The sequence below is a fragment of the Glutamicibacter sp. AGC46 genome, assembly GCF_053543715.1.
In genome coordinates this window covers 65,874-109,690 of record NZ_JBLVOJ010000012.1, presented here as the reverse complement: position 1 = coordinate 109,690, position 43,817 = coordinate 65,874, and the positions used below count along the sequence as shown (strand labels likewise).

The following is a 43,817-nucleotide window of genomic DNA, read 5'->3' as shown; positions in this document are numbered from 1 at the left end:
GCAAGGGAGGCCCCCCCCAGCACTTGTTTCATGCGGGAGCTGCCCGTCAGAACAGCGTCGCGGCGCCGCTGGCGAAGTCCGGGTTCTCCAGCTTCAGCAGCTCGGACTTGGCTTCCAAGCCTCCCAGGTAGCCGCCCAATGAACCATCGGTGCGCAGCACCCGATGGCAGGGCAGCACGATGGGAATCGGGTTGGTGGCGCAGGCTGAACCGACGGCCCGCACCGCCTTCGGCTTGCCGATCTGCTGCGCCAGCTGGGCGTAGCTCAGGGTATGCCCGTAATCGATATGACCCAGTTCCAGCTGCACCTGGCGGCGGAACTCGGTGGAGAGTTGCAAGTCCACCGGAAGATCGAAGCCATGCCGCTGGCCCGCGAAATACTCCTCCAGTTGCCGGGCGGCACCATCCAGGCTCGACTTGTCGCGCAGGATCCGCGGGCTGAGCTTTTCCGAGAGCACCTCCAGAATCCGGTCATGGCCTTCGGATTCAAAAGCGACCCGGACCAGCCCGGCATCGGTGCTGGCCAGCAGCAAGGCCCCCACGGGGCTATCGACCACGCGATAGGCAACATCAACAAGTTCCCGTGCACGGGCCCGTTCAACGAGCCGGTCCTGCAGCGAGTCGAGGACTTGCGCTTCAGCGGCCGTAGCCTGCTGCCAATAATTTTTTCCGTTCATGGCTGCTCCCGCCATAGTTCTTGGTCATCCATCCGGGCCCGCAGATTCTTGATCCCATCGGCGCCCGAACGCCGGGCGGCAGCTTCGGTGCCGGAAAGGATTCCGGCAATTTGCGCGTAGCTCATTCCGCCCAGGTAGCGGTAGGCCACCACCTGCCGCTGCTTGCCAGGAAGCTGGTTCACCTCATGCCACAGCTGCAGGTTTTCCAACTGCAGATCCGGCCGTTGGGCCGATGGGGCCAGGCTGTCCACGTCTTGGCCGATGAGGATTTCCGGCTTGTTCCTGCGCAACTCGTCAATGGCTTTGTTCCGGGCAATACGCACTAGCCATGCCAGGACATTGGCGTCCTCCGGCAGTTGCGGGTACGCCTTGAGCGCGGCAAGGAACGTTTCGGACCAGGCGTCTTGCGCGCGATGCTCATCAAGCAGGGCACGGCAAACGCGCAGGACGTTCAGTCCATAGTCCTGGACTATCCGCTCGAACGGTGCTTGCATGGCTCTCCTGGAATTCTTGCGCCTTCATGGCTTCTCACCATGTAAACGTACGAGGAGACCATTTTGTGAGGCGTGAACGAAAAAAATTTACTTCTCGCAGAGACCCCATGGATTCCTAGAATGCCACCAGATCCAATTCGCTGGCGATCTGCTCAAGGCGGATCAAGTCCAAGTGGAGCATTTCGCCATTTTCCACGCCTTGGGGATCCGTGGTTCCGGCCAATGCGTCGCGGATGGTGCGCATGGTGGCCCCATGGCTGACAATCATGACCTTGCGCCCGGCATGCCTGCTGGCCAAGTCCAGCAGCGCTGGCACCGCACGGCTCAAGATCTGGGCACGCGGCTCACGCAGGTCCTTGGCAGCAGCCGATTCCGCTTCGCTGACCTCGGCCATGATCCGGCCTTCCAGCGGGCCGAAGCCGCGTTCAATGAGTTCCGGAACAGCGTTCCCCGTCTCGGCCCCGATCTGCTGGGCAATCAGCGCGGCAGTTTCCCGGGCACGTTCCAAGGGTGAAGCAAGTACCAGCGACCAGTTCTGGCCGATCAGCTGGCGCCCGACCTCGCGAGCTTGTTCGCGCCCGGTATCGTTCAACGGGATATCGGTACGCCCCTGCAGGCGCCCTGCAAGGTTCCAATCGGTCTGCCCGTGTCGCACCAGTGCCAGCGAAGTATCCATGACTCCAGCCTAACCGGGGTAATAGGTATCGAAGAATCTCCGATAACAGCTCCAATACGCAACGTTACGACTCATAGTTGGGTCACGAACGGTCATGTTGCGAAGATTATTACACCATCCCGAGCGGCTGAGAGATCTGGTTCGATGACGCCGCAGCAACCTGCCACATCCGGTGGTTACGGTGCTACCGCCAGAAACGATGCAGCCGCCTACCCGTTGGACGACAGCAGGAAGCGACATTGATTCCGGGATTCCTGCCTCGATCGCGGTCCGCCCTGCGGAGCCCGCGAAACCCCAATCGACGAGGAGTCGTAAGCCACCATGGCAGATCACAAGTTTGGATTCCGCACCCGCGCATTGCATGCCGGAGGCACCCCCGATGCCGAGCATGGCTCACGCGCAGTGCCGATCTACCAGACCACTTCGTTCGTCTTCAAGGACGCTGACGATGCGGCCAACCTCTTTGCCCTGCAGAAGTACGGCAACATCTACTCGCGTATCGGCAACCCGACCGTAGCGGCTTTCGAAGAGCGCATGGCTTCGCTGGAAGGCGGCATCGGAGCGGTAGCCACCGGCTCGGGCATGGCCGCGGAATTCGTCACCTTCGCGGCCTTGGCCCAGGCAGGCGACCACATTGTGGCTTCCTCGAAGCTCTATGGCGGCACCATCACCCAGCTCGATGTCTCGCTGCGCCGCTTCGGCATCAACACCACTTTCATCGACTCCAATGATCCCGCCGACTTCGAAGCGGCGATCCAGGAAAATACCAAGGCCGTCTACACCGAGGTGGTGGCCAACCCGTCCGGCGACATCGCTGACCTGAAGGGCCTGGCCGAAGTGGCGCACCGCCACAATCTCCCGCTGGTAGTCGATTCGACGCTCACTCCCCCGTACATCCTGCGCCCTATCGAGCACGGCGCGGACATCGTGATCCACTCGGCCACCAAGTTCATCGGCGGGCACGGCACCACCCTGGGCGGCGTGGTCATCGAGTCGGGCAAGTTCAACTGGGGCAATGGCAAGTTCCCCACCATGACCGAACCGGTTGCCAGCTACGGCAACGTCTCCTGGTGGGACAACTTCGGCGAGTACGGCTTCCTGACCAAGCTGCGCAGCGAACAGCTGCGCGACTTCGGACCGGCTCTGCCGGCCCAGTCCGCATTCCAGCTGTTGCAGGGCCTGGAGACCTTGCCGCAGCGCATGGACAACCACCTGTCCAACGCGAAGCAGGTCGCTGCCTGGTTGCAGGCCGATGAGCGCGTGACCTACGTGAACTACGCCGGCCTGGAATCCCACCCGCAGCACGCGCAGGCCAAGGAGCTGCTGCCCATGGGCGTCGGCTCGGTCTTCAGCTTCGGAGTGAAGGGCGGGCGCGAAGCCGGCTCGAAGTTCATCGAAGCCCTGCAGCTGGCCAGCCACCTGGCCAACATCGGCGATGCCCGCACCCTGGTGCTGCACCCGGCCTCCACCACCCACCAGCAGCTGAGCGCCGAGCAGCTGGTCTCCGCTGGCGTGCCAGAAGATCTGATCCGCCTGTCGGTGGGACTGGAAGATGTCGAGGACATCCTCTGGGATCTGGACCAGGCGCTGGCCGCTTCGCAGGAAGCGATTGCCGGTTCCGCCGATGGGTTCGAGGCACCGGCCTATGACGGTTCCGCCTGCGCATTGCCAACCGCTTCGAAGGGAGCAATCTAATGACTGCCGTTGATACCGCTTGGGAAGGCCCGGGAGCCGCACAGCGCCTGGAGATCCTGCGCGACACCAAGTCCATCGCCATTGTCGGCGCCTCGAACAAGCCATCGCGCGCCAGCTATTTCGTGGCTACCTACCTGCTCTCCTCCTCCAAGTACAAGGTGTATTTCATCAACCCGGTACTCGATGAGATCCTGGGCCAGCCGGTGTACAAGTCGCTGGCCGATCTGCCGGAGACCCCGGATCTGGTGGAGGTTTTCCGCAAGCACGATGACCTGCCGACCGTGCTGGACGAGGCCCTGGCCGTAGGCGCGAAGACCATGTGGCTGCAGCTGGGATCCTGGCACGAGGAAGTGGCCCACCGGGCTGAAGCTGCCGGCATGAATGTGGTCATGGACCGCTGCGTGAAGATCGAGCACGCGCGCTTCCACGGCGGCCTGCGCCTGGCTGGATTCAACACCGGCGTGATTTCCTCCAAGCGCCAGGTACTCGCGTAGGAAGTCCAGGACTCCAAGAAATGGGTGCATGCAACGTTGCGTTGCATGCACCCATTTTTCTGCGGCAATTCCCCGGAAATGGCCGGTTTGGTCAACGACGCTGAACTTTTGGACGGAGCATTCCGAAGGAAGAACAAGACCTCTGCCGACCCATGGTCGACGCAATTGGCCCACGGCATGCCGTGGGTATGGCCCCGAAGTGCTCGACGCGTTCAATCACAGATCGAAAAATCTGCAAACCACAGCACTGCAACGCAAAGCCAAACGACCCAAACCCTAAAACAGGCAGGGAGAATCGAGTTCGATTCGCTACGAGCACGAACGAAAGAAAAAAATCCCGCCCGCACTGCCATATGAAAACTCAATTCCCTTGGCCCGAGAACATTCCAGCATCTCGCAATAGCATGGTGCCGCACCCTCGATGCTGCACGGAGTTGAAATTTCTCTGGGCGAGGATTCCCCCTGCGGCACCCAGCTAAAAGGCATCGGAGACAGTACTCTGGGTTGACGCACTATTCAGAATTCTCCGGAAGCAGAAGCCTCCCTGGAAGTGCGCCAATCGACTGGAGATACGAAGGAGCAGACAGTGGATGCAAATCGAAGAACCCTATGGTCCGTGGCCCTCGGGATGAGCTTGACTGCCTTGGTATGCAGCGGGATTGCCCTGTATTCGACGGGGGTCATCATGGATGAGAACAACCTGGACTCATGGCCTGCCCCGGCTCTTTGGGTGGTGGCGATTGTTGGCGTCGTGGGACTGCTGATTAGCTTGCCCGGCTGGTTTGCTACCAAGCAAACCAAAAAGGCTTCCTAGCTGTTGCTTCCCTTGTCCATAATAGGAGCGCTCTGCCGGACGGCCTAGTTCTTTTGACCAGTCATGTCTCCTGGCGGGGTTAGTTCCCGAAGTTCGGGATGTATGGTTCGCATAGCCCGTCGATCTGTTTGAACTCTTGCGGGTTCATTCCTTCCAACGCTTCCGGTCCGTCCGATTGACCGCTGGCCCAGTACCAGAAGGCTTCCTTGCTGATGGCCAGGTTGCGGGCTTCGCAGCTGCTGTACCAGCGCGCGGTCACGTCGCCTTCCACGTAGGTGGTGTATCCGAACAGCTTCCCGGTTTCATCGGTCGTCTTCGCCGCGGCGAAGATGATGTAAGGCCAGGATCCCAGGTCCCATCCGTCGCGTCCCCACCCTGGAACTTCGTACCACCCGGTGCCGGCCAGCGATTCCATCCAGTCATACCCTTCGCCGTACATATCGCGCTCGACAGTTGCCGGGACGGTAACGGTTTCGCGGCTGTCTTTGGTCGTGGTCTGCGTAGGTTTTTGCATCCTTTCGCTTCACGGAAAGAGGGGCAGGTTGCCAGCCTCCCGCCGAAGCCCTCCCCCGGTTGTTTTTTGCCTGCTGGCGAAATGAAATGAAGCGGGGCCAGCCGGAAACCCATCAACCCGTCAGGGGTGCGCAATCCACGAAAATCTCGGGCCGAAAGAAGCGACGAAGGAGCGCGGACCCGAGAATTTCTGGTGGAGCACGCCCGAAGCGCAGCGAGCGGCTTGTGGGTTTGTAGGTGGCCCGTACACTCCGAAGGACAGCAGCAAAAAACAGGAAAGACCGGACGAAGTCCGGGCTAACAGCCGGCCGTGCCAGCGGACGCCCGATACACTCTGGAGGCGAGCTTGCGAGTAGCCAGAGTGCTCATACCTTTGCGCCGGAAAGCGGCGGCTCTTATGCCTAGAGCTCCCAGGGCCCCTAATGCCAGATGGCTACGCCAAGTTCATCCCAGATCTGAAAGTTCGAGTTACTACTTCGCAAGTGCAGGCCAAGCGTGTTCGCAAAACGGCCTAGTTGATCTGTCCTGGAACATAGGTAACCGCGTCCTGGAGGAACAAGAACGCCAAGGATAGGGCAGTGCCGTGATCACACGCGTAGCTGAAGACCTCCGCCAAGAATTCCCGATATGGCCGGCCTGTCACGAAGTAATCAGCAGTACATGCGAGTGTTTGCAGCAGCTTGGCACCAGTGGGATCCAAATCTCCCACAGCCTGTGGGACATTTGCCTTGGGGTAATATCCGAGTCCTGCTCGACAAGAAGCTAGCTACCGAAGCACGAGAATGGTACGCCCCCGAAGCAATAAGACACGGGTGATCCCGAAACGTGCTGATGAACATGACCATGAGTAAGACCTGGAACGAACTGGAGCCGCGCAATCCAACTTCGAGCAGCATTTCCTCAGCAGATTTCGAACTTGTCATGCAAATAGCTAAGGAACACGTGGTGAACGCTTCCAGATTCTTTTGAGCAGAGCGCAGAACTGGTGATGGCCAGCAAAGAAATGCTAGCCACCACCAGTTCTGTTTTTAATAAGTTATTCCTGTTTGTCTTGAAGAGAAGTCGGCTTATTTTTAGGTAGCCTCTTGAGAATCAGCACACCGAAGATAACAATCGCTATCGTAGGCAATAGGGCGGGGATCAGGCCAGCTTGAACAAAATGCCAAAACAGCACTTGTAGGAACTCAGTTCCTTCATAGTTCATACTATGTCACCTCCTTAAATTTTCTAGTCAGCGACAGTATAAGCAGTCTTAGGTGTCACTTTCAGATAGAGATAAGTGGTTCCGCCTGATACCTCACCAGTCATTTTGAAGTTCCACTTGACGTATGCAGAGGCCGGAATGCGGCCGTCTGAACGGCTCTTCTCAATCTTGGTACTGATTGAAGAAGCTACACCGCCAAAGCCTTTAACGTTGCCGTTAGAGGCCTTTGAAATGGAACCATAGACTCCACCGCTAAACGTGTAGGTAGCGACGAATGAAGCGCTGTAGGTTGCCGTGGACTCGGAGACTCGGCAATTCTGATTTTGCTGATAGCCGGTACCAGTAGTAACGATGCATCCAGTGATCACTGCTGGTAGTGCGACTCCAGCTGGAGCCTCGAGCCCTTTTTCCAAGGCAATCAACCGATAGGAGTTATCAGCGTAAGTTCTGCGTTCATACGTGTTGGTTGAATCCTTCCAGGTGCTGATCTCTACGGGTTCGTTCACTGGATTAGCGCTGTCCAAAGGAACACCAGATAAAGCCTTCTTGGCTAGAGCATCTTGCTGTGCGGTAGGGACACCATCATTTTTGAGGTGTTCAACGATTTCTTTGTAGTCAGATGAACTTTCAGTAGACGCCGAAAATGCAGGAGAAGCTGCAAAAATGCTTCCCAGGGCAAGCGCACATCCAGCAATAGCCGCTGAGAGCTTCTGAGTACGTGTCGTCAAAGAGCTTCCTTACTCTCAAAGTAATTTTCCTTACAAGTACTAAAAGTAGAGTAAAAATCCTCTGGTCGCCATCCTCCAAAAGTATGGTTGACAAATTTTTTAGCAGCCGATTTTAGAAGGATCTCTGTCCTTTGAATCTTTTCCGGCCTAGTGCAACGCCACCGGAAACGGGGAGTGGATCAAGCCGACACTTAGCTATGCTAAGTCGATAGCTTGCTCCGTCGCGCAGCGTCTGGTTACCGGGATTGGCTGGAAGTCCATAGTGCAAACGTCCTTGTGCGCAGGCGGGTCTGACGTCTACGCGCAACTGGATATCCAGTTGCTATGCTTGCTGATCCTCAAACGCCCTGTGTGGTGCTCTAAAGCTTTAGAGTGTATCCACATGCAGGAAAGTTCCCTGGAAGCTGTTCTAACGTCACTGAGTCAATGAGATAGTCGGCTTCAGAAGTTAGCCGGCTACTGATCCAAATGGATCGTTTTCTGTTCCTGGTGGCACACGTGCAGCTGAACATCTGCACGGCCTGATCGCACGCGCTCAAGCGACCAAACTAATTCCCATCAAAGCTCTCGAGCAGAACGCACTTATTTCGGTCACACCTCTTACATCTTTGATAAACGAGGTCACAACGTCACGGTTTTCGCTACGGTTATACACCTTGGTGCCAGAGGGGCGGTGGTTGTCTTTGGGGGCTGAGAGGAGCCCTGGGCAGGAGTTTTTACTGCGACTATCTTGTGACGCAGTGAGGTACTGCTGTGGTGGGGCTTGTACTCGGTAGGACGTTAGAGGCTTGCTGTTCTTGTGGTTGCCTGGTGATGCTTACGTAGGAGCTATGAGCAGTGTGTGTAAGCGTCTACGAGATGAGTTCCAGCGTGTTTAGGTAGTGGGCGCTTCACGCTGAAGGAACTCACTAACGCTCGTACTGAATCTCTTTCGATCCGAGCACTCATAAGTGCTGCAAGCGTCTTGTATAGACGTTGCGGATATGGCAACTGGTTGGTGAGTGCAGGAAACGAAGCACCCCCTAGTGAAGAAAATGACGCAGCTAGGGATGGGATTCTTCACTAGGGGCGGTGCTTGGAAGTTTGCAGCTGGCCGGAGCCATGCGAGGTTTCCTTGACCATAGCCGGGGTCTTCCCTCGGTTCCCTCGGTACACCTCAATGGGGTCTTCGTTCTATTTCAGACAGGCCTCGGCGAATCTCACACACGGTTAATCTAATGGCGCTAGGTGCCCGTATCCCGGGCTTCGACGCGTCTGTCAACGGTATGGTGGAAATAGCCGACTAGGACGGCGATGTAGCACGAAACGATCCGGCTCGGTCGCATGTTGCAAGAATTTCCATAAGTATGCAACACAATGTGCGGCCAGATTCTTTCAAACTACCGGTGCTAGGCATGAGAACTGTTCCAGGACCCGGCTTGCTGAAAAATTTGAAGTCTTCAGGGCGTGGTGAACGATTACGCATCACGCTGGTGATTTAACCTAGATTCATGTGTGGTTCAGTCTCATGGCGACACCACGCACTGTTCGGATTGAGCGTTTCACCTCTCTCATCCGTGCGGGAACCCTGCATAATGGCTAGGTGCCCTATTGGGCACCTAGCCATTTGCATCTGCAAGCGGTGAACAGGCTGAGATTGACGTTCTGTGGACCAGAGTGGCCACACTTCAACGGTCTAAAACCAGCGATGAACAACCACGAGCAAGCGACGTTTACTTCTTGTTCAGCGACATCGCCACTGCGGCATATCCAGGCTTCGAGGCAGTTACCCAAACAGTCGATTTCTTACCAGCGTCCTTCTTGGTCACGGTCTAATTCGGCTGGGGGCCTCGCCGATAATTTTTCCCGAGCGCAGCCACTGATACGAAACTTTCACGTCCTTCGAGTTTCAGGTACCAGCGCTTACTTTGGGCTCCCTGCCAGTGGCTTTCTTGCCAGTAGTCGCAGGCTTCTTTACTACTTTCAGCTTCGCTGGAACGACCTTGCCAGTAGATGCGCTCGTGACAGTATTCGAGTTGCAACTCTCCTTCTAATACGTCACCGGTACAGTGATACGACCGTTCAGTTCATTTTTTGTCAGGGAAGTAGGTCTCGTCGGTAGCGCCTTTCATTTTCTGGCCGTTGTGCATCCACTGGTAGATCGCGCACTGCGAAGCAGAGGAAGATGTGGCTGCTTTAGCAATCAATTTATGACACCCCTGGATGGGTCCGACGATCGTTGGTTTCCCAACATAGAAGCTGCTGTAATTGTTGGTGACTGGCCGGGGCTAGCTGGGAGAGTGGTACTGGTTCTTCCGATCAGGTGTGACTCTTGAATCGTCTGACCCCTAGAGGCTGTCATTTCCGGGATCTGTCCGTCTGGCCGGACGCACCGGTATCGACCCGGCCCACCGCAATGGCTTGACGGGAAGCCTGCCTAACCCGCAGAGCCTAAGGAATCGCTCAGACCAGTGCCGGTATTTTGCAGGAGGAATCAGCCACTTGGCTGCGATGCTGTTGGCAGCTCCGCGAGCGGGCCCTACTTTGCGATTCGTTTTACCGAATCCCGGCAGATGAGCTCAGTGGAAAGCGTGATGCGCTCAGGGTCTGTCGCCGTGTTCTCGATCCGGGTCAGGAGCCTTCGGGCCGCCTGCACGCCAAGCTCATGCATTGGCTGGGCGATCATGCTCAGCGGCGGATTCATGACTTCTGCCCAGGGGTTGTCGTCGAACCCAATGAGCGAAATATCTTCGGGGATCCGCAGCCCTCGTTCGCGGATAGCTCTCAAAGCGCCGATCACGGCGTCCGATTCCGTGCAGAATACCGCCGTTGGAGCGGCGGGCAAATCGAACATGCGCAGCATTTCTTCCCGTGTATGCTCCGAAGTCTTCTCGCTGGTCATGACCAGCGCAGGATCGAAAAGGATGCCTTCGTCGTCCAGCGCATCCAGGTATCCTTCAAGACGCTCGGATTCGGTGAAGAGGTTATCCGAGGCGGCGTCAACGAGCTCGCGTCGCAGCGTCGGCCTGGAAAGGGTCGGAGGTCCCCAGACGAAGGCAATGCGCCGGTGGCCTGCTTGGATGAGGCTGCGGATGGCGTCCCTTGTGGCGGCGCGATTGTCGATGACCACTTCATCGAGCCCCAACCCCGGAAGGGCCCTGTCGACCAGGATCACCGGAATCCCCTGGTTCCGCGCCTGAGCGATATGCTCAGCGGCACCCAGGGTACGGGCCGCAGTGGAAATGATGATGCCGTCCACCCGTTTGTTGATCAATGCGTTGATGGCCGAAATTTCTTTCTCCCGCGATTCGTCGGTGCTGATCACCAGCGTGTCGATGGAATGGCTCCTAGCCGTATCGGCGATCCCCCGCAGCACCCCGGAGAAGAAGGAATTGCCGACATCGGCCACAATGACACCGAGGGTATGCGTCACCCCGGTGGACATGCTGCGCGCCAGCGCGTTGGTGCGGTACCCCAGATCTTCGGCGGCCTCCAGGACCTTAGCCTGCATTTGCGGACTCACATATCCGTAGCCGCCCAGGGTCCTTGCCGCCGTAGCCCGTCCGACGCCTGCCGCCTTGGCAACGTCGGAGATGGTCGGAGCCCCTGTCCTCATCTGCGGCATTTTCAGAAGTCTCCTGTTTATTCCGGTGGTTTCACTTATCTTACTGCTTGGGATTCTGCCGACCAGCATCTGGGGTGGGCAAACGCCGCTTCGACGGTGCATTGGAACTTTGCCGCTTCCGCGCCACAGGCCAGGGCCGCTTCGATGGCGCTTGGCTCCGGTGCCTGGCCGCGTTTCCATCCTTGGCTGGACAGCGAGACTCCGGTGGCGGCCAGAAACGCATCGCCGCAGCCCATGGTGTCGACCATGAGGCTGTGGTCGGTGTGCAGGTGGGCCGGATGAGAAAAGAACCGGTTCTGGCTTAGGAACAGGGAACCCGACTCACCGCGCGTGCCTAGCACCAGCGGGGCTCCGGCATGGGCGATCCGCAGCAGCAGCTCCTTGGATTCCTCCAGGCTCAGCGATCCGCAGGAAACCAGTGCCAGGTCGATATGGGGTGCGGTATCGCCCAGATATTCATCGCTGCGGAATTCCTCTTCGCTGGAGTAGTCGAAGCTGATCAGCGCCCCGGTCCTGGACAAGGCGGACAACTGCGTTTCAATCCGCGAATAGACGCTGGAATGGACCAAGTCGAAGCCTGCAATGTAGTCGAGCAGCTCATTATCGAGAATCAGTGGATCCGTTACGGTGATGCCGCCGCCGTTCCAGCTCAGGAAGGTGCGGTCGCCTTCCACCACATGGAGCCGGGAAATACCGGTGCTCCCCTGCTTGACCTGGCAGCCCCACGTCGAAATGCCTTCAGCTTCGAGCGTGCGGCGCATGTAGCCTCCGAGCAGGTCATCGCCAAAGACTCCGAGATAGGCGGCTTCGGGGGCATGGCGCCGGGAGAATACCGCTACGTTAACAGCATTGCCGCCTGGGTAATCCACCTGGCGATCAACGAAACGGTCGATGATATTGTCACCCAGACCGAGCACTCGCATTTGCTTGACTCCTTGATAGCAGAATGCAGGCCGGGACGCATATCAGCGTCCCGGCCCGGACGAACAGCGGCTTAGTATTCCATGACCCGGTAGTAGCGGCGCAGGTCCAGCGAGTGGTCGCGGACGCGCTCCAGGTGCTTGCTGACCCGCCCCATAACCGTATCCAGGACGATCGGCGCGATCAGTGCCCGGCTGACGGGGCTGAAGCCGGCAAGCTCGTAGTTCTTCGTATCGAAGACCGCGACGTTGGAACTGATGCGCTTGGCGAATTCCTCGGCGCGGTCGGTCAATGGCCGGGTCGAGTCCTCGCCCTGGAAGATGATCACCGAAGTGTCTTCTTCCAGGAGTTCCAGGGCCCCATGGAAGAATTCCGCGCTGTGCACGCGGGAGGTTTTGATCCACTGCATTTCCTCGAGAATGCACATCGAGTACAAGTAGGTGAATCCCCATAGCGGCCCACCACCGATGAGGAAGTGGTATTCGGTGTCCTTGTTGACCTCGGCAAAAGAAATGGCCTGCTCTTCGGCCTTTTCAGCCACTGCAACCAGCGCGTCGGGCAGATTCTCCATTTCGTCGGCAACCAGGTTGTACTCGCCGAACTCTCCTCGCTGGTTCAGGATGCAGCCGATCAGCAGTAGCATCTGCATGTCGAATGGCCAGGTCTTGGGTTGCGAGATGAATGCCTTCTCGACCTTTTGCGCAATGGGGGATTCCGGATAGCCGGTAAAGGCAATGGTGCTAGCTCCCTGCGAAGCGATGTAGTCGATGGCCCGCACTACGTCATCCGTGGTGCCGGAGACGGAGGTGAAGACCGCAAGGGTGCGCTCATTGAGCTGGGCATCTCCTGATTCGATGATTTCCGCGGCGATAGCCGCACGAATCGGCATGGTGGATTTCTGCCGGGCAAGAAGCTCGTAGGGCCACATCTGCGCATAGGTTCCCCCGGAGCCCACCAGCAGGATGTTGTCGATGCCGCCAGCGAGCAACTGGTCAACGTAGCTTTCAATCTGCGGACGGAGAGATACTGCGCTTCCAATTTGGGCGCGGAATTCCGACTCGTTGAAACCGAGCATGTGAGTGATCCTTTCGAAGATCTCAGAGTTCTGGATACGGCGGCTTGTGATACCGGTATCAGGTAAATTCATGCTTGCATGGAATTCAGCAGACGGTCAATAGATAATCCTGAAATCGTGAAAAAGAGATGATTTCATTGACAACGAGCGTTACCATCGCCCCGCAGACGGTCCCGGAGTAATAATTTTTTCAAGAACAGCCTGGTACCGGTATCAGAATGTGTGTATATTCACATCCAAGTCATCAGAAAGCCGCGACAACCCAGCACGCACTGGGCCGGGGCCAAACCGGGAGGTTAATCTTGAAAAACCCACGCCTTGCCCTGATGGGCACGCTGGCCATTGGCGCGCTGTCCCTGTCTGCCTGCGGCGGAGCAGCACCTGAAAGTTCTCCAAGCACCGATTTTGCCTCGGCGCCGAACTACAGCGGCACCATCAGCATTCTCACGAAATTCGCCGGCGAACCGCTGGAATCATATTTCGAGGACATCGCCAAACGCTACGAAAAGGAGCATCCCGAGGTGTCGGTTGAGCTCATCCAGGAGACCGACCAATCCATCAAGGACAAGATCCGCACGCTCACCGCTTCCAACGCCCTGCCAGATGCCTACTTCACCTGGACCGGCAATTGGCAGGAGAACTTCGTGCGGGGCGGACTTGCCGCTGATCTGAGCGAGGTGATTGGCCCGGAGACGCAATGGGGTTCGGCTTTCGGCGAGGCTTCCCTTGAGGCCTTCGCGATTGACGGCAACTACTACGGAATTCCGATGTACAACAATGGCAAGTTCATGGGCTACAACAAGGAGGCCTTTGAAAAGGCAGGCGTTGAGGTTCCCACAACCTTCGACGGGCTCATCGGCAGCTGCAAGACCCTGCGCAATGCCGGATATCAGCCAATTGCCTTCGGCAACAAGGACGGCTGGCCCGCCTTGCACTACCTGCAGCAGCTTTTCGCCTACAACGTCCCAGCCGACGTGCTGCATGCCGACTTCAAGCCCGAAACGGCTGCCTGGACCGACCCGGGCTACGAGCTCGCGTTGACCCAGTACCAGCAGCTGGTCGACGAATGCACCGATACCCAAGCCGGCTCGAACGGAGTGCTCTACACCACGGCCCAGGAGTCGTTCGCCGGTTCGCGTTCCGCGATGTACTACCAGGAAATTCTTGAATTCGACAGCGTCACGGGCAAGGGCAAGCTCGATCCGGACCAGTTCGGGATCTTCCCGCTGCCCGCGCCAGAAGGAGCTGCCGGAGATCCCGGGGCCATCGAAGGTGCTCCAGAAGGCTACATGATCAATGCCAAGTCACCGCAGGCAGCCTTGGCGGCCGACTTCATGAAGTTTGCCACCAGCATGGACAACGCCAAGACGCTTTCCGCTGTTCCATATGGCCAGCCCAGTGCGGTCAAGGGCGCCGTGACCGAACAGACCTCCTCCGCAGCGGTCGCCACCGGCATCGAGAAGGTCAATAGCGCATCCTCCCTGGTGATGTGGCTGGATACAGTGACCGTTCCCGAAGTCGCCGATGCCTGGCTCGCCGGCGGAGAAGCACTCACCAGCGGCAGCAGCACCCCCGGCGAGGTCATCGAATCGGTGCGTTCCGCTAGCGAATCGGCGAAGTAGGTCATGAAATGGCTGGAACAGTTCTAGATACGGCGCCCACCGCGCACCTCAGCGCAGCAGGCACCTCGAAGCAGCACCCCAAAGCCCAGCCGATGTTCGGCCGCAAGCGCATGGCCCGAGGCCTGTGGTGGTTAGCGCCAGCCATTACCGTGCTGATCGCTTTCGTCTACTGGCCATTGCTGCAGAATTTCGTATTCTCGATGATGCAATGGGATATCTATTCAGGCCGAAGCGAATTTGTCGGCCTGGAGAACTTCAGCAAACTGGCAAAAGACCCGGTCTTCTACACTGCGCTGGGAAACAATTTCCTGTATGCCCTCGTCTCGCTGGTATTCCAAGTAGCTGGCGCCTTGGCGCTGGCAGTGCTCATCGAGTCCCGCCGAAACGAGAGGCTGCGGCGTTGCCTGCGTGCGCTCTACTTCATTCCGTCTGCGATTTCCCTGACAGTTTCCGGACTGCTGTTCTACTTCATCTACGAGCCCCAATTAGGCATGCTGAACCACCTGCTCACCGCCTTAAACCTGGGCCAGCTGGCGCAGCCATGGCTCGGCCAGGAATCCACGGCCATGATGGGCATCATCATGATGAGCCAGTGGCAGGGCTTCGGCTACAGCACACTGTTGTTCGCCGTGGCCATCCAGCGCATTCCGCGCGAGTTGTTCGAGGCTGCCGAGTTGGACGGGATCGGGCCGCTGCGGCAGTTCTTCCACATCACTGTCCCACTGGTCCGCGAAATGACTGGCCTGATGGTCATCGTCACGATTTCCGGTGCTTTCCAGGTATTCAACGAGGTCATGGTCATGACCAGCGGAGGCCCGAACAACTCCACTCAAGTGCTCGGCACGTGGCTCTACGAGAACGGCTTCTCCCGTAATGACTTCGGTTATGCCGCTGCAATAGCCACCGTCATCTTCGTGCTGACCCTGGCGATCGGCCTGCTCCAAATGTGGCACACCAAAAAGAGGAGAGTCCAGTGGTAACCCGGACCCAGATCATCTCGACAATTTCCCGGACCTTTGCGTTCGCTTTCCTCCTGGGCCTTGCCGTCGTCGTGGTGTACCCCCTGCTGTGGATGCTCCTGAACGGCTTCAAGACCAATGCCGAGCTCTTCGCTGATCCATTTGCCTTGCCGCAGCAGTTCACCTGGCAGAACTATGCCAACGCCTGGAACCGCGGGGTGAGCAACTACATCACGACCAGTGTTCTGGTCACCGTGACGTCCACGATCTCCACGGTCCTGATCAGTGCCTGGGCAGCCTATGGCCTGAGCCGCGTCAAGATTCCGTTCTCCAAATTCTGGATGGGATTCATCCTCGGCGGCCTGATGTTGGCCCCCACAGTCGCTTTGGTCCCGCTGGTCAAGCTCATGCAGTCGCTGGGCCTCTACAATACGTTCTGGGCATTGCTGATCCTCTACACTGCATTCCGGATTCCTTTCACGACCTTCCTGATCCGCGCCTACATGATCGACTTGCCTTTTGAAATCGACGAGGCCGCGGAGATGGATGGTGCCAGCCGGTGGAGGACTTTCTGGCATATTATCTTGCCGATGTGCACCCCGATCTTGGTATCAACCGTGCTCCTGCACGTCCTCTTCGCATGGAATGAATACCTGTTCGCCATGGTCTTCACCAGTGGCAGCGGCATTGAACCGCTACCAGTCGGGCTGACAAGCCTATTAAGCAAGCATGGCACCGACTACCCTGTAGTGTTCGCCGGAATGGCCATTGCTGCAATACCGGTGCTCATCTTGTTCTTTGCCAGCCAACGCTACTTCATCAAGGGGCTTTCCGAAGGGGTCGGAAAATGACCCAAGCCCAGCTTGGAATGCACCAACTCACGGGGACGAATTTTGCCTACCAGCATCACAGTCTTGAACGCTGCCTGCGCGACATGGCGCAGTTCGGGCGCCGTCACTTCGAGCTATGGGGCATCGCCCCGCACGCAGACATCGGCACCATGGATCTGCAGGAGGCGAAATCCCTGGCGAAGTTGCTGGATTCCTATGGAATGAGCGCCTTGTGCCTCACCCCGGAGCAGGTGGCCTATCCGGTGAATATCGCTTCCCCCGAGCCCGGCCTCAGGCAGCGGAGCATCGATCACTTCAAGCATGCCATTCATCTTTGCTCGGTGCTCGGCGCCGAGTTCCTCTTCTTGACTTCGGGACGAGGCGCCGAGGATGAGCCAAAAGAAGTTGCCTGGGAACGCTCACGTGATGCCCTGGCCGAGATCACCGCGTATTCGGGCCGCTACGGCCTGCGCTGCCTGCTGGAACCGCTTCAGCGGGTCGAATCCAATCTTGTCATACACAGCGAGCACGCGGCACGCATGCTCGAGGAAGTCGACTCGCCGAATCTCGGGGTTTGCCTCGACACCGTAGCCATGGCTGCCGCTGGTGAGACAGTGGAAACCTATCTGTCCGCACTCCCCGATCGCATCTGGCACGTGCACCTCGTCGATGGGACGCCCACCGGACATCTGGCGTGGACCGAGGGGAATCTCGACCTCGGGGCCATCCTGGCTTCGCTGGCGCGGGCAGGCTACACGGGAATGATGACCATCGAGCTTTTCGGCTCTGGCCAATACGCACTGGCTCCCCAGATGGCCTTTCGCCGGAGTTTCGAGGCTATCGAAAGGGAAATGGCCGCACTCTCCCCAGGCGCAAATAGTACGCCAGCCAAACGAGTGCCGGGATATCGCCAGTTCACTTAGCCCTCTATGGCATGGCCTGCTCGCCCGCACAAGCGCTGGATGCTGGCGCAGCAATCGAGGATCGCTTTACCAGTCTCGGATTGAGCCAGATTCCGCGGCCGCCTGCCGTGCCTGCAATGCGTTCGAAGAGCGCCCTCGCGGCTTGTTCCCCCAAGCTATAGGCAGGTTGGGAGATCGAGGTCACCGGTGGATCCACCAGCTCCGCCCAGGGCTGGTCGTCCAGCATCACTAGAGACAAATCTGCAGGGACCCGGATACCCCTGCGTTTGAGGCAGAGCAGCAGATCAAGCGCCACCAAGGAATCCGAGGCAACTAGCGCCGTTGGCGGTTCAGGCATTCGCAGCAGCCTGGCTATTGCTTCATCAGCCGCCTCGCGGTTGCTCACTCCGAAGCAGAAGAGCCGCGAGTCGACCTCAAGTCCCGCGGACTCATGGGCTTGCCGGATGCCATCTACGCGTTGCGTCACAGTGGATAGGTCGAGATCCTGTCCCATTTCGAATTCTGGGGTAGCGAGTTTCAGTGTGGAAATATAGGCAATACGTTGATGTCCTGCATCAATCATGGATGCGACGGCTTGCCGTGTCACTTCGGCAATGCGCATCTGCACCACATCCAGGCCCGGGACTGAAATATCGCGGTCAAAGAGAACCACGGGCCGCCCGGCGCGTTCGGCATCGAGAATGTGTGCGTGCGCTGAGCGGGATGTCGGGCAAATCAGCAGCCCGTCCACTCTTTTATCAAGCAGCATCTTCACTGCTTTTTCTTCGTCAGCCAGAGACTCACCAGTGTTGGCCAGCACCACATCAAAACCGTGGCTGCGCGCCACGTCGCTGATGCCGCGGATCGCTTGGCCGAAGTACGGGTTCTCCACGTCCCCCACTACCACGCCCAGCGACTGGGACTTGCCAGTATTGATGCTGCGTGCCAAGGCATTAGGCCGGTAGCCCAGTTGCTGGGCTGCCTGCTGAACACGTTGCTTGGCTTCGTTGCTGACCGATCCATAGCCGCCCATCGCGCGCGCGGCTTGGGCCTTGGAAACCCCTGCATGCCGTGCGACATCGGAAATCGTCACTTCACCGGTTCCCTGTCGTCGAGCCATTTAACTTTCCCTCAATCTCTTGACGCGTCTTCAATTTGAAGTGTAACTTACTTCATAACGAGCTTGAGACCGGTCTCACTTTCATCTTGAGACCGGTCTCAAACATCAATAGTACTCTTTGGGCGGGACCCGCTCGCCCAGCATCGAACGGAGAGATCCACATGAAATTTCGGCTTGGATTCCGCGCCCTGGCGGCCACCACGGCACTCGCCCTAGGTGCGCTGTCACTGACCGCTTGCGGTTCCGACAGCACCGAAGCGGCGCAGGATAATCCCTACAACCTCATTGATCCCGGCACCATCCGTGTCGCGAGCATCGGTGACAGCAAGCCCTATACCTACACCAATTCCGAAGGCCAGTTCACCGGTTTCGACGTCGAGCTGTTCACCGACGTAGCGCATCGCATCGGCATCGATGAAGTGCTATTCACAGGCCAAGATTTTTCCGCTTTGCTCTCTGCAGTAGCCAATGGCCAATTCGACGTGGGTGTAGCCGCCATCGGCATCACCGAAGAACGACAGCAGACCGTCGCCTTCTCCGACGGCTATCTGGCCGGCTATCTAACTGTTCTGGCGTCCCCGAAGAAGAACATCACCTCAGCGCAAGATCTTGCCGGCAAGCGCCTGGGCGTCGTCCAGGGCAGCCTCCAGGAAGCGTACGCCGTCAAGAACTTCACTGATACGGACATCGTGCGATTCCCGGACAACAACACCGCGGTCTCCGGACTAAACGCCGGATCAATCGATGCGCATTTCTTGGATTACGAAGCAGCCAAGGACTACACAGATCAGTATGAGCTCGAAAACGCTCTCGACGTCCCTTCCTTCGACGCTCCGGCCGGCTTCGCGATCGCACCGGAAAACGAAGCACTGCGTAAGGCCTTGAACAAGGCACTGGCAGAAGCCATGGAAGACGGCACCTGGAAAAAGCTCTACCAGAAGTGGTTCCCGGGATCTCCAATGCCCGAGCAGTACCTGCCAAAGGCCGAGCAGAACGGCGCCGAGTCCACCAGCAAGGACTCCTAATCACAACCTTCGACGGTGCCCAGCGGCACGCCGCGCACCACAGAAGGGCAAGGAACATTTATGGAATTCTTCGATAGCATCTCCAAGACCTTTTTGGACTTCGGCTCCATGCTGGAGGTACTCCCCCAGCTGCTGAAGACCGGGCTGGTCAACACCTTGATCATCTCGATCTCTGCAACCATCATTGGCATGGTTCTCGGCATGCTAGTCGCTGTCATGGGCATCGCCCAAACGCGCTGGCTTCGAGTCCCGGCACGCATTTACACCGATCTCTTCCGCGGCTTGCCGGCCATTCTGACCATTCTGCTCATTGGGCGTGGATTCACCGGTATCTCGCAGGACATTTTCGGCCCTTCCCCCTATCCACTGGGAATAATCGCGCTCAGCCTCATCGCCAGCGCCTACATCGGAGAAATCTTCCGATCCGGCATCCAGTCAGTGGAAAAGGGCCAGCTTGAAGCTTGCCGGGCACTAGGCATGTCCTATGGACGGGCCATGCTGCTCGTCGTCATTCCGCAGGGCATCCGACGCGTGCTGCCAGCAATGGTGAACCAGTTCATTGCCATCGTGAAAGATTCTTCGCTTGTCTACTTCCTCGGGCTGCTCCCCCTGGAACGCGAACTCTTCCGAGTGGGCCAGGACGCCGCGGTGCTCACCGGCAATCTCTCGCCGCTGGTCGCCGCCGGCATCTTCTACCTGGTGATCACCGTCCCGCTGACCCACCTGGTGAACTACATCGATCAGAAATTCCGCACGGGACGGCGCAAAGCTACCCCGCCCACCAGCGGATTGAAAGAAGTTACTGAACTGGAAACCTCGGCACAAGGAGGGCGGGCATGACCGCAATCAAGGAGTTTCACGGTTCCTCGCTGGAACTGACAAATCTGGCGATGGCCTACGGCGACATCGAGATCCTGCACAATATCAATCTCAAGGTCGCTCCTGGGACCACCACATGCATTATCGGTCCTTCCGGTTCTGGCAAATCCACCCTTTTGCGCGGCATCAACCGGCTGCACGAGCCCAAGCGTGGCGATGTCACCGTCAACGGCTCCTCGATCCTCGGGGACCGGCCAGATGATGTCCGCAAGCGCATCGGCATGGTCTTCCAGCATTTCAACCTCTTCCCCGATCACACCGCCCTGCAGAATGTTGCGCTGGCACCGTGGAAGATCAAGGGAATGAATCGCAAGAAGGCCGAAGAGCTGGCCTTCGCGCGATTGGCCGAAGTCGGCCTTGCCGAACGCGCAGACCATCGTCCACGGGACCTCTCCGGCGGCCAGCAGCAACGCGTGGCTATCGCCCGCGCCCTGGCCATGGAACCGGAAATTATGCTCTTCGACGAGGCCACCAGCGCGCTGGATCCTGAACTCGTCAAGGGCGTGCTGAACCTCATGGCCAGCCTCTGCCAGCGCGGCATGACCATGGTGGTAGTCACCCATGAAATGGGCTTCGCCCGCAAAGTCGCCGATCAAGTCGTCTTCATGGACGAAGGAGAAGTCATTGAATCCGGGACTCCGGATGACTTGTTCAACCATCCGAAATCCGAACGGCTGCGCCGTTTCCTGAACGAGGTGCTCTAGATGCCAGCAAACATCCGTACTGCCATCATCGGCTTCGGCGTCTCCGGCAGGGTTTTCCATGCTCCGTTGCTGGCCGCAAACCCGGACTTCGAGATCTCAATGATTGCCACGTCCAATCCCGAGCGCCAGCAGCAAGCCGCCAGGGCATACCCGCGGGCCGCCATCGTTCCCAGCTATCAGGAAGTGCTCGAGTCAGCAGAGAACTTGGATCTGCTGGTGATCGGAACCCCGCCGCCAACCCATTACGAGATTGCCCGTGCCGCCCTGGAACACGGACTGCATGTGGTGGTCGACAAGCCCTTCGTGGTGCGCAGCGCCCAGGGTGAAGAATTGATTGCCCTGGCCGGCCAGCGCGGGCTTACGCTTACCGTCTACCAGAACCGCCGATGGGACGGCGACTTCCTCACCGTCAAGCAACTGCTGGCTGAGAAGATCCTGGGCCAGGTCCACAGCTTCGAGTCGCGTTTCGAATGGTTTAAGCCCGAAGGAATGCGCAGCTGGAAGGCCAAGTTGACAGCTCAGGACGGCGGAGGCATCCTCTACGATTTGGGCACCCACCTCATCGACCAGGCTGTTGAGCTCTTCGGCCCCGTCGAGTCGATGCAAAGTTCGCTACGCGCATTGACCGAAAAGGCCACTGCCGAAGAAGACGCGCATCTGGTGCTCAACCACCACTCGGGCACGCAATCCCGGCTGACCATGAGCAGCCTGAATGCCTCGCCGGGCCCCCGATTCCAAGTCGCCGGAAGCCTCGGCGCCTACTGCACCGAGGGGCTCGACCCGCAAGAACCCCAACTGGCATCCGGGATGGGCGTGGAGCATGCCGAGTACGGAAGAACCCCGGAATCAGCTTGGGGCCAGATGGTTTTGGGCCACGACGCACACACGGTGCCGACCGAGCCCGGGGATTATCCCCAATTCTATCGGCTCCTGCATAACTGCCTGCGTTCAAACGGCCCGATTCCGGTCGACCCGGCGGACAGCCTGAGCGTTCTGCGCCTAATTGAAGACATTCACCACAGCACGACGTCCGGATAAATCCTCCCCAAACTGCGCACCACCATCTAGTACTGAAGAAAGCACACCAATGTCCTCATCTCACCCTGTAAAGCACGTAGCCATTATCGGTGGCGGAATTCTAGGTGTCTCCACCGCCATGCATCTGGCACGCAACGGCGCCAAGGTCACGCTGGTCACGTCCGGCAGCCTGGCCGACGGTGCAAGCAGCCGTTCCATTGCCTGGCTCAATTCATCCGGAGCCCGCTCCGCCGACTACCACTATCTGCGCATGCTAGCCATGGACCGCTACCGCACCTGGAGCAACTGCCATCCCGAAAGCAAGGAATACCTCCGGTTCAACGGCGCCCTGAAATGGGCAGCTGACGGCGAGAGCTTCCGCACCACCTACGAGTTCGAGCGCTCGGGCGGCTACGATTCACGGTGGATCGACCGGGAGCAGATCCCCGAGATCGCCCCTGATGTGGATGCCTCCGCCGTCGCCGAGGAAGGTGCCATTTACAACCCTGGCGAAGGTTGGGTCGACCTGCCCCATTTCGTGCCGGCACTCGCCGCCGAAGCCGTGTCCCACGGTGCGAAGATCATCGAGCACGCCGGGCCCGCAACTCTCGCCATGCGTGATTCGCGGGCGGTAGGCATCACCCTGGCCGATGGCAGCATCATCGATGCCGACGAAGTGGTGCTGGCCACCGGAGGCGAGGTGCCTGCGCAGCTTGAGGCTCTGGGGGTTACCGTTCCAGATGCCACTCCCGCAGCTTTCGTGCTCTTCACCGACCCAGTGGACCACCCAGTGCGCACGGTGCTCAACACCCCTCGTGTTGCCGTGCGCCCCCCCCCCGATGGGCGCCTGGTGCTGGACGCTGACTGGTCAGAGCACACCGTCGTGGCCGAACCTGACGGAAGCTTCACGGTTCCTTCGAACGCAGTGCAGGGGCTTCTCGATGAAGCCTCGAAGGTACTGACAGGAAACCCCGTGCTGACCGCCAATCGCGTGGGAGCCGGCCTCAAGCCGATCCCGCATGACGGCGAACCAGTGGTTGGACCGGTTCCGTCCATCCAGGGGCTGCATGTCCTCTTCACGCACTCCGGCGCTACCCTTGGACTAATTCTTGGCGAGCTGCTGGCCGAAGAAATCACCACGGGTCAAAGCAGCCCCGTCCTGCGCTCCTTCCGCCTTGCGCGGTTCAAGGAGCAAGCGCGCGGAAACGCCGCCGGAACCGGCGCCTGGGTGCCAGCCGGGCAGTGATCCTGTGGCCGGGGTGGGTCTTGTACACCGGTCAAGATCCACCACGGCGAAAGAATCTGAGAATCATGCCGTAGAAAACCGGACAAGCCCCCGTTCAGTGCAATCACTGAGTAACTCATTTTTTCATCTAGCCGATAACGGCCACCGGAATCCACTACTCATGATTCTCGGTGGCCGTTTCTGATTCCACCCACGCCAAAGATCTTCCGCCGCACCGATGCTGAATGCCAATCCCCACCCACCTGAATCTGAAGAGCCTCTTAAAACCAAAGAAAGGATCTGCTATAGGTTAGGTTGATACTTCGACCGCAAAACCACCTATGGTTGAGCTAAACCGACGGAAACATGCACCATGCCAAGAATCCCTACTGACGAGGTCGGGCAAGACGGTATCCCTTCCTCGCGGCGTCGGGGATGTACCAGAGACACGTCGTTACAAATCTAGGATCTCAAGGCAGCACTGCAAACTAGGGTCAGTGAAGCTCGCTTCCAGCCCTACAGGATGAACTCATCAGCCGAAACAGATGAACGCAAGGAAATATCCCAAGCGCTCAAGCACATCCGCGAAGTGGAGACGGAAGAAGAGGTGCTGCGCAAAGCTACTACCTACTTCTAACAGACGCATCTCTGTTCCCCAAAAAATAGTGGGCCCGCTCGTCCATTAAGCATCCGTTGGAACAGGACGCAATCGTATTCCTGTCGCGTTGGCGTGCCGGATCTTGCGGTTCAGCTCCAGCCGTATTGCAAATGGCTGAAGCCCCCTGTCCATGTCCTGGGAATATAAGATCAGGAACAGCCCCGTAGAGCGAACAGAATGCTGCGATCGCAGAAGCTGCGTAGTAAAAAAACAAGATAACAAGCCTCTACCAAGCACGCGGATGGCATCCTGCTCTGCTGCTTTTCCTACGCACACCTGGACAGCAGGAACCAAGCGACCGACCGCACCCAGCTCCAAAATTGCAGCATCCGAGATACCTCACGTGATGCAACCTTAGGTTGTACACGAACCCATGAACCAGCTCTCCCCACCTGTGAGCGCTCTTGCTATCCCTTCAGTCTATTGAGAGCGCAGTAAAGTTGATATCCATAAGTGCAGCTGGATCTTCCTACCAGAAACATCGGATAAAAACCGTTCCTGCTGAAAAGATAAAGAAGGAAATTTATTTGAAGCCTCAAACGTCCCCCATCAGTTTAGTTACGACGGAAAGAGCACACTGGAGCCTCTGGCTCGAACGTATGGAAGCGGCGTTCATGGCGGGGCTGCGCGATGCTGGACTCCAGCCGGGCGAAGAACCGATTCCTAAGCAAGACGAAATGCGCGAGGTCTTGAATGACCCTCCCTCGGATGTACTGCAGGTGATGCAAGACGGAGCAACCATTGGAGGCGTCGTTATTGCACCAAGAGTCATTTCACCTCATGAAGAAGGGCGTCGCAGTCTAGAGCTGTTTTTTATCGACGCAGGCCATCAAGGTCGCGGCACCGGCGCACAAGTTTGGAAGGCTATAGAAGCCCGGTATCCGGACACCACTGTCTGGGAAACTGAAACCCCATACTTCGAACAGCGGAACATCCATTTCTACATCAATACATGCGGATTCCAGGCTGTCGAGTTCTTCCACCCCGGTCACCCCCGAGAGGAAGAGGACTCCAGCGACTTTCGGGAAGAAGATGGCGCAGGCATTCACCCCGGCCCGGATCGATCATTCAGATTCGAAAAGAAGATGACGACACGACTATTAAATGGATCATGAACGGTTGATTTGCGAATCATGACCACAATCATTCGCCACTTACCGTAAGCCGGTCGCCATACGGGACACTCGATCCGTTGACTTGGTAAATTTTCGAAACTCCGAGTTTTCAAAGATTTTAGATTCCCGTATACCCCAAAGCGCGTGCTTTCAAAGGTCTTAGTCAGCGTGGGGTGTTCTCTTAAGCGGACCGGCTTACGAGACGTTCCAAAATTTCATTCCGAACATAGCCCTACGGGACCGTGAAACTACTCAGATCTTCAATGAACGATTGGCCCCCCGCACTAGGCCGGTAGCCTGCGAGGGAACTATTTGCCCTGTAGGTCTTGAATAAAAGAATCAGCCCGGCTGAGATTCAAGGCGAGCTTGGCGCGCTTCGCGTTGGCCCGGTCAATGAATTCCGCCAGCTTGGCCCGGGCCTTCAAGTCGGTTGAATCGGCGACCAGTGCGTCAACCGTGTCCAGCAGATCGCCCATTTCTTCCAGAGTGAACCCCAGTGACTTCATGGAACGAATCACCAACATGCGCTGAAGGTCAGAGTCTGTGTAGATCCGAAAGCCTCCCTCACTGCGAGTTGTGGCCGGGAGTAGGCCCACCTCGTCGTAGTGGCGGATGGTTCGCTGGGACAGGCCCGTGGCCTCGGCCAGGTCCCCGATGTGCATGGTCCTCTCATCGGTGGCTGGGGTGGGGGTGTCAGTCATGGGTTCTCCTGTTTCCTCGACTTCCAACTCTACCCTCACGTTAGGGTAGAGTTGGTTTCGTTCGGTGAGTCGCCACGGCCATTCCTCGCCGTAGCCAACCAGCGCAACACAAGGACGCGCCGACCCCTCATCATTTCATGTACCCGAGCGCACAAGAGCGCCAATTTCCCTTGAACGGAGCCATCAATGGCCACGAAAACCACGGCAGGACACCCGATCCTGGCCCCGGAAGAACGGCAAGCCGTCCTTCACACCCTCAAATCCCCACGTCTGCTCAAGACCGAGGTCCTGGCCGGACTTGTCGTGGCCCTGGCCCTGATCCCCGAGGCCATTGCCTTCTCCATCATCGCCGGGGTAGACCCGCGCATTGGGTTGTTCGCCTCCTTCACCATGGCCGTCTCCATCGCCTTCCTGGGCGGACGTCCGGCCATGATCTCCGCGGCAACGGGAGCCATTGCCCTGGTCATCGCCCCGCTGGTGAAAAGCCACGGCGTGGACTACTTCATTGCCGCCGTCATCCTCGCCGGAATCTTCCAAGTCATCCTGGCCCTGCTGGGCGTGGCAAAGTTGATGCGTTTCATTCCACGCCAGGTCATGGTCGGATTCGTCAACGCGCTGGCAATCTTGATCTTCATGTCCCAGGTTCCCGAACTGCTCGGAGCCCCCTGGCTGGTCTACCCGCTCACGATCCTGGGTCTGCTGATCGTCTTCGGCCTGCCCAAATTCACCACCGCCATCCCCGCCCCGCTGGTGGCCATCGTGGTGCTGACGCTGATCACCGTATTCGCCTCGGTTGCCGTACCCACCGTGGGCGACAAGGGCCAGCTGCCCGAGTCCCTGCCAACACTGTTCTTCCCGGATATCCCGCTGAACCTCGAAACCCTGCAGGTCCTCTTTCCCTACGCACTGGCCATGGCCTTCGTCGGCCTGCTCGAGTCCTTGATGACCGCCAAGCTGGTCGATGACGTCACCGACACCCACTCGAACAAGACCCGCGAATCCTGGGGCCAGGGCGCGGCGAATATCATCACCGGATTCTTCGGCGGCATGGGCGGCTGCGCGATGATCGGGCAGACCATGATCAACGTCAAGGCCTCCGGGGCACGCACCCGCATCTCCACCTTCCTGGCCGGAACCTTCCTGCTGATCCTGGTCGTGGCACTGGGCGACATCGTGGCGCTGATCCCGATGGCCGCACTGGTCGCGGTAATGATCTTCGTTTCCATAGCCACCTTCGACTGGCACAGCATCCACCCTTCCACGCTGCGCATGATGCCCAAGAGCGAAACCACCGTCATGCTGTCCACCGTCGTGGTCACCGTCGCCACGCACAACCTCGCCATCGGGGTCGGGGTCGGCGTGCTCACCGCGATGGTGCTCTTCGCCAACCGGGTAGCCCACCTGGTCACCGTGGAACGCCGCCTGGAGGAGCACTTCGAGGAGCAGATCGCCAAGTACGAGGTCAACGGCGAACTGTTCTTCGCTTCTTCCAACGATCTCTACACCCAGTTCAACTACGTCGAGGACCCCAATCGCGTCGTTATCGACATGTACAACTCGCACCTGTGGGACGCCTCCACCATCGCCGCACTGGACGCCATCACTGCCAAATACGCGAAATACGGTAAGACCGTCGAAATCGAGGGCCTAAACGCGGCCAGCCTCAAAATGCGCGAACGCATGGGCGGAAAGCTAGGAGCCGGACACTAGCCGTTATACCCGAGAGGCCCGTGGTTTTTCTGCTAATCAGCACGGAGAGCCATGGGCCTCATCCGCTCTCTACCGGACTCTTGAGAATATGTATCGTAGGAGGTTCCTCTTACGGGACTGTAGAAACCTTATCCGAACATATTCTTTACCGGACGCTGCGTCCGTCCTATCCGGCACTGTGGTGGTTCATGAAGAATCACGGCACAGCATTCCCTGCCGCCACATAGGCTGTACGTCATGGATATAAATGAAGTGACCTTGTTGGTCCAAGCCGGTGCCGTGGTGGTTGCCGTGGCCGCATCGGTGGTCGCTCTCGTCGTATCGGCACTAGACCGGCGGAACTCGCGTCTGATCGCGGCCGAGGACCGACGGGCGGCGCTGGAACATGGGCAATTGATGTTTGAGCAGGAGTCGTTGCTGAAGCTACTTCAGAATTTGCGGCGCGGCGGGCATTCTGATTCGACGGTCAGTAAGGATATGGGGGCCGAAGCAGGAGCGTTGATTAGTGTTATGGGCCCAGAAAGGTTGCCGCGCAACTGGGCGAAAAGGGTAGCCCAGACCGACGCTGAACTCCTCGCATATGTCGATGACAATGAGCAACCAGAATTGCAGCGTCGGGCCGCGGAAGCACATATCGCGCTCAATGACGTTACGCGGGAGATCCGGGAGCGTATCACCGCCAGAGATGGCGTGTAATTTCATAATGCTGTGACACGTAGAATGATTGACACCCTACTTTGGCAATCCCAGGGAAGGCCATGGAGCGTCTAGAGAGGCTGGTCCTCGTCACTGACCTCGATGCCGCAGAAGCGGCAACGATTTTGACTGTTCGGGCCACGACTGTGCCCTGGACAACCTTCCGGATCGTGAGGAAAGAAGTCCTTCATGCGCTCGTTGGCGTCGAGGACCATTTCGAGCATTTTTGAATCGGTCACAAGATAGCCCTCCATGGAGCGTTCCCAGAGTCCAGCGCTGACAAGTTCCATTGCCGTAAGCGTAGTTTCGGCGGCAATGTTGTTTAGGTATTCGTCGGAAATGAAAACCGGGTTGCCATCGCTTATGCTGTTCACCATTCCGAAGCTGTGAAGCTGGAAGGCTGCGCGCGAGAGGACATGATCGTCCTTGTCTTTGTTGCCTGTACCTTCGAGACGGATAAATTCCGTGTGATCGTCATCTTCAAAGCCTTTTGTCATGCGGCCAGCCTACTTTGCCGGACCGACATGACGCGGCAATAGTGCAGCCGTGGCAGTCCCGTAGATGATGCAAAAAGACTTCAGATCGGAGTAACTGGCAAATCTATGACAATTGCAGTATCCCGCGGATCGGACGGCCAACGGGCCACCAGAACTCCAATTCTGAACCGACGGCTCCACGCCATAGTGCGACGGCTCTGGGGTCGTCAATTCCTTAAAAGAGCGCTCTTTGAACAAGCCTTAGCTACCAGAACCAATTCCGAGCAATTTCGGTATGGCTACGCCTTATTCTTCTGTTCCGCTTTGAGCAGCGCGCGTTCTTCCCTGCGTTGCTTCTGAATAGCTTTACGTTCCAAAAGATGCTGGAGTTTTTCGTCCGTCAAACGCTGCCAAGCTTGACTGCCGCTGTCCCATTGAATGTTTAGATCAGTTTCCTTTAGCTTCCCGAATTCTTTGAGGATTTCCTTGCTGATGGACCAGTTTCCATTTTGGTTTTTGTAGGACCACTCCTCGCCAAAAGAAGTTCTTATGTGCATCACCGCATGAGACTGGTAATAGTGCCTGGGGGATGCTTCTTGAATCTGTTCAAAGAGCCACTTTCCTATAACTGCTGCCGTTACCGTGGGTGCTTCTTCTTTGATTTTTGTCATAGGGCTAACTCTATCCGCGGCATGTCGAGGGTCACAGCGCATTGGCTTCGACCTTGTTTGGACGTCCCACAGAGGGCTCCGCTGCTGGGCACTTATGTAAAGCCAATTAGATCTTTAATCTAAACGCCGATTTCTAGTAACGGTCGCCTGCCTACCTAGCGTTAGGATTGCTTCCAAACAGGCGAATCAGCGCTGTTTTTCGAGGTGTGTCGAACGGGTTCTCTGGTTCGGAGTCCACTTCTGCGAACAGCTCGAAGATCCGCCCATTCGCTTGCTTTTCTGCCCAACGGAGTGCCTCTGAGACGTCCTGCACTTCAACTAGGGCAAAAGCGTCCAAGTTCCATCCGGATGCAGGATGAGGTTGTTCCCAAAAGTTGACTCGATAGGAGGGTGAATCGTCTAAGTCAAGTGGTTCAGCGTGAACTGTTTCTATGGCGCGCATGGCACCAATATACAAGCTTGGAACGGTTCGCTCCGGGTAGGTTTGCTGGCTTCCCAGCGTCCGGTCTCTGGAGCTAGTAAGTGTCGACGCACTTTAGGTTCCCCTTACGAAACATCAAAAACGGTCGTTTTTGACGCACCTAAGAAGTCTCTTCGGCAATTTACGTAGCAGGCGAAAAAATCAATAGATTTCCAAGGCTACTTCGTCGCAAAACCCATTGCCACAAACTATGTAACGAATCCATCTTAATCTAACGGGAACCAGCACTCACTCTTCTGCGGCCCGGAGGAATAGACCCAAGCAGGCCGTTAGGCCATGCCCACACGGCAATCTTGCACATCACAAGGACTGGGATGCCACCCCCCCAGACGCGCGACTCGCATCTCTCCGGCTGAACATGGGGATTAAAACGACCCGGTGCGTTCGGCAATATGAAATAGCGGAGGGTGCTTTTCAGAGCGGCCCTAGTTATCTGCTGAGCGGGGAACACCGCTGGAAGCACGGGGCATCAAGCTCGGCATGGACTTGCGGATTTGCGGCTCTTTACCTGGATTGACAATCAGATCAATCGCATTGCTGGCGATCTGGTCTAGCGGAACTCTGACTGACGTCAGTGGGGTGGGCAGCAGAGCTGACATCGGGATGTCGTTATAGCCGACCAGAGCCAGTTCTTCGCCCACGCTGATTCCAGAGTGCTGAGCCGCGGCTATCACTCCCATTGCAAGATTATCGTTGGCCGCAAACACTGCGCTGGGCTTCCGGGTACCACTCTCCAGCAGCGCCCTGCCGGCTGAGTAACCGCTTTCTATGCCATATCCGGCCGCAATCAGCCACTCTTCAGGAGAATGGATGCCAGCTTCCTCCAGCGCCCTGCGTGCACCGGCTAGGCGCGCAATTCCTGTGGAGGTGAAGGAAGGACCCGTCACTACCGCTACATCGCGGTGCCCAAGATCCACTAGGTGACGGACGGCAAGATATCCGCCCACTTCATCATCGCCGATCGAGGAAGGACTGACCCCATCAGTGCGCAGTACCAGCGCATGGGCGATCTTGCTTTCGCGAAGATACTTCGGCAAGCCATCCTCTGTGCGGGCAGTCGCCAAAATAAGTCCGTCCACATTGCGATCCAGCAGAGTTTCAGCCGCCTGCCTCTCGTCTTCAGGATCATCTCCACTGGTGGCGACCATCGCGAAGTACCCTCGTGCGGACGCAGCACGCTCCAGCTCCTCGAACATCAATGCCATCACCGTATCGCTGAGCCGCGGAACTAGGACCCCAAGGGTTCGCGTCTGCCCCCTGCGCAGGTTCGAGGCGAAGGAATTGCGCCTATACCCGAGTTCCTCAGCCACCTTGCGCACGTGTAGAGCAGCTGCTGAACGCGTTGGTGTGCCCCGATCATCCAAAGCGCGACTGGCCGTGGAGAGGCTGACTCCGCTAGCGGCGGCAACATCTTTCAATGTCACTGCAGCGCCCGTGACCACCTGTTCCATGAGAATCCTCCTCGTCGAGTCCGTCTAAGTAGACACTCTATTTCCATCTTTTCATAAATACCCCTTGACAGTGATCTCAAACACACTGCAGAATGAAAACGTTCCCGCAATCGTTTTCATCATAACGGGAAATACCGACAAGCAGAGGAAGTTCTCATGACCATCGATCTTCGCGGACTCGTTCCCGCACCAGTAACCCCGTTCAACCGCGATGGCAGCGTCGACGTCGAGGCAATCCACCGGCTGGGCGGATGGCTCGCTAGCGTAGACGGTGTCAAAGGCCTAGTTGTGCTCGGCCACGCTGGCGAAGGAACCTTTCTGACCCAGGATGAGCAAGCCCAGGTCATTCGAGAGTTCAAGAACGCAGTGAATGGCGAAATCCCCATCATTGCCGGAATCACCGGCGAAGGTAACACCGTTGCCGCACTGGAAGCCAAGCGAGCTGTCGAGGCGGGCGCTTCTGCAGGCCTGGTCTACCCTTCCCACGGCTGGTTGCGCTTCGGGTACCAAAAGGGCGCACCTCAGACACGCTACAAGGAAATCTACGAGACCAGCGGCCTTCCGCTGATCCTTTTCCAATACCCAGATGCCACCAAAGCCACCTACGACTTGGAAACCCAGCTTGAAATCGCCGGCCAGGAAGGCGTCTTCGCAACCAAGAACGGCGTGCGGAACATGAAGCGCTGGGACACCGAAATCCCGGTCCTTCGCGAAACCTACCCGGACCTGCAGATCCTCACCTGCCACGACGAATACCTGCTGCACACCATGTTCGACGTCGACGGAGCACTCGTCGGCTACGGTGGACTGGCGCCGGAGCCGCTGGTCGAGCTGATTGCTGCCGGGAAGGCCAAGGACTACGCTGCAGCCCGCGCCATTCATGACCGTATCCTCCCAGTCACGAAGAACGTGTACCACCGCGGATCTCACATGGAAGGCACCGTAGCACTCAAGGAAGGCCTGGTCGCACGTGGAATCCTGGAGCACGCCACGGTACGTCCGCCGCTGCTCCCCCTTGCCGAAGGCGCAGATAAGGAAATAGCCCTTGCCCTGCAAGCAGCGAATCTTGGCAACGTAACGGTCTCAGCCTAATCACGGGCTCTTCGGGGGTGGCGGCTACGGCCACCACCCCCTTGCATTTCCCACCTTGTCGCAATGGTCAACGAAGACCACCCTAAGCTTGTGTTAAATAAGGAGGACTCGCAATGAGCGAGCAGAACAACGTCGTCGCCGCCACCCCGCCCGCTCCCCGAGACCTGCAGGGTACAGCTCCCATGAACAACCCCACGCCCACTAAACGCCGAACCTTTCTTGGCTACCTCGCTCTCATGGGGCCCGCCTTCGTCGTCGGTGCCTGGCAATTCGGCCCCGGCAACCTCACCACCGCCGTGCAGGCAGGCAGCCGCTACGGCTACACCTTGCTATGGGTGATTGCGATCTCCACAATCCTCATGATCTTCTTCACCGACATGAGCGTGCGTCTAGGCATAGCCACACCCAAATCCTTGATCACAACCATCAAAGAACGGCTGGGCACCTGGGTCGGCATTGCAGCAGGCTTCGGTGTATTCGGCATTACCCTCATGTTCTCTGTCGGCAATGCTGTCGGTTCAGGCCTCGGCCTGTCCATGGTCTTCGGAGGATCACCTGTTCTATGGACCATCGTTTGCACTGCAGCTGTAGCTCTCGTCCTGGCATTCCGCAATGTCTATGGCATCGTAGAAAAAGTACTTTTGGTGATCGTCGTCCTCATGGGCATAGCCTTTATTGCCAGCGCAGTCGTTGCCCAGCCCGACTGGTACCGAGCCATGGAGGGCATGGTTCCCCAACTCCCGCCAGGAAGTGAAATTCTCGTCGTAGCTCTAGTCGGAACCAACTTCTCCATCAACGCAGCGTTCTACACCTCATACGGCATCAAGGAAAACCGCCGCACACGGGCCGACTACCGCGACATCACCCTCGTCGACACCATCCCCGGCATTATCGCTCCAGGCATCATGACAATGCTCGTCATCATGGTTGCCGCCGCCGTGCTGGGCAAGACCGGAGCCGAAGTAGGTACCATCAACGCACTCGCTTCCGTCTTCGAGCCCCTCGCTGGGCCTATCGGCTCCATCGTTTTTGCACTAGGACTTTCCGGAGCCGCGTTCTCCTCCATGATCGCAAACGCCACCGCAGGCGGAACCATGCTTTCAGACGCACTTGGACGAGGCGCAAAAGCAGGATCGCCCACGGCAAAAACCATCACTGGACTCATCCTGGGCTTCGGTTTAGTGGTGACCCTCGCGTTCCAAGCCTCACCAGTCGGCCTCATCGTCATCGCGCAGTCCCTAACCGTCCTTATCGCCCCCCTACTGGGAGTACTGATCGTGATCATGGCTAACAAGTCATCCATCATGGGCGATCTGCGCAATAAATGGTGGCAGAACCTCTTCGGGGCAATTGGCCTGGTCGCCATCGTCGCCTCCTCGATCAGACTCATCACTACACTGCTCGGATAGTAGAGCCACCGCAAAATATATACACAGCATCGTTCCAGACCTACGCAGGTTTGGAGCGATGCTGCATTCGTTTTGCCGTTCAAGGCGAACCGGGAAAACCGGAAATTCGATTCCTCCCAAAATATCTTTTCGAACAATAGAGACGTCTTGCAACCTATGGGTTGTGAGACGTCTCATCGCACACCACTCGCCACCTGAGAATCCTTGAGAACTCACCAGTCCTGGAATCTCCCAACTATGTCTCGCAACTAATGTCGTTGAATCGTGCGGGCCCCACTAGTTGCGAGACGCTTTTCAAGGATTCCACAACCAGTCTCATCGGATCCGTTCGCTGATCAGCCAAGACTAAGGCACCGACCGCCAAGCCCAGGACTTCCTCGTCGCTGAAGTCCGCGGCGATGACCTCTAGATTCATCACGAGCTGCGCGGTGCGCTGGTAGGACGGCCCGAATTCGATACAGCACTCGACGCGCTACTCCGCCGATGCAACTCCGGTGATTACTTTCTTGGTTCGGTCGGGACGCTCTAACTAGAAAACAATCAAGCTCTCCGACGAAGTTCTCGAATACAACCTCGAACTGCGGGTCGCTGGCCTCGACGGCAGTGACCCCACCACGAGATTGCCGATCGGAACCATTACTTTTCTCCGGCATGGTGGCTTTGGCCCGAATGGAACTCGAAATCAAGGGCGAACGCATCAACGATCCCATCGCCAATCGCCGAACCAACGAAGGAGACCATGGCGAACGCCGACCTTATTTGCTCACTCCAACTAATCCCCGGATCGCTTCCACGCTGCTCTGGCAGAATCCATCCTTTTGGCAGAGTGATATCCGAGGAGAAAAGGAATGCGCAAAGGACTGTTGAATGTCAGCCAACTCGCCCGAACGCATTCAGGCACGGAGAGCGGCATGAATGGATCCGGGAATTTTGTCCTGACGCAAATCACTCGCGAAGCTGCCTGGGATTCCTGTCGAATTCAAGACAGTCTCGCCCCGGGCCCTTTGCCGTACCGACGCCTTGCTCCTTAGTACGGTTTCCCGTCAGCTGAGGCCGCACAGATGGCGAATCACGGAGGACAGACTCGGGTCGTACGCTGCTTCGGTTGCGCGTATCTCCCACCATCAATCCGGCATAACCCCTGCCGATTGCCTTGGAAGAACCGGCCTGGTGGTGGACTACGCTCTCGTACGTCACTGGCGAAATTCGCGCGGCCAAGCTGGCCGAGCACTTCGCTTCTGGCTCTCATGACCCCGGTGCTGAGACCGGCTGCTATTTCGACCCGGCAGGCCACGACCTCTCGGCCGGCCTGCTGCTGGCTGCGGCTTTGGATCGCCGGGCCATCGCCCTCGTGTACACGTGGCCGGCTCGTCCCACTGATGACACGGCGATGGAGGCTCTTGGCAAGCATGGTTTCACGTTGACCTCCGATCCGGCGGCTGATGTGATCGAGGCTCCCGCAAAGCATCGTGGCGGCGTGCATGGCGCGGCGCGGCTGATACTCGGCTGCATTCCAACGGTCAATAGCCTGCAATCAAAATCGGCAGTCCTGGCCTTGCCAAGCTCCGATACTTGCCAGAGGCTGTTCGAAGGCATGCGCCTTCACGGTTGAAGCTCCGCTTGCGGACGATTAGGCATTCCCGCACTGGAGCCGCTTAGGCCGCATTCCATGCGGTCGTCACTGCGTGTACGGCAAGACGGAGCGTTTCCGCTTCAGCTTCAACCCGTACTGCCTCGGAGGGCAGAGCACGCTCCGTCATGAGGCCGCTGATTACGGTCGCGAGGAATCGTGCCCGCTGCTCAATCTGGCCGGCGGGAATTGCACCTTCCTCAATAAGCGCACCCAACCACCGCTCCACACGATGACGCCCCATCCGCTCTAGCGCGAGGTAGGTTCTCGTCTCATCTTCGGACGGTGCGGAGGCCACGTACGCCTCATACAAGAATCCCCATTGCTCCCGGGCGCGATCGCCGGCACCGAATTGCGCGAGGAGCAGCCGCAAACATGCGGTCAGGCGCTCGGCCGGCATGAGAGCCCGATTGCTGATCGGATCGTCGGGAATGTCGACGTCGTAGATTCCGGCGACGACAGTGTCGACGAGGGCACGCTGCGTGGGGAAGAAATGCCGCAGCGAACCCGTGCTCACTTCAGCGCGAGCGGCGACCGCCCGAACGCTCAAGCGCGCGGTTGGATTCTCGCCGAGCATCGTCGCCGCAGCGATCAGGATCTTCTCACGCGTGCCCACTTCTCTCGATGCATCAGGCTGGCTGCCCATGGCGTCCCCTCGTTACAAAACTATTACAGTGTGCTAGTCTATCCCATTATTGACTATTACGGTGTACTAGTCTGGAAGCGAGGACGGAAAATGAAGTTCAAAAGGTGGCTGAACCATCGCGTGCGTTCCGGATCCGGCGAGCCGGTGCAGCGCTTGCGCTGGTGGCAGATATTCAGCAGGTCCTTGCGCACCATCGCCCTGCCCTCTCCCGATGGGACAGCATCCACCTACACGGTTGATGTTCGCCACGGCGGCGACATGGCTGATGGCGTGATCAGGGCCCGCCTCTACGTGAATGGATCGTTGCACTCGTACTCGAAGATGCCCGCGCGCTTCCCAGTCCCAGGCGGCCACATCGAAGTCGCTGCCAATGGCTTCGGACTCAAGCGCTGCCACTATATGCCCGCAGGCGGCAGCGAACTGCAACTGGCCCCAGATCCCGCATCCGCGGAAGGGCGCCGTGCCAGACTGCATCACAGGCATCCGGGCCTGAGCCGATTCATCGGCATCGTCTCGACCGCACTGGTCCTCGCCGGCCTGTGCATCACGGCGCCTCAGATCATTGAATCGATATCCCAGATTCCTCCCATCGCCGATTCGATAGGCACCTTCACTTCTCCTGTGCAACTCCCGCTCCAGGGCAACCTTTTCATCGGATTCGCAGCCGTCCTTGGCAGCACAGAACGAGCCTTGCGGATGCGATCGAGCTGGATCGACGAACTCGCCAGCTAAGCCCGCGAAAGGAAATCAACTATGCCGAACGCCGCCTCAAACTGGCTCCTCCAAATCGACGAACCGATATCCGCTTCCCGCGTTCCGCCCGCCGCCGAATACCACCGCGTCTACGCGGGCGAAAAGCGCAGGATCCCGCGCGGGATCCTCGCGATCGCCCTGCTTCTCGTGGGCTTTGCAGGTTTCGCGCAGCTATCCCTCCTCGGTGCCCGTCATATCGACACCGAAATCCTCGGGCGTGCCGGCTTCACGCCGCTCCAACAGGCCGCCGGCGCGCTCTCCCTGGCCTTGCTCATCCCGTACTGCATGCTGCTGCAACGCCTGCTCTACGGAATCCCCTTCTCCTCGCTGCATTCGGTGGCCGGAATCTTCCGATACGGCATCTTTGCCCGCTCCCTGCTCGCCTTCGGCCCTGCACTGCTGCTCGTCATTGCCGCCGGCTTTCTCGCGGCACCGGCTGATCAGGTTCCGTGGACGACAGCCGACCTGGTGGCCTACTTCGTGATTGGCATGCTGCTGACGCCTTTGGCAGCGGCCGGGGAAGAGTACGGCTTCCGCGGCTTCATGTTCCGCGTCGTCGGAGGATGGGCCCGCGGCGCACGCTCTGGCGCCCTCATCGGCATCATCGTCCCCACTGTCCTCTTCTCACTCATGCACGGCTCACTGGACCCGTATATCCTCACCTCCTACCTCGTGCTCTTTGGGTCATTGGCGATCGCCACCTGGCGCACCGGCGGGCTTGAAACCGCCATCGCCCTTCACATCGTCTACAACGTCACAGCGCTCGTGCTGGGCACCACGCTTCACGTCGATCTCGGTGGAGCACTCAATAGCCGCGAAGAAATTTCAGGTTCCCTCGCCAACCTGGTCCCCAGCGCAGTACTGATTCTCATCACCGCCACCATCTGGTGGATCACAAGAAAATCCGGCCCCGCCCGCACACCTGCACACGTGCACTCAAGCCCGCACTCCGACTCGCCCAAGGAACCCGCAACACCTGCCGAAAACGCCGCGGACTGAGCCGTCGGGTCCTGATGCGGGGCGGATCTAGAGCTTCCAACGCGGCCATGCGTCGAGCGAAGGAGTCGGGAACAACCGGGAACGCCCGCAGGCAGCTGATGTACCGGAGTCTTGCTCCTGGGTGCGGTTTCCCGTCAGCTGAGGCCGCACAGATGGCAATTTCCGGAGGACAGGATCGAGTCGGGCGCTGCTTTGGTTACGCATATCTCCCAGCGTTGATTCTGCATAACCCCTAGCAAACCCACTCAAAACCAACTAAAGCCAAAGATTTCCCAAATTTTCACTTGACGATGCCACATAATCGGGCATAAAGTCATGGAAACACAGATCAATGTGTTGCAGGTCATGAGGAATTGCGGAGGCAAGAATGTTCGCCGAAGAACGACACCGGCTGATCGTTGAGCAGCTGGAAGCTGACGGGAAAGTAACCGTCGCCCAGCTCGCGCAGCGCTTCGATATCACCCGGGAAACCGTGCGGCGGGATCTGGCCCAGCTGGAATCCGAGAACTACCTGCGCCGCGTCCACGGCGGAGCGGTCACCATCACCGAAGCCAGCACCCGCGAGGAAAGCTACGTGGTGCGCACCGCCATCCATTCCGAGTCCAAGGCCCGCATCGCCCAGCGCGCCCTGAGCCTGCTGCCGGTCTCCGATGCCTCGGTCATCATCGACGCGGGAACCACCACGGAAATCCTGGCCGAACGCATGCTCAAGAGCACCGCGGGCACCGGACTGGTGGTTATCACCCACGCCCTGCCCATTGCCTCGGTGCTGGTCCACAGCCCGGATGTCGCCTTGGAGCTGATCGGCGGGCGGGTCCGCGGCATCACCGGCGCCTCCAGCGGAGCCCGCACCGTGCAGGAGTATTCCCAGTACCGGGCCGACATCGCCTTCATCGGCACCAACGGGCTGCATGCAGGATTCGGCCTGAGCACCCCGGACCCGCTGGAAGCTGCCGTCAAGCGCGCCCTGGTCGCCAGTGCCCGCCGCGTGGTGCTGCTGGCCGACGGATCCAAATTCGACCAGGAAACCCTGGTCTGCTTCGCCCGGCTCGAAGACATCGACACCCTGGTCACCGACCAGCAACCCGGCACTGAACTTGCCGCTGCGCTGGAAGCGGCGGATGTCGAGGTGGTGATCGCATGATTATCACGCTGACCGTCAACCCGGCGCTGGACAAGACCATCGAATTGGTCGCCGCATTGCAGCCCGGTGCGGTGCAGCGGGCCGCTGGCAGCCACCTGCAGGCCGCAGGCAAGGGCGTGAATGTTGCGCGGGCCATCCTCGCCGCCGGGCAGCGGACCCTCGCTGTACTCCCCGGAGCCGGAAACGATCCGCTCATCGCCGCCCTGGCCGCCGACCAGTTGCCCTACCGGGCACTGGAAATCAATGCTGCGCTGCGCACCAACACGACGCTGACCTCGCCGGATGGATCGACCACCAAGATCAACGAGGCCGGTCCTGAGCTGGACGCGGCCACGTTGGAGCAGCTCTCGGAGCTGGTGCGCGATTCCTGCGCTGGCGCCGATTGGCTGGTCATGGCAGGGTCGCTGCCACCCGGGGTGCCGGCGAACTACTACGCTCTGCTTACCGCGTCGTTGCGCGAGCAGCTGGGCTCGAAGTGCCCGAAGATTGCGGTGGACACCTCTGGGGAGCCGCTGCGCCAGCTCTTCGCCCACGACGAGATCCACATCCCGGATCTGGTCAAGCCCAACGCCGAAGAGCTTGCCGAGCTGCTGGGCGAGGACCTGGGCGAAGCCCAGCTCGAAGCGGATCCCGGGCTGGCCGCTCGCGCCAGCTCCAAGCTGCTGCGCCGCCCCGGGGCCGCGGTGCTCACCACCCTGGGTGCGCACGGCGCGGTACTGGCCACTGCCGAGGGCTGCTGGCACGGCTGGCCGCAGCCTATCACCCCGCGCAGCACGGTAGGTGCCGGCGATTCCTCGCTGGCCGGCTATCTGCTGGCAGACACGGCAGGCCACTTGCCGGCGTTCAAGCTGCGCCAGGCCATCGCCTACGGAACCGCGGCGGCCTCGCTGCCCGGCTCCGGCATCCCAACCCCAACCGACCTCCGCATCGATGCGGTCAGCGTCATCGAACTCACCCCAAGGCAAGGATCCTGACCATGAGCGATCTGATCGAAACCCGGCTCGTCACCCTGGATGCGCATCTAGGTTCCACGAGTACCGACGTCATCAAGTACCTGGCCCAGCAGATCACGCAGGCCGGGCGAGCCGCCAGCGCTGCCGAATTGGCCGAGCATGCCTTGGCCCGCGAGGCGAAGACGGCCACCGGCGTGCCCGGCGGCATCGCGATTCCGCATTGCCGCTCAGCAGCGGTCACCGTTCCCACCCTGGCCATGGCCCGGCTGGGCACCCCGGTGGACTTCGGTGCCAAGGACGGCCCGGCAGATCTGGTCTTCTTCATTGCCGCCCCGGAAGGCGCCGACAAGGAGCACCTGAAGCTGCTCTCCAAGCTGGCCCGCGCACTGGTGAAGAAACCCTTCACCGCGGCCCTGCGTGCAGCCAGGAGCAACGAGGAAATCGTCGCGTTGGTCTCCGAAGTACTCTCCGATGCCCCCGCCGCACCAGCTGCACCAGCAGCTGCACCCGCTGCCACGGCGCGGCCGAAGATCGTGGCCGTCACCGCCTGCCCGACCGGCATCGCCCACACCTACATGGCCGCCGATTCCCTGGCACAGGCCGCCGAAGAACTCGGCATTGACTTCGCTGTGGAAACCCAGGGGTCCTCGGGGTCCAAGCCGTTGGATCCGGCATTGATCACCCAGGCCGACGCGGTGATCTTTGCGGTGGACGTCGACGTGCGCGACCAATCGCGGTTCGCCGGCAAGCCAGTGATCCAGGTTCCAGTCAAGCGCGGTGTGGATGAACCCGAAAAGCTGCTCAAGGATGCCTTGGCCGCGGCCAAGGATCCGGCGGCCCGCAAGGTACCAGCCGGCAACGAAACGGCAAACGAGCGCTCCACGGATTCTGCTTCCGAGGGCTTCGGCGCTGGCCTGAAGCGCGCGCTGCTCACCGGTGTCTCCTACATGATCCCATTCGTCGCCGGTGGCGGCCTGCTGATCGCTCTGGGCTTCCTGCTCGGCGGCTACGCCATCACTGATGCAGCAGACCAGTACTTGACCGAAAATACGCTGTTCAATCTGCCGGAAGCTGGCTTGCTGGCCTACCTCGGCGCGGTGGCGTTCAAGATCGGTTCCCTGTCCATGTCCTTCCTGGTTCCGGCGCTGGCAGGCTACATCGCCTACGCCTATGCGGACCGTCCGGGCATCGCCCCGGGCTTCACCGCGGGTGCCGTGGCAGGCTTCATGGGAGCCGGGTTCATTGGCGGCATCGTCGGCGGCGTTATCGCCGGCCTGGCCTGCCGCTGGATCAATTCCTGGACCGTGCCACGCTGGCTGCGCGGCCTGATGCCAGTGGTCATCGTGCCGTTGCTCGGTTCCATCATCGCTTCGGGCCTGATGTTCCTGTTCCTTGGCGGGCCGATTGCCCAGCTCACCGAAGCCCTCAACGGCTGGCTGGCGGGCATGTCCGGCACCGCGGCGGCGATCCTCGGCCTGGTCCTGGGCCTGATGATGGCCATCGATTTGGGCGGGCCGATCAACAAGGTCGCTTATTCCTTCGCGGTAGCCGGCTTGGGCGCCGGTTCGGTGGCCGAGAACCCGGCCCCGCTGATGATCATGGCAGCCGTGATGGCTGCCGGCATGGTTCCGCCGCTGGCGATGGCCCTGGCCACCGCGGTGTCCCCGAAGCTGTTCACCGGGGCGGAACGCGAAAACGGCAAGGCGGCCTGGCTGCTGGGTGCCGCGTTCATCTCCGAAGGCGCCATCCCCTTCGCCGCGGCCGACCCGCTGCGCGTCATCCCGGCCTCCATGGTGGGTGCCGGGGTCACCGGCTCGCTGATCATGAGCTTCGATGTGCTCTCCCAGGCACCGCACGGCGGCATCTTCGTCTTCTTCGCGATGGACAGCACCTGGCCGATGTTCCTGGTGGCCACCGTGATCGGCACGCTGGTTTCCGCGGCGCTGGTGATCATCCTGAAGAAATATGTCCGCAAGGCCCCCGCACGGGCCGCTGAAGAGGCAAAGGCCGCAGCATGAGCCAGAAATTCACCGGAGTAGGCGTCAGCGCCGGACGGGTCATCGGATCCGTGCGCCGCATGCCCGACCCCATCCTCCCGCCCGCCGACGGCGCGCCCCTGCCAGCAGGTTCCAGCGCGGAAGCCGAATCCCTGCGCCTGGCCGAGGCCACGCAGGCGGTCGCCGCGCAGCTCAAGGAACGCGCGGCGCAGGCCACCGGCGATGCCCAAGCCGTGCTCAAGGCCACCGCGCTGATGGCCAGCGACCGCACGCTGCTCAAGTCGGCCACCAAGCTGGTGGCATCGGGCACCTGCGCCGAATCGGCCATCTGGGAGGCCGCCGACGCGGTCGCCACGCAGCTGTCGGCCCTCGGCGGCTACATGGCCGAACGCGCCGGGGATGTGCTCGATGTGCGCTCGCGCATCGTCGCCGAACTGCGCGGCGTGCCCGCCCCGGGCATCCCGGACTCGGACCAGCCCTTCATCCTCGCCGCGGTGGACCTGGCTCCGGCCGATACCGCGACGCTGGATCCGGCCAAGGTCCTGGCGCTGGTCACCTCCGATGGCGGGCCGCAATCGCATACCGCCATCATCGCGCGCTCGCTGGGCCTTCCGGCCATCGTGGCCGCTGCCGGCACCACAGCGCTGGCCGACGGGGACCATGTCTTCGTGGACGGCATCGACGGGCTGGTCATCACCGGTCCCGGCGAGGCCGAAGAGCACCTGGCCGCCACCTACGCCAACCGCGAGGCGCTGCCGGAGTTCTCCGGCACCGGGCAGCTGCGCGACGGGCACCGCGTGCCGCTATTGTCCAATGTCGGCAGCGGCGACGACGCGCAGCTGGCCGCCGCGGCGGGCGCCGAGGGCGTGGGCCTGCTGCGCACCGAGTTCTGCTTCCTGGGCAAGGACAAGGAGCCCTCCCATGACGAGCAGGTGGCAGCCTACGGTGCGGTCTTCGCCGCCTTCCCCGGCCGCAAGGTCGTGGTGCGCACCTTGGATGCGGGAGCGGACAAGCCGCTGCCCTTCCTGACCGATGCCAGCGAGCCGAATCCGGCCCTCGGCGTGCGCGGCTACCGCACCGACCTGTCCAGCCCGGGCGTGCTCGAACGCCAGCTGCAGGCCATTGCGCAAGCCGCCGGCGAGCACCAGGCCGAGATCTGGGTGATGGCGCCGATGATTTCCACTGCGTCCGAAGCGCAGGAATTCGCGCAGCTGGCCAAGGCCGCTGGCCTGGCCACCGCCGGGACCATGATCGAGGTCCCTTCGGCGGCGGTGCTGGCAGGCCAGATCCTGCAGCGCTGCGATTTCGTCTCCATCGGCACCAACGACTTGACCCAGTACACCATGGCCGCGGACCGCCAGCTCGGTGCCCTGGCCGAGCTCAACGACCCCTGGCAGCCGGCAGTGCTGCACCTGGTGGCCGCCACCGCCGCCGGTGCGCAGGCGGCCGGCGGCAAACCCGTCGGAGTGTGCGGCGAAGCGGCCGCCGACCCGGCGCTGGCCGTGGTGCTGGTGGGCCTGGGCGTGGACACCCTGTCCATGAACAAGCGGGCGTTGGCACCGGTTGCCGCGGTGCTGCGCACCGTGGACCTGCCCACTGCGCAGCGCCTGTCCCAGCTGGCCTTGGACGCCGAGTCGGCCGAGGCGGCACGCACTGCCGTGCGCGCGCAGCTGGGCGAGCTGGACCGATTTGGCCTCTAGGCCCCCGAATTTACCGGAATCAACCGTTCAAGAGATCCTGAAGGAGCCATCATGGCAGAACGTACAGCAATCATCGGCAGCCGCGTCGGCCTGCACGCCCGCCCGGCAGCCATCTTCGCCGAGGCCGCGGCCGAGGCGCCGGTCGAGGTCACCATCGCCCTTCAGGGCGAGCCCGTGGACGAGGCGCTGGACGCGTCCAGCATCCTCTCGCTGATGGGCCTGGGCGCGGAACACGGAACCACCGTAGTGCTGCGCGCCGAAGGCGAAGGAGCCGAAGCTGCCCTGGAGCAGTTGGCGGCCATCCTGGAAACCGACCACGACGCCGAGTAGCGCGAAGCCGAGCTCCGGGGGGGGCCGC

The 43,817-nt window shown here is 59.5% G+C and carries 44 protein-coding genes and 1 riboswitch; of the genes, 27 read left to right on the top strand and 17 right to left on the bottom strand.

All coding sequences use genetic code 11. The features are described 5' to 3' along the window. Nucleotides 1–46: 46 nt before the first annotated feature. The 3 genes from ACNPM8_RS08720 to ACNPM8_RS08710 form a co-directional block, all read right to left on the bottom strand. Nucleotides 47–676: a methylated-DNA--[protein]-cysteine S-methyltransferase gene (locus ACNPM8_RS08720; protein ID WP_388024596.1), complete on the bottom strand. Its 630-nt coding sequence runs from the start codon at nucleotides 674–676 to the stop codon at nucleotides 47–49. Then, complete coding sequence (locus ACNPM8_RS08715) at nucleotides 673–1,170, bottom strand: RNA polymerase sigma factor (protein WP_332595234.1); 498 nt, start codon at nucleotides 1,168–1,170, stop codon at nucleotides 673–675. The genes ACNPM8_RS08720 and ACNPM8_RS08715 overlap by 4 nt, the downstream gene beginning before the upstream one ends. Nucleotides 1,171–1,285: 115 nt before the next feature. Further along, entirely contained in the window at nucleotides 1,286–1,846 is a 561-nt protein-coding gene (locus ACNPM8_RS08710; RefSeq protein WP_332595233.1) for a histidine phosphatase family protein, read from the bottom strand. Between the two features lie 111 nt (nucleotides 1,847–1,957). Continuing rightward, a riboswitch (SAM riboswitch) is annotated at nucleotides 1,958–2,052 on the top strand. A 115-nt stretch (nucleotides 2,053–2,167) separates the two neighbouring features. Here ACNPM8_RS08710 and ACNPM8_RS08705 point away from each other — a divergent pair. The 3 genes from ACNPM8_RS08705 to ACNPM8_RS08695 all read left to right on the top strand — a co-directional run bounded on the left by ACNPM8_RS08705 (nucleotide 2,168) and on the right by ACNPM8_RS08695 (nucleotide 4,849). Then, nucleotides 2,168–3,541 (top strand): O-acetylhomoserine aminocarboxypropyltransferase/cysteine synthase family protein, encoded by a 1,374-nt coding sequence (locus ACNPM8_RS08705; protein WP_448939685.1) that lies wholly within the window; start codon nucleotides 2,168–2,170, stop codon nucleotides 3,539–3,541. Then, entirely contained in the window at nucleotides 3,541–4,035 is a 495-nt protein-coding gene (locus tag ACNPM8_RS08700; protein ID WP_448939684.1) for a CoA-binding protein, read from the top strand. Before ACNPM8_RS08705 ends, ACNPM8_RS08700 begins: the two co-directional genes overlap by 1 nt. 586 nt (nucleotides 4,036–4,621) lie before the next feature. Then, a complete protein-coding gene (locus ACNPM8_RS08695) occupies nucleotides 4,622–4,849 on the top strand; it encodes a hypothetical protein (RefSeq protein WP_448939683.1) in 228 nt (75 codons plus the stop codon). 79 nt (nucleotides 4,850–4,928) lie between these two features. On the opposite strand, the gene ACNPM8_RS08690 is transcribed toward ACNPM8_RS08695, so the two are convergent. Continuing rightward, the gene (locus ACNPM8_RS08690; protein WP_448939682.1) at nucleotides 4,929–5,363 is read right to left on the bottom strand and encodes a hypothetical protein; all 435 of its coding nucleotides are present in this window, start codon (nucleotides 5,361–5,363) and stop codon (nucleotides 4,929–4,931) included. A gap of 626 nt (nucleotides 5,364–5,989) precedes the next feature. On the opposite strand from ACNPM8_RS08690, the gene ACNPM8_RS08685 reads away from it, so the two are divergent. Next, nucleotides 5,990–6,178, top strand: coding sequence for a DUF1016 N-terminal domain-containing protein (locus tag ACNPM8_RS08685; protein ID WP_448939681.1), 189 nt, complete (start codon nucleotides 5,990–5,992; stop codon nucleotides 6,176–6,178). 220 nt (nucleotides 6,179–6,398) lie between these two features. Here ACNPM8_RS08685 and ACNPM8_RS08680 read toward each other — a convergent pair whose 3' ends face one another. The 6 genes from ACNPM8_RS08680 to ACNPM8_RS08655 all read right to left on the bottom strand — a co-directional run bounded on the left by ACNPM8_RS08680 (nucleotide 6,399) and on the right by ACNPM8_RS08655 (nucleotide 12,894). Further along, nucleotides 6,399–6,566: a hypothetical protein gene (locus tag ACNPM8_RS08680; protein WP_441665931.1), complete on the bottom strand. Its 168-nt coding sequence runs from the start codon at nucleotides 6,564–6,566 to the stop codon at nucleotides 6,399–6,401. A gap of 23 nt (nucleotides 6,567–6,589) precedes the next feature. Beyond that, nucleotides 6,590–7,294, bottom strand: coding sequence for a hypothetical protein (locus ACNPM8_RS08675; RefSeq protein ID WP_441665929.1), 705 nt, complete (start codon nucleotides 7,292–7,294; stop codon nucleotides 6,590–6,592). A 1,811-nt stretch (nucleotides 7,295–9,105) separates the two neighbouring features. After that, nucleotides 9,106–9,315, bottom strand: a complete 210-nt coding sequence (locus tag ACNPM8_RS08670; protein ID WP_448939680.1) for a hypothetical protein — start codon at nucleotides 9,313–9,315, stop codon at nucleotides 9,106–9,108. 497 nt (nucleotides 9,316–9,812) lie between these two features. After that, nucleotides 9,813–10,898, bottom strand: a complete 1,086-nt coding sequence (locus tag ACNPM8_RS08665; protein ID WP_448939679.1) for a LacI family DNA-binding transcriptional regulator — start codon at nucleotides 10,896–10,898, stop codon at nucleotides 9,813–9,815. Nucleotides 10,899–10,933: 35 nt separating this feature from the next. Continuing rightward, nucleotides 10,934–11,821 (bottom strand): PfkB family carbohydrate kinase, encoded by an 888-nt coding sequence (locus ACNPM8_RS08660; protein WP_448939678.1) that lies wholly within the window; start codon nucleotides 11,819–11,821, stop codon nucleotides 10,934–10,936. A gap of 71 nt (nucleotides 11,822–11,892) precedes the next feature. Further along, the gene (locus ACNPM8_RS08655; RefSeq protein WP_448939677.1) at nucleotides 11,893–12,894 is read right to left on the bottom strand and encodes an SIS domain-containing protein; all 1,002 of its coding nucleotides are present in this window, start codon (nucleotides 12,892–12,894) and stop codon (nucleotides 11,893–11,895) included. 302 nt (nucleotides 12,895–13,196) lie between these two features. On the opposite strand from ACNPM8_RS08655, the gene ACNPM8_RS08650 reads away from it, so the two are divergent. The 4 genes from ACNPM8_RS08650 to ACNPM8_RS08635 are packed head-to-tail and all read left to right on the top strand — an operon-like array spanning nucleotide 13,197 to nucleotide 17,228. Then, on the top strand, nucleotides 13,197–14,516 hold the full coding sequence (locus tag ACNPM8_RS08650; RefSeq protein WP_448939676.1) for an ABC transporter substrate-binding protein: 1,320 nt from the start codon (nucleotides 13,197–13,199) through the stop codon (nucleotides 14,514–14,516). 8 nt (nucleotides 14,517–14,524) lie between these two features. After that, on the top strand, nucleotides 14,525–15,496 hold the full coding sequence (locus ACNPM8_RS08645) for a carbohydrate ABC transporter permease (RefSeq protein WP_448939675.1): 972 nt from the start codon (nucleotides 14,525–14,527) through the stop codon (nucleotides 15,494–15,496). Then, on the top strand, nucleotides 15,490–16,326 hold the full coding sequence (locus tag ACNPM8_RS08640; protein ID WP_448939674.1) for a carbohydrate ABC transporter permease: 837 nt from the start codon (nucleotides 15,490–15,492) through the stop codon (nucleotides 16,324–16,326). The genes ACNPM8_RS08645 and ACNPM8_RS08640 overlap by 7 nt, the downstream gene beginning before the upstream one ends. Next, nucleotides 16,323–17,228 carry a sugar phosphate isomerase/epimerase family protein gene (locus ACNPM8_RS08635; RefSeq protein ID WP_448939673.1) on the top strand — a complete coding sequence of 302 codons (906 nt, stop codon included), beginning with the start codon at nucleotides 16,323–16,325 and terminating at the stop codon, nucleotides 17,226–17,228. The genes ACNPM8_RS08640 and ACNPM8_RS08635 overlap by 4 nt, the downstream gene beginning before the upstream one ends. Nucleotides 17,229–17,232: 4 nt before the next feature. Here the strand turns inward: ACNPM8_RS08635 and ACNPM8_RS08630 are convergent, their stop codons facing one another. After that, complete coding sequence (locus ACNPM8_RS08630) at nucleotides 17,233–18,327, bottom strand: LacI family DNA-binding transcriptional regulator (RefSeq protein WP_448939672.1); 1,095 nt, start codon at nucleotides 18,325–18,327, stop codon at nucleotides 17,233–17,235. 161 nt (nucleotides 18,328–18,488) lie between these two features. On the opposite strand from ACNPM8_RS08630, the gene ACNPM8_RS08625 reads away from it, so the two are divergent. The 6 genes from ACNPM8_RS08625 to ACNPM8_RS08600 all read left to right on the top strand — a co-directional run bounded on the left by ACNPM8_RS08625 (nucleotide 18,489) and on the right by ACNPM8_RS08600 (nucleotide 24,950). Continuing rightward, a complete protein-coding gene (locus ACNPM8_RS08625; RefSeq protein WP_431492103.1) occupies nucleotides 18,489–19,352 on the top strand; it encodes an ABC transporter substrate-binding protein in 864 nt (287 codons plus the stop codon). Between the two features lie 60 nt (nucleotides 19,353–19,412). Continuing rightward, complete coding sequence (locus tag ACNPM8_RS08620; protein WP_254590725.1) at nucleotides 19,413–20,192, top strand: amino acid ABC transporter permease; 780 nt, start codon at nucleotides 19,413–19,415, stop codon at nucleotides 20,190–20,192. Further along, nucleotides 20,189–20,935 (top strand): amino acid ABC transporter ATP-binding protein, encoded by a 747-nt coding sequence (locus ACNPM8_RS08615; RefSeq protein ID WP_448939671.1) that lies wholly within the window; start codon nucleotides 20,189–20,191, stop codon nucleotides 20,933–20,935. The genes ACNPM8_RS08620 and ACNPM8_RS08615 overlap by 4 nt, the downstream gene beginning before the upstream one ends. Continuing rightward, a complete protein-coding gene (locus ACNPM8_RS08610; protein WP_448939670.1) occupies nucleotides 20,936–21,973 on the top strand; it encodes a Gfo/Idh/MocA family protein in 1,038 nt (345 codons plus the stop codon). 49 nt (nucleotides 21,974–22,022) lie between these two features. Continuing rightward, complete coding sequence (locus ACNPM8_RS08605; protein ID WP_448939669.1) at nucleotides 22,023–23,198, top strand: NAD(P)/FAD-dependent oxidoreductase; 1,176 nt, start codon at nucleotides 22,023–22,025, stop codon at nucleotides 23,196–23,198. Nucleotides 23,199–24,239: 1,041 nt separating this feature from the next. Further along, nucleotides 24,240–24,950 carry a GNAT family N-acetyltransferase gene (locus ACNPM8_RS08600; RefSeq protein ID WP_448939668.1) on the top strand — a complete coding sequence of 237 codons (711 nt, stop codon included), beginning with the start codon at nucleotides 24,240–24,242 and terminating at the stop codon, nucleotides 24,948–24,950. 308 nt (nucleotides 24,951–25,258) lie between these two features. On the opposite strand, the gene ACNPM8_RS08595 is transcribed toward ACNPM8_RS08600, so the two are convergent. Next, entirely contained in the window at nucleotides 25,259–25,651 is a 393-nt protein-coding gene (locus ACNPM8_RS08595; protein WP_448939667.1) for a MerR family transcriptional regulator, read from the bottom strand. Nucleotides 25,652–25,837: 186 nt separating this feature from the next. Between ACNPM8_RS08595 and ACNPM8_RS08590 the strand changes: the two genes are divergently transcribed. Together ACNPM8_RS08590 and ACNPM8_RS08585 are read left to right on the top strand one after the other, a co-directional pair. Continuing rightward, the gene (locus ACNPM8_RS08590) at nucleotides 25,838–27,361 is read left to right on the top strand and encodes a SulP family inorganic anion transporter (protein WP_448939666.1); all 1,524 of its coding nucleotides are present in this window, start codon (nucleotides 25,838–25,840) and stop codon (nucleotides 27,359–27,361) included. Between the two features lie 237 nt (nucleotides 27,362–27,598). Beyond that, nucleotides 27,599–28,057: a hypothetical protein gene (locus tag ACNPM8_RS08585; RefSeq protein WP_448939665.1), complete on the top strand. Its 459-nt coding sequence runs from the start codon at nucleotides 27,599–27,601 to the stop codon at nucleotides 28,055–28,057. Between the two features lie 71 nt (nucleotides 28,058–28,128). Here ACNPM8_RS08585 and ACNPM8_RS08580 read toward each other — a convergent pair whose 3' ends face one another. From ACNPM8_RS08580 to ACNPM8_RS08565, 4 genes are all read right to left on the bottom strand, one after another. Continuing rightward, complete coding sequence (locus ACNPM8_RS08580) at nucleotides 28,129–28,554, bottom strand: hypothetical protein (RefSeq protein WP_448939664.1); 426 nt, start codon at nucleotides 28,552–28,554, stop codon at nucleotides 28,129–28,131. Between the two features lie 278 nt (nucleotides 28,555–28,832). Then, on the bottom strand, nucleotides 28,833–29,204 hold the full coding sequence (locus ACNPM8_RS08575; protein ID WP_448939663.1) for a DUF6953 family protein: 372 nt from the start codon (nucleotides 29,202–29,204) through the stop codon (nucleotides 28,833–28,835). 151 nt (nucleotides 29,205–29,355) lie between these two features. Beyond that, complete coding sequence (locus tag ACNPM8_RS08570; protein WP_448939662.1) at nucleotides 29,356–29,646, bottom strand: hypothetical protein; 291 nt, start codon at nucleotides 29,644–29,646, stop codon at nucleotides 29,356–29,358. Between the two features lie 464 nt (nucleotides 29,647–30,110). Beyond that, entirely contained in the window at nucleotides 30,111–31,136 is a 1,026-nt protein-coding gene (locus tag ACNPM8_RS08565) for a LacI family DNA-binding transcriptional regulator (protein ID WP_448939661.1), read from the bottom strand. 156 nt (nucleotides 31,137–31,292) lie between these two features. Between ACNPM8_RS08565 and ACNPM8_RS08560 the strand changes: the two genes are divergently transcribed. The 4 genes from ACNPM8_RS08560 to ACNPM8_RS08545 all read left to right on the top strand — a co-directional run bounded on the left by ACNPM8_RS08560 (nucleotide 31,293) and on the right by ACNPM8_RS08545 (nucleotide 35,249). Then, nucleotides 31,293–32,228 carry a dihydrodipicolinate synthase family protein gene (locus ACNPM8_RS08560; protein ID WP_441722700.1) on the top strand — a complete coding sequence of 312 codons (936 nt, stop codon included), beginning with the start codon at nucleotides 31,293–31,295 and terminating at the stop codon, nucleotides 32,226–32,228. Nucleotides 32,229–32,341: 113 nt separating this feature from the next. Continuing rightward, on the top strand, nucleotides 32,342–33,637 hold the full coding sequence (locus ACNPM8_RS08555) for an Nramp family divalent metal transporter (RefSeq protein WP_448939660.1): 1,296 nt from the start codon (nucleotides 32,342–32,344) through the stop codon (nucleotides 33,635–33,637). A gap of 669 nt (nucleotides 33,638–34,306) precedes the next feature. Then, nucleotides 34,307–34,504 (top strand): hypothetical protein, encoded by a 198-nt coding sequence (locus ACNPM8_RS08550; protein WP_146041009.1) that lies wholly within the window; start codon nucleotides 34,307–34,309, stop codon nucleotides 34,502–34,504. A gap of 286 nt (nucleotides 34,505–34,790) precedes the next feature. Next, nucleotides 34,791–35,249 (top strand): hypothetical protein, encoded by a 459-nt coding sequence (locus ACNPM8_RS08545; protein ID WP_448939659.1) that lies wholly within the window; start codon nucleotides 34,791–34,793, stop codon nucleotides 35,247–35,249. 43 nt (nucleotides 35,250–35,292) lie between these two features. Here ACNPM8_RS08545 and ACNPM8_RS08540 read toward each other — a convergent pair whose 3' ends face one another. Then, complete coding sequence (locus ACNPM8_RS08540) at nucleotides 35,293–35,913, bottom strand: TetR/AcrR family transcriptional regulator (RefSeq protein WP_448939658.1); 621 nt, start codon at nucleotides 35,911–35,913, stop codon at nucleotides 35,293–35,295. A 90-nt stretch (nucleotides 35,914–36,003) separates the two neighbouring features. Here ACNPM8_RS08540 and ACNPM8_RS08535 point away from each other — a divergent pair, with 90 nt between their 5' ends. The 7 genes from ACNPM8_RS08535 to ACNPM8_RS08505 all read left to right on the top strand — a co-directional run bounded on the left by ACNPM8_RS08535 (nucleotide 36,004) and on the right by ACNPM8_RS08505 (nucleotide 43,789). Continuing rightward, nucleotides 36,004–36,645, top strand: coding sequence for a hypothetical protein (locus ACNPM8_RS08535; RefSeq protein ID WP_448939657.1), 642 nt, complete (start codon nucleotides 36,004–36,006; stop codon nucleotides 36,643–36,645). 21 nt (nucleotides 36,646–36,666) lie between these two features. After that, nucleotides 36,667–37,665, top strand: coding sequence for a CPBP family intramembrane glutamic endopeptidase (locus ACNPM8_RS08530; RefSeq protein ID WP_448939656.1), 999 nt, complete (start codon nucleotides 36,667–36,669; stop codon nucleotides 37,663–37,665). A 367-nt stretch (nucleotides 37,666–38,032) separates the two neighbouring features. Then, on the top strand, nucleotides 38,033–38,809 hold the full coding sequence (locus ACNPM8_RS08525) for a DeoR/GlpR family DNA-binding transcription regulator (protein ID WP_105662630.1): 777 nt from the start codon (nucleotides 38,033–38,035) through the stop codon (nucleotides 38,807–38,809). Then, nucleotides 38,806–39,783, top strand: coding sequence for a 1-phosphofructokinase family hexose kinase (locus tag ACNPM8_RS08520; protein WP_105662631.1), 978 nt, complete (start codon nucleotides 38,806–38,808; stop codon nucleotides 39,781–39,783). Before ACNPM8_RS08525 ends, ACNPM8_RS08520 begins: the two co-directional genes overlap by 4 nt. Before the next feature lie 2 nt (nucleotides 39,784–39,785). Further along, entirely contained in the window at nucleotides 39,786–41,780 is a 1,995-nt protein-coding gene (locus tag ACNPM8_RS08515) for a PTS fructose transporter subunit IIABC (protein WP_448939655.1), read from the top strand. After that, the gene (gene ptsP / locus ACNPM8_RS08510) at nucleotides 41,777–43,459 is read left to right on the top strand and encodes a phosphoenolpyruvate--protein phosphotransferase (protein ID WP_402473721.1); all 1,683 of its coding nucleotides are present in this window, start codon (nucleotides 41,777–41,779) and stop codon (nucleotides 43,457–43,459) included. The genes ACNPM8_RS08515 and ptsP overlap by 4 nt, the downstream gene beginning before the upstream one ends. A gap of 51 nt (nucleotides 43,460–43,510) precedes the next feature. Continuing rightward, a complete protein-coding gene (locus ACNPM8_RS08505; RefSeq protein WP_448939654.1) occupies nucleotides 43,511–43,789 on the top strand; it encodes an HPr family phosphocarrier protein in 279 nt (92 codons plus the stop codon). The last annotated feature ends 28 nt before the right edge of the window (nucleotides 43,790–43,817 follow it).

Excerpts from the sequence above, each read along its gene's own strand:
- ACNPM8_RS08585 (WP_448939665.1), top strand. The coding sequence starts at position 27,599 with ATGGATATAAATGAAGTGACCTTGTTGGTCCAAGCCGGTGCCGTGGTG.
- ACNPM8_RS08555 (WP_448939660.1), top strand. The coding sequence starts at position 32,342 with ATGAGCGAGCAGAACAACGTCGTCGCCGCCACCCCGCCCGCTCCCCGA.
- ACNPM8_RS08535 (WP_448939657.1), top strand. The coding sequence starts at position 36,004 with ATGAAGTTCAAAAGGTGGCTGAACCATCGCGTGCGTTCCGGATCCGGC.
- ACNPM8_RS08625 (WP_431492103.1), top strand. The coding sequence starts at position 18,489 with ATGAAATTTCGGCTTGGATTCCGCGCCCTGGCGGCCACCACGGCACTC.
- ACNPM8_RS08705 (WP_448939685.1), top strand. The coding sequence starts at position 2,168 with ATGGCAGATCACAAGTTTGGATTCCGCACCCGCGCATTGCATGCCGGA.
- ACNPM8_RS08680 (WP_441665931.1), bottom strand. The coding sequence starts at position 6,566 with ATGAACTATGAAGGAACTGAGTTCCTACAAGTGCTGTTTTGGCATTTT.
- ACNPM8_RS08660 (WP_448939678.1), bottom strand. The coding sequence starts at position 11,821 with ATGCGAGTGCTCGGTCTGGGTGACAATATCATCGACCGTTTCGTTGAT.
- ACNPM8_RS08690 (WP_448939682.1), bottom strand. The coding sequence starts at position 5,363 with ATGCAAAAACCTACGCAGACCACGACCAAAGACAGCCGCGAAACCGTT.
- ACNPM8_RS08605 (WP_448939669.1), top strand. The coding sequence starts at position 22,023 with ATGTCCTCATCTCACCCTGTAAAGCACGTAGCCATTATCGGTGGCGGA.
- ACNPM8_RS08520 (WP_105662631.1), top strand. The coding sequence starts at position 38,806 with ATGATTATCACGCTGACCGTCAACCCGGCGCTGGACAAGACCATCGAA.
- ACNPM8_RS08630 (WP_448939672.1), bottom strand. The coding sequence starts at position 18,327 with ATGGCTCGACGACAGGGAACCGGTGAAGTGACGATTTCCGATGTCGCA.
- ACNPM8_RS08615 (WP_448939671.1), top strand. The coding sequence starts at position 20,189 with ATGACCGCAATCAAGGAGTTTCACGGTTCCTCGCTGGAACTGACAAAT.
- ACNPM8_RS08710 (WP_332595233.1), bottom strand. The coding sequence starts at position 1,846 with ATGGATACTTCGCTGGCACTGGTGCGACACGGGCAGACCGATTGGAAC.
- ptsP (WP_402473721.1), top strand. The coding sequence starts at position 41,777 with ATGAGCCAGAAATTCACCGGAGTAGGCGTCAGCGCCGGACGGGTCATC.
- ACNPM8_RS08595 (WP_448939667.1), bottom strand. The coding sequence starts at position 25,651 with ATGACTGACACCCCCACCCCAGCCACCGATGAGAGGACCATGCACATC.
- ACNPM8_RS08645 (WP_448939675.1), top strand. The coding sequence starts at position 14,525 with ATGGCTGGAACAGTTCTAGATACGGCGCCCACCGCGCACCTCAGCGCA.
- ACNPM8_RS08635 (WP_448939673.1), top strand. The coding sequence starts at position 16,323 with ATGACCCAAGCCCAGCTTGGAATGCACCAACTCACGGGGACGAATTTT.
- ACNPM8_RS08685 (WP_448939681.1), top strand. The coding sequence starts at position 5,990 with ATGGCCGGCCTGTCACGAAGTAATCAGCAGTACATGCGAGTGTTTGCA.
- ACNPM8_RS08720 (WP_388024596.1), bottom strand. The coding sequence starts at position 676 with ATGAACGGAAAAAATTATTGGCAGCAGGCTACGGCCGCTGAAGCGCAA.
- ACNPM8_RS08540 (WP_448939658.1), bottom strand. The coding sequence starts at position 35,913 with ATGGGCAGCCAGCCTGATGCATCGAGAGAAGTGGGCACGCGTGAGAAG.
- ACNPM8_RS08620 (WP_254590725.1), top strand. The coding sequence starts at position 19,413 with ATGGAATTCTTCGATAGCATCTCCAAGACCTTTTTGGACTTCGGCTCC.
- ACNPM8_RS08655 (WP_448939677.1), bottom strand. The coding sequence starts at position 12,894 with ATGCTCGGTTTCAACGAGTCGGAATTCCGCGCCCAAATTGGAAGCGCA.
- ACNPM8_RS08665 (WP_448939679.1), bottom strand. The coding sequence starts at position 10,898 with ATGCCGCAGATGAGGACAGGGGCTCCGACCATCTCCGACGTTGCCAAG.
- ACNPM8_RS08505 (WP_448939654.1), top strand. The coding sequence starts at position 43,511 with ATGGCAGAACGTACAGCAATCATCGGCAGCCGCGTCGGCCTGCACGCC.
- ACNPM8_RS08715 (WP_332595234.1), bottom strand. The coding sequence starts at position 1,170 with ATGCAAGCACCGTTCGAGCGGATAGTCCAGGACTATGGACTGAACGTC.
- ACNPM8_RS08590 (WP_448939666.1), top strand. The coding sequence starts at position 25,838 with ATGGCCACGAAAACCACGGCAGGACACCCGATCCTGGCCCCGGAAGAA.
- ACNPM8_RS08515 (WP_448939655.1), top strand. The coding sequence starts at position 39,786 with ATGAGCGATCTGATCGAAACCCGGCTCGTCACCCTGGATGCGCATCTA.
- ACNPM8_RS08525 (WP_105662630.1), top strand. The coding sequence starts at position 38,033 with ATGTTCGCCGAAGAACGACACCGGCTGATCGTTGAGCAGCTGGAAGCT.
- ACNPM8_RS08530 (WP_448939656.1), top strand. The coding sequence starts at position 36,667 with ATGCCGAACGCCGCCTCAAACTGGCTCCTCCAAATCGACGAACCGATA.
- ACNPM8_RS08580 (WP_448939664.1), bottom strand. The coding sequence starts at position 28,554 with ATGACAAAAGGCTTTGAAGATGACGATCACACGGAATTTATCCGTCTC.
- ACNPM8_RS08550 (WP_146041009.1), top strand. The coding sequence starts at position 34,307 with ATGGAACTCGAAATCAAGGGCGAACGCATCAACGATCCCATCGCCAAT.
- ACNPM8_RS08700 (WP_448939684.1), top strand. The coding sequence starts at position 3,541 with ATGACTGCCGTTGATACCGCTTGGGAAGGCCCGGGAGCCGCACAGCGC.
- ACNPM8_RS08570 (WP_448939662.1), bottom strand. The coding sequence starts at position 29,646 with ATGCGCGCCATAGAAACAGTTCACGCTGAACCACTTGACTTAGACGAT.
- ACNPM8_RS08560 (WP_441722700.1), top strand. The coding sequence starts at position 31,293 with ATGACCATCGATCTTCGCGGACTCGTTCCCGCACCAGTAACCCCGTTC.
- ACNPM8_RS08575 (WP_448939663.1), bottom strand. The coding sequence starts at position 29,204 with ATGACAAAAATCAAAGAAGAAGCACCCACGGTAACGGCAGCAGTTATA.
- ACNPM8_RS08610 (WP_448939670.1), top strand. The coding sequence starts at position 20,936 with ATGCCAGCAAACATCCGTACTGCCATCATCGGCTTCGGCGTCTCCGGC.
- ACNPM8_RS08565 (WP_448939661.1), bottom strand. The coding sequence starts at position 31,136 with ATGGAACAGGTGGTCACGGGCGCTGCAGTGACATTGAAAGATGTTGCC.